The organism is Chitinophaga polysaccharea, from assembly GCF_007829335.1.
Taxonomy (GTDB): Bacteria; Bacteroidota; Bacteroidia; order Chitinophagales; family Chitinophagaceae; genus Chitinophaga; species Chitinophaga polysaccharea_B.
This window is the reverse complement of sequence record NZ_VIWO01000009.1, coordinates 115,344-173,014: the sequence shown is the minus strand read 5'-3', so window position 1 is coordinate 173,014 and position 57,671 is coordinate 115,344. Positions and strand designations below refer to the sequence as shown.

The 57,671-nt window shown below is 46.6% G+C and carries 50 protein-coding genes, 1 tRNA gene and 1 riboswitch (1 of these 52 only partly in view); of the genes, 20 read left to right on the top strand and 31 right to left on the bottom strand.

Annotated features, from left to right (window positions below; translation table 11 throughout):
- Positions 1-31: 31 nt before the first annotated feature.
- From FHW36_RS25500 to FHW36_RS25490, 3 genes are read left to right on the top strand one after another with little or no spacing between them, the layout of a single operon-like run.
- Positions 32-1,129, top strand: a complete 1,098-nt coding sequence (locus FHW36_RS25500; RefSeq protein ID WP_145673370.1) for a TlpA disulfide reductase family protein — start codon at positions 32-34, stop codon at positions 1,127-1,129.
- Between the two features lie 31 nt (positions 1,130-1,160).
- Positions 1,161-2,858 carry a sensor histidine kinase gene (locus FHW36_RS25495; RefSeq protein WP_145673368.1) on the top strand — a complete coding sequence of 566 codons (1,698 nt, stop codon included), beginning with the start codon at positions 1,161-1,163 and terminating at the stop codon, positions 2,856-2,858.
- Positions 2,851-3,603: a LytR/AlgR family response regulator transcription factor gene (locus FHW36_RS25490; RefSeq protein WP_145673366.1), complete on the top strand. Its 753-nt coding sequence runs from the start codon at positions 2,851-2,853 to the stop codon at positions 3,601-3,603. Before FHW36_RS25495 ends, FHW36_RS25490 begins: the two co-directional genes overlap by 8 nt.
- A gap of 65 nt (positions 3,604-3,668) precedes the next feature.
- Here FHW36_RS25490 and FHW36_RS25485 read toward each other — a convergent pair whose 3' ends face one another.
- From FHW36_RS25485 to FHW36_RS25460, 6 genes are all read right to left on the bottom strand, one after another.
- Positions 3,669-5,654, bottom strand: a complete 1,986-nt coding sequence (locus tag FHW36_RS25485; RefSeq protein WP_145673364.1) for an FAD-dependent oxidoreductase — start codon at positions 5,652-5,654, stop codon at positions 3,669-3,671.
- A 13-nt stretch (positions 5,655-5,667) separates the two neighbouring features.
- Complete coding sequence (locus FHW36_RS25480; RefSeq protein WP_145673362.1) at positions 5,668-7,116, bottom strand: RagB/SusD family nutrient uptake outer membrane protein; 1,449 nt, start codon at positions 7,114-7,116, stop codon at positions 5,668-5,670.
- Positions 7,117-7,140: 24 nt separating this feature from the next.
- Positions 7,141-10,410, bottom strand: coding sequence for a TonB-dependent receptor (locus tag FHW36_RS25475; protein ID WP_145673360.1), 3,270 nt, complete (start codon positions 10,408-10,410; stop codon positions 7,141-7,143).
- Between the two features lie 241 nt (positions 10,411-10,651).
- A complete protein-coding gene (locus FHW36_RS25470) occupies positions 10,652-11,818 on the bottom strand; it encodes a FecR family protein (protein WP_145673358.1) in 1,167 nt (388 codons plus the stop codon).
- A gap of 72 nt (positions 11,819-11,890) precedes the next feature.
- Entirely contained in the window at positions 11,891-12,493 is a 603-nt protein-coding gene (locus FHW36_RS25465; protein ID WP_145673356.1) for an RNA polymerase sigma factor, read from the bottom strand.
- Between the two features lie 75 nt (positions 12,494-12,568).
- Positions 12,569-13,837, bottom strand: a complete 1,269-nt coding sequence (locus FHW36_RS25460; RefSeq protein WP_145673354.1) for a Gfo/Idh/MocA family protein — start codon at positions 13,835-13,837, stop codon at positions 12,569-12,571.
- Positions 13,838-14,085: 248 nt separating this feature from the next.
- Here FHW36_RS25460 and FHW36_RS25455 point away from each other — a divergent pair, with 248 nt between their 5' ends.
- The 10 genes from FHW36_RS25455 to FHW36_RS25410 all read left to right on the top strand — a co-directional run bounded on the left by FHW36_RS25455 (position 14,086) and on the right by FHW36_RS25410 (position 24,692).
- Positions 14,086-14,718, top strand: coding sequence for a hydrolase (locus tag FHW36_RS25455; protein WP_145673353.1), 633 nt, complete (start codon positions 14,086-14,088; stop codon positions 14,716-14,718).
- A gap of 122 nt (positions 14,719-14,840) precedes the next feature.
- Entirely contained in the window at positions 14,841-16,133 is a 1,293-nt protein-coding gene (locus tag FHW36_RS25450; RefSeq protein ID WP_145673351.1) for an alginate export family protein, read from the top strand.
- Between the two features lie 19 nt (positions 16,134-16,152).
- Positions 16,153-16,920: a M17 family peptidase N-terminal domain-containing protein gene (locus FHW36_RS25445; RefSeq protein WP_222429183.1), complete on the top strand. Its 768-nt coding sequence runs from the start codon at positions 16,153-16,155 to the stop codon at positions 16,918-16,920.
- The gene (locus tag FHW36_RS25440) at positions 16,913-18,790 is read left to right on the top strand and encodes an amidohydrolase (RefSeq protein ID WP_145673350.1); all 1,878 of its coding nucleotides are present in this window, start codon (positions 16,913-16,915) and stop codon (positions 18,788-18,790) included. Before FHW36_RS25445 ends, FHW36_RS25440 begins: the two co-directional genes overlap by 8 nt.
- Before the next feature lie 10 nt (positions 18,791-18,800).
- On the top strand, positions 18,801-19,232 hold the full coding sequence (locus FHW36_RS25435) for a DoxX family protein (protein ID WP_145673348.1): 432 nt from the start codon (positions 18,801-18,803) through the stop codon (positions 19,230-19,232).
- Between the two features lie 9 nt (positions 19,233-19,241).
- Positions 19,242-19,715, top strand: a complete 474-nt coding sequence (locus tag FHW36_RS25430) for a Dps family protein (RefSeq protein WP_145673346.1) — start codon at positions 19,242-19,244, stop codon at positions 19,713-19,715.
- A 26-nt stretch (positions 19,716-19,741) separates the two neighbouring features.
- Positions 19,742-20,422, top strand: a complete 681-nt coding sequence (locus tag FHW36_RS25425) for a YoaK family protein (RefSeq protein WP_145673344.1) — start codon at positions 19,742-19,744, stop codon at positions 20,420-20,422.
- Between the two features lie 4 nt (positions 20,423-20,426).
- Positions 20,427-22,682 (top strand): tetratricopeptide repeat-containing sensor histidine kinase, encoded by a 2,256-nt coding sequence (locus FHW36_RS25420; protein ID WP_145673342.1) that lies wholly within the window; start codon positions 20,427-20,429, stop codon positions 22,680-22,682.
- A gap of 4 nt (positions 22,683-22,686) precedes the next feature.
- Positions 22,687-24,051, top strand: coding sequence for a sigma-54-dependent transcriptional regulator (locus tag FHW36_RS25415; protein ID WP_145673340.1), 1,365 nt, complete (start codon positions 22,687-22,689; stop codon positions 24,049-24,051).
- An 8-nt stretch (positions 24,052-24,059) separates the two neighbouring features.
- Entirely contained in the window at positions 24,060-24,692 is a 633-nt protein-coding gene (locus FHW36_RS25410; protein WP_145673338.1) for a TMEM175 family protein, read from the top strand.
- Here the strand turns inward: FHW36_RS25410 and FHW36_RS25405 are convergent.
- Entirely contained in the window at positions 24,689-26,302 is a 1,614-nt protein-coding gene (locus FHW36_RS25405; RefSeq protein ID WP_145673336.1) for a sigma-54-dependent Fis family transcriptional regulator, read from the bottom strand. The genes FHW36_RS25410 and FHW36_RS25405 overlap by 4 nt on opposite strands.
- Positions 26,303-26,486: 184 nt before the next feature.
- Here FHW36_RS25405 and FHW36_RS25400 point away from each other — a divergent pair, with 184 nt between their 5' ends.
- On the top strand, positions 26,487-27,068 hold the full coding sequence (locus FHW36_RS25400; RefSeq protein ID WP_145673334.1) for a Crp/Fnr family transcriptional regulator: 582 nt from the start codon (positions 26,487-26,489) through the stop codon (positions 27,066-27,068).
- A gap of 3 nt (positions 27,069-27,071) precedes the next feature.
- Here the strand turns inward: FHW36_RS25400 and FHW36_RS25395 are convergent, their stop codons facing one another.
- The 5 genes from FHW36_RS25395 to FHW36_RS25375 form a co-directional block, all read right to left on the bottom strand.
- Positions 27,072-27,689: an alpha/beta hydrolase gene (locus tag FHW36_RS25395; RefSeq protein ID WP_145673333.1), complete on the bottom strand. Its 618-nt coding sequence runs from the start codon at positions 27,687-27,689 to the stop codon at positions 27,072-27,074.
- A gap of 7 nt (positions 27,690-27,696) precedes the next feature.
- Positions 27,697-28,632, bottom strand: coding sequence for a ring-cleaving dioxygenase (locus FHW36_RS25390; protein ID WP_145673331.1), 936 nt, complete (start codon positions 28,630-28,632; stop codon positions 27,697-27,699).
- A gap of 10 nt (positions 28,633-28,642) precedes the next feature.
- On the bottom strand, positions 28,643-28,954 hold the full coding sequence (locus FHW36_RS25385) for a hypothetical protein (protein WP_145673329.1): 312 nt from the start codon (positions 28,952-28,954) through the stop codon (positions 28,643-28,645).
- Positions 28,955-28,963: 9 nt separating this feature from the next.
- The gene (locus tag FHW36_RS25380; RefSeq protein WP_145673328.1) at positions 28,964-29,689 is read right to left on the bottom strand and encodes a pirin family protein; all 726 of its coding nucleotides are present in this window, start codon (positions 29,687-29,689) and stop codon (positions 28,964-28,966) included.
- 160 nt (positions 29,690-29,849) lie between these two features.
- Positions 29,850-30,671, bottom strand: coding sequence for an alpha/beta fold hydrolase (locus FHW36_RS25375; protein ID WP_145673326.1), 822 nt, complete (start codon positions 30,669-30,671; stop codon positions 29,850-29,852).
- A gap of 364 nt (positions 30,672-31,035) precedes the next feature.
- Between FHW36_RS25375 and FHW36_RS25370 the strand changes: the two genes are divergently transcribed.
- Complete coding sequence (locus FHW36_RS25370) at positions 31,036-31,488, top strand: hypothetical protein (protein WP_145673324.1); 453 nt, start codon at positions 31,036-31,038, stop codon at positions 31,486-31,488.
- Positions 31,489-31,623: 135 nt separating this feature from the next.
- Here the strand turns inward: FHW36_RS25370 and FHW36_RS25365 are convergent, their stop codons facing one another.
- Positions 31,624-33,150 (bottom strand): serine hydrolase domain-containing protein, encoded by a 1,527-nt coding sequence (locus FHW36_RS25365; RefSeq protein WP_145673323.1) that lies wholly within the window; start codon positions 33,148-33,150, stop codon positions 31,624-31,626.
- A 179-nt stretch (positions 33,151-33,329) separates the two neighbouring features.
- On the opposite strand from FHW36_RS25365, the gene FHW36_RS25360 reads away from it, so the two are divergent.
- Entirely contained in the window at positions 33,330-34,091 is a 762-nt protein-coding gene (locus FHW36_RS25360) for a DUF5995 family protein (protein ID WP_145673321.1), read from the top strand.
- 120 nt (positions 34,092-34,211) lie between these two features.
- Here the strand turns inward: FHW36_RS25360 and cobC are convergent, their stop codons facing one another.
- From cobC to FHW36_RS25320, 8 genes are all read right to left on the bottom strand, one after another.
- A complete protein-coding gene (cobC, locus tag FHW36_RS25355; RefSeq protein WP_145673319.1) occupies positions 34,212-34,811 on the bottom strand; it encodes an alpha-ribazole phosphatase in 600 nt (199 codons plus the stop codon).
- Positions 34,796-35,584: an adenosylcobinamide-GDP ribazoletransferase gene (locus FHW36_RS25350; RefSeq protein ID WP_262713404.1), complete on the bottom strand. Its 789-nt coding sequence runs from the start codon at positions 35,582-35,584 to the stop codon at positions 34,796-34,798. The genes cobC and FHW36_RS25350 overlap by 16 nt, the downstream gene beginning before the upstream one ends.
- Before the next feature lie 121 nt (positions 35,585-35,705).
- Positions 35,706-36,419, bottom strand: coding sequence for a Dph6-related ATP pyrophosphatase (locus tag FHW36_RS25345; RefSeq protein WP_145673318.1), 714 nt, complete (start codon positions 36,417-36,419; stop codon positions 35,706-35,708).
- Positions 36,406-36,927, bottom strand: a complete 522-nt coding sequence (cobU, locus tag FHW36_RS25340) for a bifunctional adenosylcobinamide kinase/adenosylcobinamide-phosphate guanylyltransferase (RefSeq protein ID WP_145673316.1) — start codon at positions 36,925-36,927, stop codon at positions 36,406-36,408. The genes FHW36_RS25345 and cobU overlap by 14 nt, the downstream gene beginning before the upstream one ends.
- A 225-nt stretch (positions 36,928-37,152) precedes the next feature.
- Complete coding sequence (locus FHW36_RS25335) at positions 37,153-38,088, bottom strand: ABC transporter substrate-binding protein (RefSeq protein ID WP_246121227.1); 936 nt, start codon at positions 38,086-38,088, stop codon at positions 37,153-37,155.
- On the bottom strand, positions 38,085-38,765 hold the full coding sequence (locus tag FHW36_RS25330) for a Dph6-related ATP pyrophosphatase (protein ID WP_145673314.1): 681 nt from the start codon (positions 38,763-38,765) through the stop codon (positions 38,085-38,087). Before FHW36_RS25330 ends, FHW36_RS25335 begins: the two co-directional genes overlap by 4 nt.
- On the bottom strand, positions 38,766-39,344 hold the full coding sequence (locus FHW36_RS25325) for a DUF6580 family putative transport protein (RefSeq protein WP_145673312.1): 579 nt from the start codon (positions 39,342-39,344) through the stop codon (positions 38,766-38,768).
- A 92-nt stretch (positions 39,345-39,436) separates the two neighbouring features.
- Positions 39,437-41,614, bottom strand: coding sequence for a TonB-dependent receptor (locus tag FHW36_RS25320; protein WP_145673310.1), 2,178 nt, complete (start codon positions 41,612-41,614; stop codon positions 39,437-39,439).
- Between the two features lie 105 nt (positions 41,615-41,719).
- A riboswitch (cobalamin riboswitch) is annotated at positions 41,720-41,929 on the bottom strand.
- A gap of 346 nt (positions 41,930-42,275) precedes the next feature.
- Between FHW36_RS25320 and FHW36_RS25315 the strand changes: the two genes are divergently transcribed.
- Both FHW36_RS25315 and FHW36_RS25310 read left to right on the top strand, forming a co-directional pair.
- Positions 42,276-44,117, top strand: a complete 1,842-nt coding sequence (locus FHW36_RS25315; protein WP_186452593.1) for a heavy metal translocating P-type ATPase — start codon at positions 42,276-42,278, stop codon at positions 44,115-44,117.
- 12 nt (positions 44,118-44,129) lie between these two features.
- A complete protein-coding gene (locus tag FHW36_RS25310) occupies positions 44,130-44,555 on the top strand; it encodes a universal stress protein (protein WP_145673307.1) in 426 nt (141 codons plus the stop codon).
- A 211-nt stretch (positions 44,556-44,766) separates the two neighbouring features.
- Here the strand turns inward: FHW36_RS25310 and FHW36_RS25305 are convergent.
- Positions 44,767-44,850, bottom strand: a tRNA-Leu gene (locus FHW36_RS25305).
- A 94-nt stretch (positions 44,851-44,944) separates the two neighbouring features.
- Positions 44,945-45,355 (bottom strand): carbohydrate-binding protein, encoded by a 411-nt coding sequence (locus FHW36_RS25300; RefSeq protein ID WP_145673306.1) that lies wholly within the window; start codon positions 45,353-45,355, stop codon positions 44,945-44,947.
- Between the two features lie 234 nt (positions 45,356-45,589).
- On the opposite strand from FHW36_RS25300, the gene FHW36_RS25295 reads away from it, so the two are divergent.
- Entirely contained in the window at positions 45,590-46,645 is a 1,056-nt protein-coding gene (locus FHW36_RS25295) for an AOC03_06830 family ribosome hibernation factor (protein ID WP_145673304.1), read from the top strand.
- 74 nt (positions 46,646-46,719) lie between these two features.
- Here FHW36_RS25295 and FHW36_RS25290 read toward each other — a convergent pair whose 3' ends face one another.
- The 8 genes from FHW36_RS25290 to FHW36_RS25255 form a co-directional block, all read right to left on the bottom strand.
- Positions 46,720-47,865 carry a glycoside hydrolase family 76 protein gene (locus FHW36_RS25290; protein ID WP_145673302.1) on the bottom strand — a complete coding sequence of 382 codons (1,146 nt, stop codon included), beginning with the start codon at positions 47,863-47,865 and terminating at the stop codon, positions 46,720-46,722.
- 8 nt (positions 47,866-47,873) lie between these two features.
- A complete protein-coding gene (locus FHW36_RS25285) occupies positions 47,874-48,998 on the bottom strand; it encodes a SusE domain-containing protein (protein ID WP_145673299.1) in 1,125 nt (374 codons plus the stop codon).
- Between the two features lie 25 nt (positions 48,999-49,023).
- On the bottom strand, positions 49,024-50,631 hold the full coding sequence (locus FHW36_RS25280) for a RagB/SusD family nutrient uptake outer membrane protein (protein WP_145673297.1): 1,608 nt from the start codon (positions 50,629-50,631) through the stop codon (positions 49,024-49,026).
- Positions 50,632-50,650: 19 nt separating this feature from the next.
- Entirely contained in the window at positions 50,651-54,133 is a 3,483-nt protein-coding gene (locus FHW36_RS25275) for a TonB-dependent receptor (protein ID WP_145673295.1), read from the bottom strand.
- Positions 54,134-54,187: 54 nt separating this feature from the next.
- Positions 54,188-55,207 carry a FecR family protein gene (locus FHW36_RS25270; RefSeq protein ID WP_145673293.1) on the bottom strand — a complete coding sequence of 340 codons (1,020 nt, stop codon included), beginning with the start codon at positions 55,205-55,207 and terminating at the stop codon, positions 54,188-54,190.
- Between the two features lie 150 nt (positions 55,208-55,357).
- Complete coding sequence (locus tag FHW36_RS25265) at positions 55,358-55,972, bottom strand: RNA polymerase sigma-70 factor (protein ID WP_145673292.1); 615 nt, start codon at positions 55,970-55,972, stop codon at positions 55,358-55,360.
- A 189-nt stretch (positions 55,973-56,161) separates the two neighbouring features.
- Complete coding sequence (locus FHW36_RS25260; RefSeq protein ID WP_186452592.1) at positions 56,162-56,914, bottom strand: helix-turn-helix transcriptional regulator; 753 nt, start codon at positions 56,912-56,914, stop codon at positions 56,162-56,164.
- 73 nt (positions 56,915-56,987) lie between these two features.
- Entirely contained in the window at positions 56,988-57,290 is a 303-nt protein-coding gene (locus FHW36_RS25255) for a hypothetical protein (protein ID WP_145673288.1), read from the bottom strand.
- Between the two features lie 89 nt (positions 57,291-57,379).
- On the opposite strand from FHW36_RS25255, the gene FHW36_RS25250 reads away from it, so the two are divergent.
- Positions 57,380-57,671, top strand: partial view of a TlpA disulfide reductase family protein gene (locus FHW36_RS25250; protein WP_145673287.1) — the 5' end (the start) only. It continues 845 nt past the right edge of the window; the window shows 292 of its 1,137 coding nt (coding positions 1-292); it begins with the start codon at positions 57,380-57,382; its stop codon lies off the right edge, out of view.

Here is a 57,671-nt window from a genome sequence, read left to right as displayed (position 1 = left end):
ACTTCATTTTTGTCCTATAAAACAAACTTCCATGCGATTAACTCTCCTCTTATTCTTCGCCTGCTTGATTTCTTATAGGGGCTTTGCCCAGGGAACATTCACGCTTCAAGGTGAAACAGACTCCATTTTCAACGGCGCCTATATTCATATTTATGGTGTAGACTGGTCAGGATTGAATCCAAAAATATCCGACTCAACACAGGTTGTTAACGGTCATTTTTCTTTTAAAGGTAACCTGGCTACGCCAGGCCTGCTACTTTCCGTATTCACGTCAGGTGAACCACGTGCAATTACCCAGGTTTACCTGGAAGCACGCAACATGAAACTGACGTTAAAAGGGAAACGCTGGCAGGAAAAAGGAAATGCTGTGTTGACCAACTCGCAAAGTAATAGCGATTGGCAGGAACTGCGATTTCTGAATGAGGCTACATGGCGAACACTTTCTTTGGTGTATATGCGCAGGGACAGTCTTACCCGTTTACAGCCGGATTATCCACTTGTCGCCATCAACGATACGCTTAAAAAATTGAAGCAACAGATGTTGAAAACCGAAACAGATTGGGTGATATGCCATCCCAAAGCATATATTTCCCTTGTAAAGCTTTCTTATTCCATATTCAACGACCTTACGCCCGAAAGAGCACTGGACATGTATAACCATCTATCCTCAAAATTACGCAGCGGCGCTGAAGGCGTCGCACTACGCAAGCGTATTAACAGCAGAATAGCCATCCGGCCGGGCAATATAGCGCCTGAGCTAACGGGGAGGGATACTGCCGGCAGGCAAATTACACTGAAAAACAACCGTGATCGTTATGTATTACTGGATTTCTGGGCTTCCTGGTGTGGCCCCTGCCTGGAACAGATACCCCTCGTAAAAAAATTCCGGGCTGCAAACCAATCCAAAAACCTTACTATTATTGGCATTTCGCTCGATAACGACATTAAAAAGTGGAAAAATGCCATCCTGGAAAATGAGCTGAACTGGGTACATGTTTCTGACCTGAAAGGTTGGAAAGGGGAAATAGCTATAAACTACAATGTTTATTTTATCCCCCGGAATGTATTGATTGGCCCGGATGGGCGTATTATAGCCTTAGACATTGATCTGGATAAATATGTTTTGTAACCTTCTTCAGGAATTAACTTAATTTCCATCCATGCAATTGCTTTTGAAAATATTGCGCATGTTGGTGCTGCTGTTATGGATAACTAGTACCGCATACCCGCAACGAGGATTATTGACTAACAACTTAATCTACAACGACTCCACTGTTATATATCTCGCCAACAATTTTATAGCCAGTACAGATGTCGACTATCAACCATTCGATATACGTTTACCATTCAAGGATCTTCATTTCATCGCCTACGGAAAACACCTGGAAATAGCTGTATTTCGTAAGAAGGAATTATTGGATAACGGCGGATACCTTACCGGCGGGTCATTTCGTGACACCATCCAGGGCGATGCTTTTGTTTTTAATACGGCCAATATGTATTTCCAGGTAACCCGAAACGGTAAATTAAGTACAGACTGGACGCCAGTGACGCATACAGGCATTTATATAGATACATTCAGAAACACCCTGGATGATCCATCGAAATTTTTTGTCCGGAGAGGTCTATTTTTAGTGGCAGACAGCCTAGCCAATGGCGATAGCATGCAGGTAAAATTCCGTCACCGCCAGGAGGCGCCTTTCCTCACGCTGCATTTTCTAAAAAAAGATCCGCAGAACATGCCTCCATTCCTAATGTTCTCCACAGATTGTCATGATCCCCACCTGAAACTGGAAGATTTTATTCTCGATTTTTACAGGAAATATCCAACCAAAATACAGGCAGGTCGCTTTGAAACGTTTTATGCAGATTGGCCAGCTCTCCTGGACAGGAAGAAAACCCCGGGCTCGCTGTTGACCAAGGATACAAAAACAGCCTATATATTTCGCTCCAGGAAAGATATTCCCAATGATTCTGCCTTTGAATACCGGGTGGTGGTAAATGATGCCCCTGGCGCTAAATGGCGCAAATCTGGACCTGTTGTATTTGTTTCAGGACTAGCATCCGGTAACCGGTACCGCCTCGAAGTAAGGTATGCCGATAAACCGAACCTGGTGTTTACCAAGAATTTTTATGTGCCTGCTGCCTGGTATCAGCAACCCTGGGTGATCATACTGAACACAGTACTATTACTGGCATTTGTAACGCTGCTATGGCTATTCTTCCGGCAACGGTGGAAGAAACGGCAGCTGGAAGTGCAACGGTCGCGCATTATGGCGCTGTATGCCCAGCTGAATCCCCACTTCTTGTTTAATGCCCTCGGCTCAATCCAGGGACTGTTAAATGAAGGCGAGGTGGAGAAAGCAAATCAGTATCTTTCCGGCTTTGGCGTTCTGTTAAGGAATACGCTAAATAGTGGAGAGCGGTACTTTGTAACATTGGAGCAGGATTTGCAACATATGCAACGATATGTTAGCCTGGAACAACTCCGGCGACCATTCACGTATCACGTGGAAGTGGAACCTGGTTTAAAATTATCGGATATAGCCATGCTGCCCATGCTGTTGCAACCAGCTATAGAAAATGCGCTAAAACACGGATACCGGGGCCAGGGACAAACACTCACCTTAAATATTTACCTGCAACAACAAGGAAATGATCTGTTGATAAAGATCCAGGACGATGGAAAAGGATTTGACGCAAAACATCAGCCCCCGGGGAAAGGCCTTCAGTTAACTGCCAAACGCATCTCTATATTCAACCGCTTCGAAAAGGGAAAGCACATTTATTGGCGAGTGGAAAGCAGCAATACAGGAACTTCCGTTTACTTTACATTCAAAAACTGGTTGGATGATTAAAGCACTTATTGTAGAAGATGAAGAACATAACCAGCATAACCTCCGGCAGCTGCTAAGCAAATACTGCAGCCAGGTGCAGGTAGTGGGTATGGCCACAGATGCTATTGAAGCCAGGCAACTGATTGCGGCCCTGCAACCAAAGCTTTTATTCCTGGATGTGCAACTTTCCGGCTCAAATGCTTTTACCTTACTGCAAGAGCTGGGTAGCTATGACTTTGAAGTGATATTCGTAACGGCCTTCAGCGAATATGGCATCCAGGCAATCCGCTTTTCTGCGATCGACTATCTCATGAAGCCTTTGGATATACAGGAACTGGTAACGGCTGTGAATAAAGCAGTGGAAAGGATTACACAGAAGCAGGAAAATCACCATCTGCGCAACCTATTGCACTATCTTCAACACGCACAAAATAAACAGGAACACCGGATTGCTATTTCATCCCTGAAAGAAATGAGGCTCGTGCCAGTACAGGATATTCTTCGCTGTCAGAGCGAAAACTCCTATACCTTCTTCTATTTATCCAATGGAGAGAAGATCCTGTCCACGATTCCTATTTCCGAATATGAAGAATTACTGCAGCATTACGGGTTCATTCGCTGCCATCAATCGCACCTGGTGAATCGCAGGTATGTTCGGAGCCTGCTGCGCAGTGATGGATATATATTACAAATGATAGATAATACAACAGTGCCGGTTTCCCGCCAAAGGAAAGACATGGTAAAGGAGGAGTTGCTGAAGAATTGAGAGCAGAAGCCCGCCACGCGTTCCGCGTGGCGGGCTTCTGCTCTCAAAAAAATATAACCGGCAATCTACCTGGCAATAAACAACAATGCGTCCGCTACCACGGCTCCATCAGCCCCTGCATTGCTGACTTCCACGTATGCCTTTTCTCCTGTCGGCAACCGGAAAGTACCCAAAGATACCCATTCGCCGGAAGTCTGGCCTTCTACCTTAATGGCATCTGCTGCCACCTTCACCGGCGTCAGCTTTTTCCCATCAAATACCCGCACCTGGGTAACCGTAGCCATGCTGCCCTGTTTCGGCACATAACTATAAATATGATATTCGCCCGCACGCTGAATATCTGGTATAAAACGTACCCACTTCTGCATGCTGCCTTTACTATCATCTATGTACAGGGAAGGACCATACCCTCCTCTTGTCTCTTTCTTCCAATCGCCCTGCAGTTGCACATGTGCAGTATCGTCATTATCTACCAGGATTTCCGGCGTACTGTTGTCTGCCAGCGGATTGGCAGCCAGCAATAGCTGCACCTTTTTTACAGATACTTCCTGTACAGACACGCGGCTATCGATAGCCACCACCGCAGCGGTAGCCGCCGATTGCGCCAACGCCATAAATACCGGCTCCATCCGGATAGAGCCATAGGCGATGTGGGAGGCCGACAAACAAACCGGTACCAGCAAATTGGCACACTCGCCTGCCTTGGGAATCAATGCACGATAGGAAACAGGATACGGGCCGAAACCACCCACCTGCACATCGCCCTCGTTCTTCACCATACCGTTGACTACCAAACGTTGACAGTTATGCGAATCCATCGTATATGCCGCCATGCCTACGCCGTCGTTCACGGTGGCACGACCTTCACAGTTGGCCTGCGTCATCACGTACGCGCCTACCATACGGCGCACTTCCCGCACATACAGCTGGGGCGACCAATGCCCGTTGTTTATATATTCATCTTTAGGGTATCCCCATTTTAACATCTCACGACGTAAATGCTCCGGCATGCGCGGATCATGGCCAATGAAATACAACAAGCCTTTGTTGTATTGCTCATGCTCACGGATAATCTGCTGACGGGTAGCCGCATCTGCTTCAGGATAGTTGTAATTCATCCCTATCATATCGGTAGAAAATGCGCCGTTATTGTTGATATCTGTTTTACCGTTAGGCATTAGGTCAAACTTCAGGAAACTCCCCAGGCCCTTGGCAGGCGTCTTTTCCAGCACACGCAACAAGAGCTCATACCGGGAAACATCATATCCTTCCGGCTGCGTAATGGGGATCATGTTGTTAGCCTGGTTGGTGAGACAGATACGGAAATTATACGCCTGTACACTTTTATCGCCGGTACCTTTTGCCAATAAAGATACAGGGCTGATTCCCCACAACAGGCCACTCTCCGGCTTCCCTGGCGTCTTATAGGGATCTACTCCCTCGGGGAACTGGTGTTTATCCCTCAGCTGCACACCATTATAGGTTTCCTGGTAAACGCTGTTGTCCTCACGACCTACAGTATACGAAACGCCGGCTTTCGCCATCAGGTCGCCCTCGTAGGAACAATCAATAAACACGCGCGCCTTTACTACGATGGGAGATGTTCCCTGCACCGTAATTTCACGGATGTAGCCATTTTCCTTATGCACAGCTGTCAGCTGATGTTCCGTCCACACTTCCACGTTGGCGCCTTTCAGGTAGCCATCAAATGTTTGCGAAGCCACACTCGGCTCAAATATCCATTGTTCAAACTTGCCGTAATGCTGACCAATACGCCGGTAAAAATCACGGGCCAGGCCGGTGATAGCATATTTATTACCGATATCCGTATAGCCCAGGCCGCCGGTGGTAAGCCCGCCCAGGTGTTTGCCAGGCTCTATCAGCAATACGGATTTATGTAATTTTTTGGCGGTGTATGCCGCCATGATGCCGGCGGAAGTTCCACCATATACACAGATGTCTACTTCTTTGGGTGTACCGGCCTGTAAGGCGGCTGGCATGGTTAACAAGCAACAAATAGCCAGTACGCACAATCTGATTGATTTTATCATAGTCGTCATTTTTTTAATAGCCAGGGTTTTGGTCTTTGATCGGGTCAATCGCTTTATTATAGTTGTATTCGGTAGTGGGAATAGGCCACAGCAGATGCTTATCTGCTACCGTAATTCCTTTCACCGCCTTAATCACTTCTTTTACAATACCCAGTCGCTTCAGGTCCAGCCAGTGTTTGCCTTCGCCGCAATCTTCATAGGCGCGTTCCTTTACTACCTGATCGATGAATACCTGCAGACTTCCATAGTCTGCCATTTTAAAATCAATCGTAGCATCTGCCACCAGTGGGTTCTTCCCATATCCCCGCCGGTGTACCATGTTCAGCTTTTCCAATGCATCGGTCGTAGGACCGTTATTGACACGGCTGTCACATTCGGCATAAAACAACAGCAGATCCGCATAACGGTACATGGGATAATCGTTGCCCGCAGCTGTGGTAGTAGTTTTGTCGCTGAATTTTTTATTCAGGATAGTACTTGATCCCAGGCCAAACGTTTGTACATACCAGTTAAAATCATATCTCAGGTCTTTTTTGTCCCAGTCACGTATAAAAGTATTATTCACCGCATCGCTGTACAGGGTGTAATATCCTCCGGGAGGATAGTATCCGGCTCCCGGGTAGTGGGCATACATAGGATACTGAAACCCTTGTCCGTTGGGCTGCCGGGAAAACTTCATATAGAAAATTTCTTCCGGTGTAGTAATAATATCAGGACCGAACAGCTTATCAAAATCAGCCGGCACGGTTACATTTACCAGCGAAAACTTATTGGACCCGATTACGGCCAGCGCTTTGTCGCGGGCTTTCTGGTAGTCGCCAAGATTCATATATACATCGGTGAGTACTGTCTCCGCCGCCCATTTGGAGGGGGCGCCTACCAGGCGGCCAGCGTCTGGCAGATTGGCTTCTGCAAACAACAGATCGTCCGTAATCAGCTGGTACACGGCTGCTTTGGAGCTTCTCGGCACATTCAGCGAATCCATATTGGTTTCCGTGCGGATAGGTACACCCGCCCAGTTGCGCACCAGGTAAAAATACAACAAGGCTCTCATAAACCTCGCTTCAGCGAGGAACTTGCTTTTGTCTGCATCCGGGAGATTTTTACCGGCAGGCGTCCGTTGGATCACGATATTGGCATTGCGGATCGCTTCATAAAATGCCGCCCACATATCGTTGGTACGGGTGATGTTATTATTATCGAGTCCCATGTAATCATTCAACGGCGCATGGCTGCCACGACCATACATGTACTCGGTATAGATTTCCTGCTGCACCTGGTAGAGCGCTCCCAGGGAGCCTCCCACGCGTATAGGCGTATAAATAGCATTCAAACCGGCCTGCACTTCGGCCGCATTATTGTAAAACTGTTCTGCAGCGATCGATTGTGGTTTTTCTTCCAGCAACTTAGCACAGGAAGCAAACAGCAGCACTGACAATATAGCGAGGATATTATATTTCATAACAAGAATTGAAAGATTGGAAAATCAAAAACCACACCTGATACCAAACGTTACTGACTTATTGGTGGGATAGGTAGCATAGTCAATACCCTGGTTTACCGAGCTGAGAGCGCCGGGCGCTGTCAGCGATCCATAGGCGTTAATTTCCGGATCATACCACGAATAACGGGTGATCGTGATCAGGTTTTGTCCACTCACATATACCTGTGCTTTCTTAAACCACTTCACATGCATTTTCTCCAGCGGAATGTTATAAGCCAGTTGTATGTTTTTAAACCGCAGGTAAGAACCGTCTTCTACAAAGCGCGTAGATACATTTCCCGCCAGCGTACGGGTGATCTTTGGATATTTGGTGTGGGTGTTTTCCGGCGTCCAGTGGTCAGTAGCTACATCATCCGGCAGGTTCAGACCCATCCCCAGATCCAGGGTGGCGGCTTTGTTCAGGTTAAAAATGTCGTTGCCCTTGGAGCCCTGGATAAAGACAGACAGTTCAAATCCCTTATAGCTGGTCACTGAATTGAAGCCGTAGGTAAAGTCAGGATTCGGATTGCCAATGTAGGTTTTATCGGCGGCGCTGATCTTCCCGTCTTTGTTAAGATCGGCGTATTGAAGATTACCTTTATCGGTATAACCTGTTTCTTCGTAGCCGTAGAAGATGCCAAACGGCTGGCCTTCCCGCAACAGGTTTACATAATCATTCAGTGAACCGGTATAGAATGTATTGCCGAAGATATCCTGTCCGTTGTACAATTTTACAATCTTGTTACGGTTAAAGGAGATATTGGCATTTACATTCCAGGTAACGGCCTTCTGCAAGATGTTTACATCGGCAGCAAATTCCATCCCTTTGTTTTCCATCTCGCCAACATTCTGGAAGGTCATGCGGTATCCCATAGAAGCGGGCAATTGCACAGTATTCAACAGGTTCTTTGTTCTTTTATGATAGAAATCTGCCGTAAAGTGTACCAGATCATGAAACAGCGATACGTCTGCACCAAAATCTGCCTGGTAGGTAGTTTCCCATTTCAGGTTGCCAGGCATCACCGTACCGGGAGCAAAAGAGGTATACAATGCATCCCCAAAAATAGTGTTGCCAGGCGTCAGCTGGTTCATGGTTTGATAGGGGCTGATCGCCGCACTACCGGTAGCACCGTAGCTGGCCCTCACTTTCAGGTCAGATATAACATTTGAATTTTTCAGGAAGGGCTCATCACCAGCTCTCCAGGCGATAGCGGCGGAGGGGAAATTGCTCCATTTATTACCCGATGAATAACGGGAAGACCCATCCCGGCGCACGCTCACGGTAAAGAGGTATTTGTCCATCACCGTGTAGTTCAACCTGGCCAGGTAAGAGAGCAGCACCCATTTTTCGTAGCTGCTGGCCGGAACACCGGGTGTGCCTGCGCTACCGAGAGAACCGGTTTGCGTTACATCGCTGAGAAAACCGATACCGGAGCCATTCATGGTGGTACGCACAAAATCCTGGTAAGTAAAACCGGCTATGGCATTGATGCTATGTATGCCGATCTTTTTGTTATAGGTCAATACGTTTTCATTGAGCAGGCTGGTCGATTGCGTTGTCTTAACCGTGGCCGATCCTACAGAGTTGGTAGAAGGTTCAATATTGGCATAGTAATCAGACCTGTCGTTGAGGTTATCGATTCCACCCGAGATGCGGAAAGACAGATCTGCCCAGGGCTTGATAGTCAGCGCTGCATTGGAAAATACACGGTCGCCTTTGAGGCGGTCGGAAATCTCGTTGAGCGGTATCATTGGATTGATGATCGCATTGGAGATAAAAGGATATGCTGTATTGAGCCGGCGGTAGCTGCCATTGGGCAGATAAGGCGTGAGTGTGGGCGGCGCCATGAGCATAGCAGAAATGAGGTCGCTACCCCGGTTACCGAGACTCGAATTCTGACTGCGTGTATCCATTCGCGTTAGTGTAGCATTGTAAGACACGCTGAAAATTTTACTGATGTCGTGATCTACGCTACCACGAACGGAATAGCGTTTATAGTCGCTGTTCCGCACAATACCGTCTTGCAGGAACATACCGGCAGAGAGAGAAAAACGGGTTCTGTCTGAGCCACCACTGACAGTGGCGCTGGTATTATAGATCGGCGCATTGTGCATGACGAGATCCTGCCAGTTGGTGCCTGGATGCAGACCGAACGTGTCGATCTGTCCTTTCGTAAAATAAGGCGCCAGGCCGTCGTTTGCCGCCTGTTCGTTATACAGTGTGGCATATTGTTGTGCATTCATCAGTTTCATTTTCCGGGAAACAGACTGAATGGTATAGCCGGCGGTTACTTCCACGTTGGTAGCTTCTTTTTTGCGCCCGGTTTTAGTGGTGATGATCACGATGCCATTGGCGCCACGGGAGCCATAGATCGCTGTGGAAGAAGCGTCTTTGAGGATCTCCATCGATGCGATATCGGAAGGCTGTAAGAAAGTGGGATTGCCATTATAAGGGAATCCGTCGATGACATATAGCGGATCGTTTCCCCCCATGATGGAGTTAATTCCACGGATGCGCACACTGATAGCGCTGCCGGGGGCCCCATTGTTCTGGATCACACGAACGCCCGGCGCGCGGCCACTGAGCGCCTGCATCACATTGGTATTAGGCTGCGCGGTAATATCGGCAGATTTTATTTGTGATACGGAGCCGGTGAGATCGCTCTTTTTGGCGGTGCCGTAGCCGATCACCACTACCTCAGTAGCGTTGTTAACGTCGGCCTCCAGGCGGATCTGTAGCGGTTGCTTTCCAGCGGCCGATACCTCCTGGGGCCTATAACCGATATAGGATATAACGAGAACGGCTGTACGGGGAGCAGTTAATTTAAAATAGCCATCGGTGTTAGTTTGCGTGCCGGTCTTGGTGCCTTTTACCACCACGGTGGCGCCGGGCAGCGGTTCTCCGGCGGCGCCCACTACACGCCCGCCTACCTCCTGCTGTTCCTGGGGTGGCGCGGCAGGTTGGTTGCTTCGTTTGATATCAGCCGGCTCTATGACAATGTTCTGTCCCACGATGCTCCAGGCGAGCGACTGTTGGCGGAGACACAGCTCCAGTACTTTTTCCAGGGGCGCCGATTTCACGTCAACGGTCACCCGGCTGGCATTGTCGAGCAGGCGATGATCGAAGAAAAAGACGTACCCGGTTTGCTTTTCAATAGCACGAAAAATTTTTTCAAGTGGCACATTCTTTTCAGTCAGGGATACATTCTGGGAATAGCCCCTGGCACTTACCTGTAAACAGGCGCATAGTAAGATGACGGCTGACAATTTCATAGCCAGAAACATTTTGGCGATACCGTTTGGTTGATGGACCGGTGGCCTGCAAATAGAATTAAATTGCATACTTTTGAATTGTTTGGGTAATAAAAGCCCTGTCCCGGTATAAAAACCAGGGAGAGAGAGCCGTGGAACGGTTTTCATGGGTTACCCAAACGCCTGCCGGGAGTGCTCCAACACTTCCGGTTTCTTTTTGAGCCCCGTGATGTTAATTACTCATTTTTCATAACGTTTGTTTTCATGGTATTACAATGATCTTCTTGTTTTCTATCCTAAAATGAACTTTACTTAACGCGAGTATTTTCAGTACATCTTCTATGCTGCTGTTGCGGGAAATTTTGCCGCCGAATTCGCGGTCAGGAATACCACCTTCGTAGGCGATGTCTACATCATACCAGCGGGAGATTTGACGTAATACACCCGGCAGTTTTTCATGATAAAACTGGAAGTACCCGTTTTTCCAGGCAATGATTTCATCCATATCTACCTGGTCGATAACAGCCAACTGCCCTTGCCGGTCCATCCGCAGCTGCTGACCCGGGTGTAGCATGGTTTGCTTACTGCCGGTATTCACTTTCACGGCGCCTTCCAGCAATGTGGTTTTAATGGTTGTTTCCTCCGTATAGGCCATTACGTTAAAGTGGGTGCCCAGCACTTGTATATCCATGTTGTTCACCTTTACATGGAAAGGTTTTTCCGGCATGGCGGCCACTTCAAAATAAGCTTCACCGGTGAGCTGTACAGTACGGTCGCCCCCCGTGAAGGCGGTTGGGTAACTCAGGCTGGACGCGGCATTGATCCAAACCCTGGTACCATCCGGTAAGTTAATGCGGAATTGCCCTCCACGTGGAATGGAAAGGGTATTGTATTGCTGGCTCCCGGAGGTATTGCTGCCATTGGTTTTATAAGCCAGCTGACCGCTACCTACCTGTACAATCTGTACATTGCCCTGCCGGGCAATCGCGCCGTTGCCGGTGCTGTCGAGCGTAATGGTACTGCCATCGGCCAGGGTGAGTATCGCCTTGTTACTGCCGGGCAGTACACCATGCGATGGCGTATAAACGGCTATTGGCTGTTGCGGGCTTCGAAAGTGGCGGAACATGGCTGCCATACCAACGATTACCAGCAAGACCGCAGCGGCGGCAGCCGCATATATCCAGCGGCGCCGGGTCACTGGTACGACGGTCGTTTCAGCAGGCCGGATGGCAGCATATATTTGTTCCATCCGCTCCGGGTCGGCATAACCATGCCGGGATTTATCCTGCAACAGGGCCAACAGGGCCTCCTGCCATTCCTCCTGTGCATGGCCTTCCCGCAGGGATTCCCAGAGTTGGAGGGTTTCTTCCTCACTCAGCTCCTCGTTGAGGTATCGTGTGATCAGGGTTGATAAAGGTGTTGATTCCATAGCCGGTATACGACGTTATATAGTAAAGACGCCCGGATAGAAAAGAAGGAGGTGCCGGTTGGAAAAAATTTTTTACCCGCCAACCACAGGTTGCAGTGCACAGTACAACAACAGCGGAACACCGGGATAATGTGCGAGGAATTTACGGAGAGAGGCTAACGCCTGTACAATATAACTCTTGATAGTAATGCGGGATACGCCCATGGCCTGCGCAATTTCTTCATGCCCTTTACCTTCAAAGCGGCTCATCCGGAAGGCTTTCTGTTGCTGGGGAGGCAAACGGCGGATAGCGCTATGGATGGCGCCCTCCAGCTCTTTGAACTCTGCCCTGGCTTCTGCCCCTGAATGAGCCACTTCCTGCTGATAGTCGAGCAGGTACCGCCGGTAAGCATCCTGGGAGGATAATTTACGTAAGCGGCTATAAAGCTGGTTGCGGGCCATCACAAAAAAATAAGATTCCAGCTTCTCTACCTGCACCAGTTGTGCACGTTTTTCCCAGAGCGTTACAAACACCTCCTGGGCAATATCTTCTGCTATATCAGGAGAACGGGAAAGCAGTAACGCGGAAGAATACACGGCATCCCAATGACGTACAAACAGTTCACGATACGCCGTGGCGTCGCCCTCAGCCAATCGCTTCAGTAGTTCATTTTCACTTGGTGGAATTGCTTGCATCGTTGGAATAGCCGGTTACCTCTGTTCTTCCCGGTGTTTCAAAAATAATAAAACTTATCTATTGTCCGATCATCATCAGATAGTCCACTCCCCTTTTAACTTCCTCATCAATAGCTGATCTGCTTCTTTGTCGTTTAAAAAATTCTCCATGGCAGGATCCCATTTCAGCGGGCGTTTCAGCTCATAGGCAATATTACCCAGCGCACAAACGGAAGAAGTCCGGTGCCCGGTTTCCGCATCTGCGACTACCGGCTTCGACCGGTCGCGCATGGCCGACAAAAAGTCGATGTAATGGTTATCACTGAAATGTACCCGTTGCTGCCCGTCGCCGATAACCGTATCCCGGAGCGCCAACGGATTCGCTTCCAGCTTACCGCGCTCAATAACAATATTTCCTTTGGTGCCGATGAATTCAATATTTTTCTTGCCGGTATCATGCTGCGTCATCACCACCCCATTCTGGTAAACATAAGTCAGGTAAGGATGTTCCTGGCCATCCGGCGGATAGATCTCTACCGGTCCTGAATGATCCATGTTCAGGCCCCACTGCGCGATGTCATACATATGCGCGCCCCAATCGGCCTGGAAACCGCCTCCAAGACCTTTGTAGTAACGCCATTCCGCCCACAGTGAAGCACTGGGATAAGGATTCAGTTTGTTATTATACGGTACATACTCGTTTGGACCCAGCCACATTTCCCAATTGAGATCAGCCGGCAACGTTTCCGCTGGCAGGTCAAATGGCCGTGGCCCATCCCCCACGCTGATTTTGATCTCCTTAATATCACCGATATAACCATTACGCACCAGCTCAACTCCCTGCCGGAACTCACGCGCGGAGCGCTGCATACTACCGGTCTGGAATACACGTTTATATTTTTTTGCTGCATCGGCCATTGCCCGGCTTTCTTTCACCGACAGCGCCAGCGGCTTCTCACAATAAATATCCTTGCCCGCGGCAGCTGCCTGCACCGCCATCACGGCGTGCCAGTGGTCGGGGGTGGCAATCACTACCCCATCGATATCTTTCCGCTGTAAGATCTCCCTGAAATCACCATACCCTTTACAGGCCTTACCCCGCTTCTCGCCCAACGCTTTAATGAATTCATCTACCTTGCGCTGATATACGTCCGCTACCGCCAATATCTCCACCTGGTCTGTTGCCTTAAAGCGGTCGCGTAACCCTATTGCCTGGTGACCGGCGCCAATAAAACCAATGTTGATCCTGTCGCTCGGCGCCAGGAATCCTTTTCCGCCCAATACATGCCTTGGCAGGATAAAAAAGGTGGACAATGCAGCGGCGTTCTGCAAAAACTTTCTTCTGGATGTTATTTTTTTGCTCATTGGCTAAATAAGGTTTTAACGAAAAAGAGGAGGAAACAAATTTGGCACTTAAACTAATACATTAAAAATCGATATGCAATAGTTTGTTGCCTCCATCTCCCTCGTAAAAGACGCACATTTTCTCTGCGCTCTTCATAATTTTACGAAATAACGTAAAAAACAAATTCATCAAAACACCAACAATTAATTGATTATCAACAACATATAAACAGGCACCTGAATTGCCTCAACGGGAGCAAATTTTTAAAATGAAACCATCTACCCACTTATTGTCTCCCGACAACCATGCACTTATCCTGATCGATTTTGAAGGCCAAATGGGCTTTGCTACCAAAAGTATTGCTTTGAGTGAGCTAAGAACCAATACGGCCATCATTGCCGGTGCATCCAGGATATTTAATGTTGCCACCGTGGTGACCACTGTAGCAGAACAATCTTTCTCCGGTCCGGTATTTCCGGAAATTGAAGCATTCTACCCACAGGCTACTTCCGGCTATATCGACCGCACTTCCATGAATACCTGGGAAGATGAAGCCGCTTACAAAGCCATTGTCGGAAAAGGAAAAAAGAAACTGGTAATGGCAGGACTGTGGACAGGCGTTTGCATTGTAGGCCCGGCTTTATCTGCACTCGATGAAGGCTACGATGTATATGTTATTACCGACGCCTGTGGCGATGTAAGCACCGAAGCCCATGAACGCGCCGTTCAGAGAATGGTACATGCCGGCGTGAAACCGATGACTTCCATTCAATACCTGCTGGAACTGCAACGCGACTGGGCCCGCCAGGAAACTTATCAACCGGTTACTGATCTCATGAAAAAATATGGCGGTGCTTATGGTATTGGTATCCATTACGCCCACAATATGCTGAAACACTAACTATCCGTTAAAACCTTTTCCAATTGCCTGCAAACAGCCGCTCCCGTCTCGTTCGTATAACCGTACTTGTTATAGTTTGTCTTTCACCTGTTATCCGGACAGCAGGACAAAGTTTTAAACTAATGCGCTTTGACGAAGACAATTCCTTCCTCAAAGACTCCACCGGTAATTTCTACCGGAAAATAAAATACCATCGCTTATCCAAAGATGGCAGCGCCTACGTTTCATTCGGGGGAGCTGCCAGGATGGAGTATGTCGCCTTTAACAACGAAGACTGGGGCCGGCTGGGCATTGGGCATAATCGCTTTCTCCTGCAACGTTATGACCTTCACGCAGACCTCCACCTGCATGAGCGGTTCAGGATTTTTGCACAAATCAGGAGCGCCTGGGAAACCGGGAGAAAAAATGGCCCCCGCCCTATTGATGAAGACCATTTGAACATCCAAAATTTATTCGTTGACGCCACACTCATTAAAAGAAAAGATCAGCAGCTCGTGCTCCGCGCCGGCAGGCAGGAACTCGACTATGGAAGCGGCAGGCTCATTTCCGTCAGAGAAGGGCCTAACCTCCGGCTGTATTTCGATGGAGCCAAACTAATGTATTCCACTTCCCACTGGAGTATCGACGGATTTGCCATGATGGCGGATACCATCAACACCGGCGCTTTTGATAATACATCCAGCAAAGCAATAAATCTCTGGGGATTATACAGTAAGATCATTATTCCCGCCTTCCCCAATATTGACCTGTATTACATCGGTATTAAGCGTGACCAGTCCTTGTTCGAAGAAGGCCTTCACCGCGAGCTGCGGCATACCATGGGCACCAGGATATGGCGTTACGGTGGCGGATTTATTTACAACCTCGAAGCCGCCTGGCAATTCGGCTCCTTTGGAAATGGAGCTATCAACGCCTGGACCACCTCCGTCGAAGCAGGCTACCTGTTTGAGAACATTCCCGGAAAACCGGCTATCAGCCTGCGTAATGACTATATTTCAGGTGACCGGCGTAAAGGAGATGGAAACCTCCAGTCTTTCAACCCCCTTTATCCCAAAGGTGGCTATTTCGGATTCAGCCCACAAATCGGCCCGGTAAACCTCATAGATCTGCACCCGTACGTTACTGTCAACATCAGCGAAAAGATAGTCGCGCAGGCGGATGTAGTGCTCAATTGGCGATACTCTCTCCAGGATGGCATCTACAGACCCAGCGGCGGATTCAATCTTCCTGGCGCCACCTCCGCGGAAAGGCATATCGGCACTGCTTATCTCGCCAGCGTTGTATACAACGTGAACAAATTTATCGCATTCAACTCCGGCATTCAATATTTCCAGCCGGGCGCCTTTATCCGGGATATGACACCTGCGCCAAAGGATGGCCTGTTCATCAACACCCGGCTCAGTTTCAAATTTTAGCTTATAAAAACGATAAACCATGAACAACACATTTATTACCCGCCATCGCAAAGCACTCATCACGTTTATGAGTGCCTCCTTTCTCCTGCTGCAGGCTGTTTCGTTGATGGCTCAGCATACAGCTGATGCTGTTAAAACTACTCCTGTAGGCACCACAAAAGTATGGGGCAAAGTGGAAGGGATATCCATCATAGGCTTGGTACAAGGCCCTGGCGCCGCTGTTGCCCCCCTGCAGGTGGCCTGCGTATTTGAATATACGGAGGGAGATATCTTCAATCCACCGGCTTTACCGGCTGCGCTCAACGGGATGGTTCATCTCGACCAGGCATTAAAAGGACAGATCACCGAATTGAGAAAAAGTGGAAAATTCGAAGGCCATTACCTGGAAACATTGCTGATCACGCCTCCTAAAGGCGCCCTGAAAGCTCCCAGGCTGCTGCTGATTGGCCTGGGTAACCGCCATCAGTTCAATGCCGACATGATGATCAATGTGGGCGCAGTGGCGCTTCGGGAAGCCAGCCATATGGGTGTCACCAGCTTTGCCTTTGCCAGTGATATCAAAGACGCCGGCATCGACTCCCCTACTGCATTGGTAGCGGGCAATGTCACCAAAGGCATCATCAACGCCTGTCGCACCCAACGCTACCTGCAACAACATCACCTTGCCCCTGCAAAACCGGTCATAAAAGCCACCCTGCTGGCCGGACCCGCTTTTTTTGAAATTGCCGGAGAAGGCATCCAGGCGGCCATTACATCCTTCCACCAATCAACACCCACTCATGAATAAAGCAGCTGCCATCGTTTTATACAATGGAAAAATACATACCGTAGATCCATCTCAACCACGGGCTACCGCTGTTGCCATCAGCGATGGTCAATTTGTTGCCGTAGGCGATGATAAAACCATTCTTCAGCAATACGGCGTAGACGGAACCGTACAAATAGACCTTAAAGGGAAACGTGTCATTCCGGGATTAAACGACTCTCATATCCACCTCATTCGCGGTGGCCTCAACTATAACCTGGAGCTCCGGTGGGATGGCGTTCCTTCCCTCGCCGACGCGTTGGCCATGTTGAAAAAACAGGTAGCCATCACTCCTTCTCCGCAGTGGGTAAGGGTAGTAGGTGGATGGACAGAGCACCAGTTTGCAGAAAAAAGAATGCCCACGCTGGAAGAAATCAACGCGATCGCACCGGATACACCCGTTTTCATCATGCACCTATACGACCGCGCCTTCCTGAACCGTGCAGCCCTGCGGGCGGTGGGCTTTACCAAAGATACCCCTGCCCCTCCGGGTGGCGTGATTGAAAAAAACAGTCACGGCGAACCGACCGGATTGATGCTGGCCAGTCCCAATGCGATGATCCTCTACTCCACCCTGGCAAAAGGACCGAAACTATCTTTCGAACACCAGGTCAACTCCACCCGTCACTTTATGACGGAACTGAACAGGTTTGGCATCACCAGCGTAATTGATGCCGGTGGCGGGTTTCAGAACTACCCCGATGACTACCAGGTGATCAGTGAGCTTCATCAAAAACAACAACTCACGGTACGTATTGCCTATAATCTCTTTACACAACGGCCTAAGCAAGAACTGGAAGATTTCCGTAATTGGACCAGCACCGTAACACTCCACCAGGGAGATAACATGTACCGGCACAATGGCGCCGGTGAAATGCTGGTGTTCTCCGCGGCCGATTTTGAGGACTTCCTGCAACCGCGGCCCGATCTGCCGGAAACCATGGAAGCAGACCTGGAAAAAGTAGTGCGCCACCTGGTGGAAAACCGCTGGCCCTTCCGCCTGCACGCCACTTACAACGAAAGCATCACCCGCTTTCTGAATGTCTTCGAAAAAGTGAACAGGGATATTCCCTTCAACGGACTTCACTGGATATTTGATCACGCGGAAACCATCGATGAAAAGAACATAGACCGGGTAAAAGCGCTGGGCGGCGGTATTGCTGTGCAAAGCAGGATGGCCTTCCAGGGAGAGTACTTTACCGACCGGTATGGAAAAGCTGCCGCCGCACACACGCCGCCGGTAAAGCGGATGCTACAGGCGGGCGTGCCGGTGGGCGCAGGGACAGATGCCACCCGCGTAAGTAGCTACAATCCATGGGTGGCGCTATACTGGCTATCTGCCGGCAAAACGGTGGGTGGCCAGCAGCTGTACGATGATACCACTAAACTAAGCCGGGAAACAGCCCTTGAATTATACACCCGGGGAAGTGCGTGGTTTTCCGGGGAGCAGGATAGCAAAGGTTGTATTAAAGCGGGGCAGCTCGCGGACCTGGCCGTACTCGATGCCGACTTTTTTGACGTACCGGAAGAAGCTATCAAATACATTGAATCAGTATTGACCATCGTAGGTGGGAAAATTGTATTCAGCAGTGGCGAGTTTTCCCGTTTCTCTCCTGCTCCTATTCCAGTGCTGCCCGACTGGTCGCCGGTGAAACAGTTCGGCGGCTATTATGTCGGTGCGAAAAGCAAGGCTGTACCCGTAACAGCTGCTGTTACGGGCCAGGTACATTGTTGCGCCGGCAGCTGCAACGTTCATGGACATGAGCACAATACAGCGAGACTAAGCAATATTCCTGTTAATAATTACAGTGCATTCTGGGGCGTATTTGGTTGTTCCTGTTTTGCTTTCTAAACTATCTTTTATGAACGAAATCATCCGCCATATACTGTTGTCAGATGCCGGCAATACCGTCAACAATTATGCTTTGCTAGCCTTCCGGGTGTTGCTGGCCTTTGAGTTGTTCCGGGTACATGGTATGAAAAAATTCCGCCTGGAAAATGGCCAGCGGGAACATGTTCCCAATCCACTGCACCTGCCGGAGCAGCTGAACGGGCTGGTAGCCACCTTTTCTGACACCGTCGTTCCGTTCCTGGTGGCCCTGGGACTGTTTACCCGGCTCGCCATCCTGCCTACCATCGGTGTAACGGCTATCGGCTATTTTATTGTACACCGGAACGACAATCTTGAAGTGCGGGATGTACCCTATATGTACACCCTGTCACTTTTACTGCTGCTGGTGCTGGGACCCGGCCGCTATTCTATCGACGTACAACTTTTATATCACCTTTTCTAAATTTTCAACATGCAAGTCAACATTGGCATTAAACAAGCACATCTCGCAGCCGTATCTCATTCACTCGGCAAAATAATGGCAGATGAATTTATTTTGTACACCAAAACACGTAAAGCACATTGGTGTGTAACGGGGCCCGACTTTCATAGCAAGCACCTGTTTTTTGAAAGCCAGTACCAGCAACTGGAAGAGATCATCGATGATATGGCAGAACGGATCCGCACCCTGGGCCACTTTCCACCAGCTACGTTAAAAGAATTCCTGTCGCTTACCCATCTCTCAGAAATGAGCCGCGAAAAAAATGATAGTACCGGGTTTATCAAAGACTTGCTGCACGACCATGAAAGCATCCTGATACACCTGCGGGAAAATATTAATGATTATGCGACCGCCTTTCATGATGCAGGGAGCAGCGATTATATCACAGGGCTGATGGAAACGCACGAAAAAATGGCGTGGATGCTCAGAGCACACCTGGAATAAAATACACATATAAACAGATCCCCGGCATGACAGAACAAAAACATAGTATCAACTGGGTTACCTTCCTGCTGGCGTGGGTGGCGGGATATTGCGATACCGCCACCTTTGTATCCGGCGATTCCATTTTTTCCGCCCATGTTACCGGCAACTTCATTGTGTTTGCCGCACAGGTATCATCTGGGAATACCAGTGCTGCCGCATGGATAAAGCTGATCACTTTCCCGGTATTTGTTATCGCTGTGATGGTAGGCGGCTGGCTGGCAGAAAAATCTCCTAAAAAATACCGGATTTTGCTGGTAGAAGGCCTAATTTTGCTGGTTTGCGGATTAGCAGCGTTCCTGCTGCCTCTTTTAACCACCTGGGAAGACAAGCTGGTGACATACGTCATCGTAATGGCAACAGTGCTGGGAATGGGCTTGCAGAATGCATTCGGAAAACTTTTTGCCAAAGAAACACATGGCCCTACCACCATGATGACCGGCAATGTTACACAGGCTGCGCTGGACCTGGGAAATATCATCCGGAAAGGCATTTCTGGGAATGAGTCCTTGTCAGGCCTGCAGAAGCAGACTGTCACCATTGGCGGTTTCCTGGCTGGTTGTATCATTGGCGCCCTGCTCTCCCGTTGGGTGGGATTAAGCGCGATGATGTTACCCGGAGTGGCCATCATAGTATGCTACCTGCAGGGACAAAAATCGGAAGGATAAACCTATGCTACAATTCATGATCGACTCCCGGTGGAAGGTATTATTCATATGCCTGCTAATGCCAGCATATGCTTACGCCCAGTCGGATACAGACGTTAAAAAAGCGAATGAACTGCTCCGCAATAGCCAGGCGGATACCGCCACTATTGCCCGGATGTTGCGCGTAGGCGAAGCATTCCTTGATAAACCTGAATCCAGGGAAGAAGACATGAACATGGGCTTTCGCATGGCAGATCAAATGGAAGCCAGGAGCCGGCAAATTAATTACACCAGAGGTCTTGGCCTGAGCAAATTGCTGCGGGCCAAGGCCTTCCGTGAATCAGGACGTGCTGACCAGGGAAGAGCGAGCAGTAAAGAAGCCGTGCTGTTACTCACCCAATATGGCACAATAAGAGAAAAAGCAGAGGCCATCATTGAACTGGGCGGCACTTACTCCAATAATAGCAATGATCTACCCCGTAAAATTGAACTGTATCAACAGGGTGCCGACATCTACCTGGAAAATGGGGATGATTTGTCGGCCGCCAAGCTAAAAGAATTCATCGGAGACCTGATGCAGGTAAACGGAGATTATGTCCATGCACAGGAAGTGCTCGAAGAAGCCCTGGCCATCTATAAAAAGAAAGGATATCCAAGATTACAGGGCCTGTATTCTATTTTGGGAGAAGTATACCATGGGTCCAACAACTTTGTTCAGTCTCTCCGTTATAACCTGCTGGCTGTAGAAACTGCGGAAAAGCTAGACGAACAGGGTCCCCTGATGTCTACCATCTACAACCGGGTGGGATTGAACTACTACAGCGTGCATTACTATGACCAGGCACTCGATTATTTCAACAAGGCGCTGGCCCATGCAAAAAGCCTTCATGATACAGGCACTGTTAAAGCGATGCTGTTAAACATATCCGACGCATTGCGGCTTCGGGGCGCGTACAGCCGTAGCCTGGATACGCTACGTATTGCCGAAAGCCTGGGCGCAATCTCAGGGGAAATGGAAACGGTACAAGCGGAAATAAGTTACCTGAAAGACTATCTCGCATTGCATGCGTTCCAAAAAGCCGCCCCTCATTACGAAAAACTGAAAGCTATTCTTGAAAAAGGAATTATCAACAGGGGGATTGTTCAGGCAGTGCGCCTGGCGATAGCGTTTTATCTGCAGGAAGTGGGCCGCTTCCAAGATGCCGCCCAATACCTCGCAGCGTATCAGCAAGATATGAAAGAAGTACCTGCAGGGCTGGTACGACAGGCAGAAGCAGCCTATCTGGCTTTCCGCACTGACTCTGCACTGGGCAACCTTTCCGCTGCCCTCTCCCACTTTCAGCGTTATAAACAACTGTCCGACTCCGTTACCAGCACCAACCAAAGCAAACAGCTCGACGTGCTCCGGTTGCAATTTGAAACAGAAAGAAAAGATAAAGACATTCAGCTGCTGACCCAGAAAAGTGTCTTGCAGGAAGTATCCTTACAAAAAGAGAAGGTATTCCGTAATGTGATCATGGGAAGTATTTGTATGCTGCTACTCATCCTGGCCCTGTTGTACAACCGATACCGGCTGAAGAAGAAAACCACCTTCCGGCTGGAAAAACAGCAGGAAGCCATCAATACACAAAACGAACTGCTACAAAAACTGGTAAATGAAAAAGAATGGCTGTTGAAAGAAATACATCACCGCGTAAAAAATAATCTCCAGATCATCATCAGCCTGTTAAATACCCAGTCCCTGTACCTCGACAACGCCGATGCCATTGCCGCCATCAAGAACAGCCAGCATCGCATGTATGCCATGTCGCTGATCCATCAGCGGTTGTATCACACCGACAACCTCGGCGCCATCGATATGAACTGGTATATCCGGGAACTGGCCGGCTTTATGCAGGAAAGCTTCGATAACGGCTCCAGGATATCTTTCTCCATCAACAGCGATGTGATGTTGCTGGACGTAGTACAGGCCGTTCCACTCGGATTGATTCTGAATGAAGCCGTCAGCAATGCCTTCAAATATGCATTTCCCGGCAACCAGAAAGGCGCAGTGACGATCACCTGCCAAAAAGATGACGCGCAATGTTGCTCGCTTATCATCTCGGATAATGGTGTTGGGCTACCTGCGCACTTTGTTCCGGAAGAATCACGCTCGTTGGGCATGAGCCTCATGAAAGGGCTGGCAGAACAACTGGAAGGTACATTCAACATCAAAAGCGACCCGGCAGGCGTTTCTATACAGGTGCTGTTTTTAGCAAGATCCATCAACCAGGTAAACTAAAAGTATGGCTGACAAAGAAAAAATACTGATCGTAGAGGATGAGTTCATCGTAGGCAACGACCTGAGAATGATGCTGATAAAAGGCGGCTACGATGTATGCGGCATCGCCGCTTCCGTAGAACAAGCCCGGGTGCTTATTGCAGAAAAAAAGCCCGATTGGGTACTGCTCGACATCATCCTGAAAACGCCTACCAACGGCATTGAACTGGCCAAAGAATTATTGCAGCTGCATATCCCCTTCCTGTACATTTCTGCCAATACTAACCAACAGACACTGGAAGCCGCCAAGGCCACCCAGCCCTATGGTTTTTTGGTGAAACCATTCCGTGAGCGGGACCTTTTCGTCATGCTCGATATTGCCCGCTATCGCCATGGGGTTGAAACCGGCATGATCAGGAAAACGCCTCCTGCGCCAGTGGAAACGATGTTTGATCCGGACATCATCGGCAACAGCCATGCCATGAAAAAAGTGCAGGACCAGGCAAGGATAGTGGCTACCACCAATACCTCTGTATTGCTGCTCGGCGAAAGCGGTACTGGCAAAGAACGTTTCGCCCGCGCCATTCATAAAAATTCACTCCGGAAAAATAAACCGTTTATCACCGTCAACTGTGCAGCGCTACCCGTTACCTTGTTGGAATCGGAACTGTTTGGTCATGAAAAAGGTGCATTTACAGGAGCCGCTCAAAAACGTACCGGTAAATTTGAGCAAGCACATGGCGGCACCCTCTTCCTGGATGAAATCGGGGAACTTCCGCTGGATGCACAAGTAAAGCTGCTCCGCACCCTCCAGGAGAGAGAGATAGAAAGGCTGGGCGGCGGTCCGCTAATTAAGGTCGACGTACGCGTGATTGCAGCCACCAACAGGAACCTGGAAAAAGAAGTAGCAGAAGGAAAATTCCGGCTGGATCTATACTACCGGCTCAATGTATTTCCCATTGCCTTACCGCCGTTACGCGAACATAAAGAAGACATTCATCCGCTGGCGCTTTACTTCCTTAAAAAATTTTCAGACAGAGCCGGCAAAAAAATGCCCGGTGTCAGCGAGGCGGCCTGGCAAACGCTCCGGCAATACGACTGGCCCGGCAATATCAGGGAGCTCGAACACGTGTTAGAGCGACAGTTTATCCTGACAGCCGAAGAACAAATTGATGTGATAGATATCCCGGCTATACAAATACCACTCCTGCAAACAGCAGAAAAGCTGGAAACAATGGAAGAAATGGAAAGAGCCCATATTATGAAAGTCCTGAAAGCCTGTAATGGCCGGGTGTCGGGGAGTATGGGCGCCGCAGATATTCTCAATATATCTGCACAAACACTGTATTCAAAAATGAAAAAACTGGGTATAAAAACTACCTATAAATAGTCCACTGCATGGAAAAGGAAACAGCGAGAATAGAGGGATTCAGCGATGGCGTATTTGCGATCGCCATTACCCTGCTGGTGTTAGAACTTCGCATTCCTGCTGCCGAAGCCAACAATAGCCGGCAGGCGCTGATAAACAGCCTGTTGGCACAGTGGCCTTCTTTTCTCGCATTCAGCCTTTCCTTCTTCAGTATTTTCATTATGTGGGTCAACCATCACAAAATGTTTAAACAGATCTACCGGCGCAACAGTACGCTGATGTTTGCCAATGGACTCATCCTGTTTCTGGCCACTTGTATCTCCTATCCTACTGCGTTGCTGGCAAGATATTATAGCACGCCGTCAGTAACAGTGGCGGTAGCTGTTTACACCGGCTTGTTTGTGTTGATTAACCTCGCTTTTAACTTGTTATGGGGCATTGCCAGCCGGAACCGAACATTGCTGCGACCGGAAATCAGTACTGCAGCTATCAAAAAAATCAGGAGAAATTATCAGTATGGTATCCCGGTACATTTATCAGCATTTCTGCTTTCCTTTTGCTGGCCTGGCGGCGCTTTAATATTATGCGCGGGGCTTTGGACATATTGGGCGTTCACTTCCCGCAGGCTGGATCTGTCAACCAGCCTCGCTAACCGGCCTTAGTCGTGCTCTTTCCCGGTATCGATAAAATGTTCTTTCCTGATACCCAGCTTCTGCATTTTTGAGATAAGGGTGGTAGAAGGTAGCTGCAATTTGGCGGCGGCACCATTGGGTCCGGATATCTTTCCTTTCGACAACTTCACCATTTTCAGGATGTGTTCCCGCTCTACGTCGGCCAATGAACGTACCTGCGTTTCAGGGTGCTGTGAGGCAAACAGTATTTTATTCCTGGTAGGCAGGCTCACTTCTGTAATAGCACCGGCAGCAGTAAGCAGCACCGTTCTTTCGATCAAATGCTCCAATTCCCGGATATTCCCCGGCCAGGAATAAGCCTTCAATTTTTCCAGTGCTTTTGGGGCAATGCCTGTTACCTTTCTACCACTGCCGACCGCATATTTTTCGATAAAAAAGGAAACCAGTTCAGGTATGTCTTCTCTGCGTTCCCGCAAGGGTGGTAAGGAGATCGGGAACACGCAGAGGCGATAGTATAGATCACTCCGGAAACGGCCAGCCACAATTTCTGCTTCCAGGTTTTTGTTGGTAGCGGCGATGATGCGCACATTGACTTTTATCACCGATTTTCCACCAATTCTTTCAATCTCTTTTTCCTGCAAAGCTCTCAACAATTTCGCCTGCATTTCCAGCGGCAGCTCCCCTATCTCATCCAGGAAAAGCGTACTGTTATTGGCCAGTTCAAACTTGCCGATCCTCTTCTCCAGGGCTCCCGTGTAACTCCCCTTCTCATGGCCAAACAATTCGCTTTCCAACAAGTTGGCCGGAATAGCAGCGCAGTTTACTTTGATCATGAGTTTGTCGTGCCGCGGAGAGGCCTCATGTACCTGGTGTGCAATCAGTTCCTTCCCTGTCCCTGTTTCTCCCAGGATTAATACCGTAGCATCCGAAGGCGCCACCTTTGAAACGAGATCGTATATTTTTCCCATAGCGGCAGACTTACCAATAGCTTTGCCGGTGAGCTGTTTATCTTTCCTTCGTTCTTCTTTCAGATAGCTGTTCTCCTGCTCCAGCTGGGTTTTGTACTTCCGGATTTCTTCCAGTTGTAATTCAACTGTTTCATTGGCAAGTATGTTAGATATTCCCGTCCCCAATTGATCCGCAATACCTTTAAAAAAACTGAACCGGCTTTGCAGGAAAACACCCGTTTTCAACGCATACAGGTACAGTACCCCTTTGGGTTCTTTCCCATTACAAATCCTAACCAGCATCATTTCTTTCACGCCGGCGTTGTACCAGTGTATGATATAGGTGGGAACTCCTTTCCGGCGCACCAGGCTTTGCATATTGAATACTACCGGCTCTTCCTCCTCAATGGCCTTGTCAAATATCCCGTCATGAATGGGATGTAGCTGAAGCATCACCGGGCTTTCGCCGGTAACAGTCTTTATTTTATTTTTCGGGCTATATAGAAATGGCGAGTGAGTGATGGCATCTTCGTTGATCAGGCAAAGCGTATAATAACTGGCGCCAATATTTTCCAGCAATTGCTCATTGACAATTTCCCAAAGATCGGAGCGGTGCCTGGCAGCGGCAACTGCTTTGGAAAAACAAAGGAGGGTTTCAAATTCATCGTTTTTAGCATGGGTATCTGTGTTCATTCTACAATAATACAAAAGCTTTCATAAAATTACGATATATCGTAAGAAGGCACTTTCGTCAAATTCTCATTAAAAATTGATATCCAATAAGTTGCATTCAGGTATATGGTTTGGCTATAGGGTGTCGCGTATTTACCGGGAATGGCAAAGCGCAAAAGTACTAATAACCTATCTTTAACAGACTATGTTTGAACAGATCGATCAATTCGTAGACCGTATCATATCGCTGACGCCGGAAGAGCGACAGCTCTTTCATTCCCTGCTCAAATTCAGGCGGGTGAGGAAACGCACTTATCTCCTGCAGGATGGCGAGATATGCGACTTTGAAGCGTACATCGTAAAAGGTTGCATCCGCACCTATTACCTGAGTGATGATGGCACAGAAACAATACTTTCCTTTGCCATAGAAGACTGGTGGGTAAGTGATCCCTACAGTTTTACGGAACAGACGCCTTCCAATATGTTCATCGAATCGCTGGAAGATTGCGAACTGCTGGTCATTGACCATAAGAGCAAGGCGGCGCTGTACGAAAAAATACCCAAGTTTGAGACGTTGTTCCGGCTGCTGATACAGCGATCGCTCTTTGCATTGCAGAAGCGCGTCCACAGCCTTGTTTCACAGACCGCAGAACAGCGGTATGTCGCTTTTCTCGAAAAATACCCCCAGGTGGTGCAACGTGTACCGCAGAACCAGATAGCCCGTTACCTGGGGGTATCGCCGGAATTTTTGAGCAAAGTGAGAAGCACCATGCACAAAAAGAAATAGCAGCTAACTAAATATCAGTTCATTGGCTTGCCTGATCTCATCTTCGATGATCGTATGTCCCATATTGTCATAGATCTTTTCCGTTACGCGGGCGCCCATCTTTTGTAAGATGGCGGTGGATTCATGTACCCGTTGCACAGGCACATGGAAATCGGGATTGGAACTACCGATGAAGACAGGCATGCCATCAAACGCTCCATTGTAGTTTTCAGAATATACCCGGTCGCCAATCAGGCCACCGGTGAAAGCCACAGCGCCGCCATATCTTGCCGCGTTCCTGGCAATAAATTCGAGCGTAAGACAAGCGCCCTGGGAAAAGCCGAGGAAGTAAATATGCTCCGGCGCAATGCCCTGTTGCAGCAACTTATCCGTCGTGCTTTTCAGCAGGCTTAGCGCAGAAGAAAGCCAGGGCTCATTCTCCGCCGGCGGCGCAAGGAACGACTGCGGATACCAGGTATGGTTGGTTGCCTGTGGCGCCAACAGCGCATAGTCGCCAACAGGAAACCACTGCGCCAGCGACAGGATATCTTCTGCCGACGCCCCCCTGCCATGTAGCATGATCAATGCCTTCGAAGCGATTGCTACTGGCGTTCCGGCCGTGATGATATTTTCTTTATGCATGTCACCGTTATTTTAATACTGGTAATACTTTTTCAATCTCGCCCCTGGCTGGCTCATACTGTTTGGGCAATCTGAGACTCATGCCCAGTTTGTCAAGCGGCTCGTCTACTGTAAAGCCGGGGTTGTCTGTCGCGATTTCAAACAATACACCGCCTGGTTCTCTGAAATATAAAGAGAAAAAATAATCCCGGTCAATTTTAGGCGTGATTTGCAGTCCTTTGCTTAACACCTTTTCCTGGTATTCCATCTGGATAGTATCGTTAGCAACCCGGAAAGCCACATGGTGATTGATACCCGCGCCGCTTAAACCACGCTGTCCTTCCGGCAATGCCAGTAAATCGATGATACCTGCCTGTTGCACCGTATCGGTGATAAAGCGGTAACGGTTTCCTTCCTGGGCCAGCAGGCGATAACCGAATATGTCTGTCAGCACGCTCGCGGTGGCATCTATTTCCTTCAGGGATAAGGTAGTACTATGGAAACCTCTTGTTGCTATGTCTGCCTTTACCTCGTTTGTTTGCCAGGGCGCCCTGGTATCCGGAGTTTTGGGCACCACCAGGTTGATATTAAGTCCATCGGGATCTGTGAAAGAAAGATAGGGCTCGCCGAAGTGTTCTTTTATTTCGGAGAAAGGCACTTTAAAGCGGGACAACCGTTCTTTCCACGCATCCAGGCTACCTTCTGGTACGGCATAAGTTATTTCAGTCGCCATACCTGTCCCTGCGCGACCGGAAGCAATATTTCCCCACGGGAAAAAAGTGAGGATGGTACCGGGAGTGCCATGCTCATCACCATAGTAGAAATGGTAAGTCCCCGGATCATCAAAGTTAACGGTCTTCTTCACCATTCTGAGTCCAAGTACACCGGTATAAAAATCATAGTTGCGTTGGGCATCACCCGCAATAGCGGTAATATGGTGAAGACCCAGTATTTGTTTTTCCATAGTTGTACTTTTATTGTTGATGATCGAGTGCGGCACGCAGTTCATTTTCCAGCAGTCCACTGCCGCCCCCGTAATGTCTTATAATGATGGTTGACAGATGATGGTTGTTGACTACCCTGTGAAATGCCTCCTCATCGTCGGCGCTTACGCCTACGCAAAGCAACAGGGCGTCATAGTTTTCGTTGAGCAATTTTTCCAGCCCTTCTTCCCTGGTAAGTGCAATAACACCATGCCAGCCGGTGTGGCTATTAAGCAGCCGCTCTACCACCTGCATAATAGCAGGATCGTATCCAACAGCGAGCAGTTTTAAGTGATTGTTCATAGCAATAAATTATTGCGGTTTAATGATCATGGGTACCTCCATTATCAACAGGCGGGCATCCTCACTCAGTCCTTTTACTTCGATACGCTCCGACTCCCATATGCCCAGTCCGTCCCTGGCTGAAAGTTCTTTCCCATCGACAGATAAGCGTCCATCTATGACGAAAGCATACACGCCATTGCCTGGCTGACGTACGGGATAACTAAACGAAACGCCGTAATCGAAATACCCGATGCTGAACCATACATCTTTGCGAATAGCAATCCCGTTGGGACTATCGGGCCCGATAAACGTATGCAGCCGATTTCTTTCTGCCGGAGGCGGCAGCTCTCCCAACGTATATCTCGGTGGCGTATTCAGGTCTTCGGGATAGACCCAGATCTGGAGAAATTCGGCTGCCTCGTCGCTGCTGTTATTATATTCACTATGAAACAGGCCGCTGCCGGCGTGCATTACCTGGATGGTTCCTGCTGCTGCTATGGCCTTGTTTCCGGCCGAATCCTCATGCCGGAGGCTTCCTTTCAACGGGATACTGATAATTTCCATATTATCGTGCGGATGCCGCCCAAATCCTTTGCCGCCAGGCAGCGTGTCGTCATTCAGCACCCTCAGTGCGCCAAAACCCATTCTCCTGGGATTGTAATAATCGCCAAAACTGAATGTTTTCTGACTATCCAGCCAGTCATGATGATCATGCCCGCGGGTGTCTGCTTTATGAAAAATATACTGTGCCATCGCCTTTATATTTATAAAACAAAGTTCCGTTATATGGCCTCATTTGCCTATGAACCAGGTTAAGAAACCGGGTTAATCTATATTAAGATTTCGGGTACGTTCAAAAAACAATGGCCTGGAATAACTCCCGGCCATTGATTGTAAATGATCAGCTTAATGGTTATTCTTTAATAAAAGCCAGCAGGTCTGCATTGATGGTAGCCGCTTCTGTAGTGGGCATTCCGTGCGGGAAACCCGGATAGGTAATTAAACGGCCATTTTTCAGCAATTTGGCTGCCTTCACGCCGGTAGTAGCGATGGGTACGATCTGGTCATCCTCACCATGCATAACCAATACAGGAATATCAACGCTTTTAAGATCTTCTGTAAAGTCTGTTTCAGAGAAAGCCTTAATACAGTCGTAATGTGCCTTGATGGCTCCCATCATGCCCTGACGCCACCAGTTGTCCATGATACCTTGTGATTTCTTAGCCCCTTCCCGGTTGTAACCGTAAAATGGAATGGTAAAGTCCTGGAAATACTGCTGACGGTGAGTGGCCGTATTAGCACGGATTTCATCGAATACAGACAATGGCACACCATCGGGATTGTTTTCGTTCTTTACCATGATCGGCGTAACAGCGCTCACCAGCACAGCCTTAGCCACCCGGCCCTTTCCATGTTTTGCTACATAACGGATCACTTCACCTCCACCGGTGGAATGCCCGATATGCACCGCATTTTTCAAATCAAGCGCTTTTACCAGCTCCGCCACATCTGATGCATAGGTATCCATATCATGCCCGATAGCTGTTTGACTGGATCTTCCATGGCCTCTGCGATCGAAAGCGATCACCCTGAAGCCCTGATTCAGGAAAAAAATCATTTGAGCGTCCCAGTCATCGCTGGATAATGGCCAGCCATGATGGAAAACAATGGGTTGACCGGTTCCCCAATCTTTGTAATAAATTTCGGTGCCGTCTTTAACAGTGATCTTGTTCATGTTTTTTGAGTTTAAGTGATAGTTAATAAATTAGCCTGGTTTCCTGCTTAACGAATGAATAGTTGTAGTCGTTCTCTACCAGTAGTGTTGAATGACGAGACAAAACTCCTGCTTTCAATAATTATCACCAATAACCTATATTAAGAACCGGGATTAATCTAGGTTAATAATCGTACGGAGAAAGCGTGATGACGAATAAGCCTCCCTATACACCCGGGGGCGATTCCGCATATTATGATACTATTAGCATTTTAATAAAAAAAGGATGCTTATCTTTATCCATATGTTACGGAACGTCCTTTTTGCTACAGTTTTAATGTGGTGTGTGGCCGCAAAGGCACAGACAGATCCCTCTTTCGGTGCTATGAACCGAACCGAATCTGCCTCTAAACTAACTCAACAGGCGAGCGATACCAACCATGTGTATAAGAAGTGGTTTGTAACAAAATATGCCGGCGTTTCCACTGGTTTTGTAGCCTTTAAAGGAGGGAGTGGTTCCTTCTTGTCGGTACCCCTGTCATGGCAGATTAACCGTCAGTTAACCAATAACCTGTTTGCCTTCGGAAGCATATCGGCAACACCTTCCATCTTCCGTTACAATAGCATACCTTATCAGCCTGTGGACAAAAGCAATGGCATGATGCAGCCTAACCACTTTGCCGCCTATCCTGATGCAAAAATAGGCGTCATGTATATCAGCAATGACAGAACATTTTCTATTTCTGGTAGTGTGGGGGTGAGCAGGGGTAGCTACTATGGTTATTCTCCTTTTTATGCACCTATGTATGCCCCGGTACAGGGGAATATGCAAAGATAACGCACGTGTCAGGCGTTTAGTTTTTTGCGAATTGATTTCACTGTTTCAGTGCATACGATCTCCCCTGGCTCCTTTTCAAAAAACGTAAAGGGATATACGGAAATGTGCCTACATCCCAGTAGCACAAATGGGGATTTATTCATGGAGGTTGGCCACAGACACCGGAAACACCTCGTTAGTTTTATGCGTCCCTTCCTTAATCGAAACCTCGCTTCCATTATCTCCCATTTTAAAATCAACCAGGTATTTATTAATCTTTGACAGCATATTAAACTCAATTTCAAATTCATTGGCGGTTTTCCAATATCCTCTTAACGCATACAGATGACCGGAACCAGCGTCCAGGTAAAATTTATAGGCAGTACCAACTCCTAAAGGATAGGTAACGGCTTGTTCCCCGGTTTGCTTTAACATAAGGGATAAGTTCCCTTCCTTAGATATAATTTTAGCGCTTTCTACGACTAAACTATTGGCGGGGAAAATAATTGTTTTATTAAACAACTTCCCTTTGTCAGCAGCGTTGGAAATGTACTTAGGCGAATCAATCACCGTTTTTGCCGCTTGAAGCTCCAGTTTTTTCAGGTTATTAAAGGCAACCGGATCACCGGGCAATTTTTTATCCGGGTGAAATGAATTACCAATCATATCACCAATCCGTTCTTTCTGATCGTCGTCAAGCCCTCCTGCCGTAACCACAACAAGGGCGTTGTGTATGGAATCGATATGTAATCGCTGTGTGCCCCTGCCCTCTGCATTGTAGCTATGATCTTTGTCGATCCAAAAACCATAACCGTAGCCGTTTCCGTTTGGAAATAGGGTGTTCATGGACTTGGCTTTCCTTATCCAGTCTGTGGAAATAATTGACTTACTATTCCATTTGCCGCCGTCTAACAATAGTTGGCCAATTTTAGCGAGATCAATTGGCTGCAAGGCGAGGTCCCCCCAACCGTAATGAATGCCCTGTTTATTTTTCGACCAATAAACTGACTTTATTCCCAAATCATTGAAGAGATATTTTTTAGCAAAATTTTCCGGGGATAACCTGGTTGCCCGGTAAATAATTTCCCCCAGCAGGTAATAATTGCAACTGCAATAGGAGAATTGCTGGCCGGGATTAGTTACAAAAGGAACATTGAAAATAAATTTTGGCCAATTGTCGGATGGAAATAATTTATGGAATAGGCTATCTTCATTTGAAAAGCCGCAATCAAAGCCCGATTTCATCGTAAGCAGGTCTTTGATGGATAGTGTTTCAAAGCCCTTAGCCGTTAATCTGATTTCCGGGAAAAATGATGTCACTAATTGATCCTCACTTTTGATATAGCCCTTATCTATGGCTATACCGATAAGCAGGGATGTTACCGATTTTGTGCAAGAGGCTACGTCATGCCGCAAACCTGGTTGAAACGGATAAAAATAGGTGTCCAGTACGATCTTCTTATTCCGTATAATTAAAAGGCTGTGAATATTTAATTTGTTTTCTTTCACATAAGTGAATATCTCGCTTAAGCCCTTAGAAGAGAACCCTTCATCTTCGGGTGTGGAAAACGAAAATGTTTCACCGGGGATCTCTGGAGCCTTGGTTGTTTGAGAAAAAGTCAACGCTGCTTTAAACAGGAAGAGTAGCCATAAAGTAATCCTTTTACAATGGACGTGGTGCATATATAGAGATGCTTTTAAGATAAAAAATTTCCCGGCGGCATGGTACTCCAGGAAATCTTAGGTTAGCATTTGATTAGCCAAATTGAATATAGCTCTTTTATTTGTAATATTGCCACAACAACCAAAAACAAGTGCAAATGTCTTCAACCCCAATAGTAGCAAAAACTTTAGATGAGGTTTTGGCAAAGCTGGAAGATATTATCAGCAACGCCATCAAGCATGAAGATCGTAGCGGTTATTTCGCCGCCCTGTATTACAAAGTGACATTGAAAGTAAAGGAAGGCATTGCAGCTGGCCAGTTTGGCGATGGGAAAAATATTACCCGGCTGGATGTTCAGTTCGCGAACCGGTATTTTTATGCGTTTGATCAGTGGCAGCAGGGAAAGCCGGTCACCGGATCCTGGGAGGTAGCCTTCAATGCCATAAAGAAACGTTCCTATTTAATACTACAGCATCTGTTACTGGGAATGAATGCCCATATCAATCTCGACCTGGGCATTGCTACCTGTGAAGTATCCAATGGCGACCTGGATAGTATGAGAACGGATTACAATAATATCAACCTGATTCTCGCTTCCCTTACCTATGGGGTTATCAACCAGCTGAACGTGTTGTCCCCTTTTATGTCGATACTGGGTTTTAGAGGCACCAAGTCAAACTCAATGCTGGTGCAATTCAGTCTCGGCAACGCCAGGGATGGTTCCTGGTGTTTTGCAGAGGAACTGGCGTTGAAAAAAGGCAACGCATACGATGATTTTATTGTCCGGCGCGATAATGAAATCGCGGAGCTGGGGAGCAGCCTGATTAAGAACAAAGGTTTCCTGAAAATCGGCGTCTGGCTTATACATTTATTCGAATGTAAAAAAGTGAGTTATATTATTGACATGCTGAACGACTTTAAAAAGCCGTATAAGAAGGATTTGAAAGGGTTTAAGTTATAATGTTCTGGCAGCGCCGGTACGCTACGCACCAGAATAAAAGCGGCCCATAACCCGCAACCCGGGACATTGCATCCTCATTCCCTCAATGATCAATACTTGCTCTCCTTAACAAGAGAGGCACTATCTAACGACTTGGTTGATATATCCTATACTCTGGAAACAGGATTTTTTATCAATCCTGATTTTAGTAATGCTGCCATAATCAATCTGAATGCTAAAGGCATTTTGCAGTGGTATTTCAAGTACCTGGCAAAGTATGGAACGGATAACCCCGGCGTGGGTGACGATTACTATGGTATTATTTTCTTCCGTGCCGGAAAATATTTTTTCATCAAAAAAGCCTTTAACCCTCTGGTCCATATCCCGGAAACACTCTCCTCCCAATGGTTTTTCGTTTACAAAATCTGCCATCCACTTATTTAGTTCCTGCTGACTGATTTCGTCCCATTGCTTCATTTCCCAACTGCCAAAATTAATTTCCATCAAGCGGTTGTCGGTAATAACTTGCGAATATTGCCCATTGTAGCTGCTGAATGCATCGGCAAGCAAAGCGCACCGCTTTAAAGGGCTGGAATAGACCAGGGCATTTGAAGGACTAACGTGTGATATGATTTTGCTGAATTGATCCAGGAAAGGCTCCTGTAAGGAAACATCTGTTTGGCCATAACAGATCCCTTTAGGCAGAATAGTTTCTGTGTGCCGTATCAAATAAATTTCCATATTCCAATAACGGATAAATAAAATACTATCTCACCTACCTGTTGCGTGGCTCCCAAACAGTCGCCGGTATATCCTCCAATCCATTTATCAAAATAGCGTGCCAGTAAAAACCGGAAGATGAATACCGGTATCAGTGCGTACATAATTTGATAATGGTACAACGCCAGATATATCAAAGGCGCAAGTCCGAAAAAGAAGGCCCCTGATATTTCCTTCCAGGTATATTTTTCGGCAACAGGTTTTATTTTACTGCTATCGCTCTCCCGGGCATATTGATGTGTAAATACAATTGAAATAGCGGCCAAACGACTTAACGAATGGGCAGCAATGAAGAGCGCAAGTAAGGTAGCTGGAGCAATATTTCCATTTTGTGCGATGTGCAGTAACAAGGTAAATTTCAGGAGGAACAATAGTATCAAACCAATTACTCCAAAGGCTCCCACACGGCTATCCTTCATGATGTCCAGGATTTTCTGTTTGGTCCATCCACCTCCGAACCCATCGCAAACATCAGCAAATCCATCTTCATGAAAAGCTCCGGTAACAAATATTCCGGTTACCATTGAAATAATTACCGAAATATCAGCGGGGAATAAACAACTTACCCCATAGTATACCGCGAAACAAAGTAAACCGACTATCCAGCCAATCAAAGGAAAATAGCGGGTCGATTGATTCAGATAGGAAGCAGAGTGGTCTACCCATTTTGGACAGGGGATGCGTGTATAAAACATCAACGCTGTAAAAAATATTCTTAGCTCTTTCTTTATCATTAGACGTTATTTCCTTTATTATTAACTCCGGGCGGCTTCGAAATTCATTATCTCATTTAAGCGTATCACGTCTCGATTTTAACTTATCATACAGCGTTTGCATAAGTATAAAGGGTGTTTTCTATGCGGGGATCAAATCGCAAAACCAAAACCCTTTTGTATTTGATGAAGAAACGCAAATATTATCGGTCTTCACCTCTATCGCCTTATAAATTTTTTCTCCTGTGCTGAAACGGATCTTCTTTTTGAATATAGCACCCTCATAGCAGAAAGTATGAAATTCGCCATTTTCTCCACAGGGATCTACATTGCCGGGCAATTGTTCCACAAATAACGGATCAATCTCTTTACCTACCCATTCTTCCCCGAGATAGCCGTCGTTGGTGCAGCAGGTAACGGTTTTGAATCCCTGTGCAATAAAATCATTAATGAGCCAGCGGGTATCTGATTTCCAGATAGGAAAAACGGCCTGCATACCTATTTTCTCCAGGTTTTTCTCACGATATATTCTCAGGTCTTCTAAAAATATATCTCCGAAAATTACGTGCTGAATGCCTTCAGATTGAACGGTACGCAAAATAGTCTCCATTTGCTTTTCGTATTCACTGTTGGTACCCTCAGATACTTTTACTTTGAGTAAGGGTATTCCTATTGATTCGGCTTGCTTTTCCAGCAGTTCTTCCCTTACTCCGTGCATAGATACGCGTTTGAATGTATCATTAACAGTAGTAAGCAGGTACTGTACATCATATAAATTTTCGGACAACACTTTATGCAGGCAGTAAGCAGAATCCTTCCCTCCGCTCCAGCAAAATATGGCTTTAGGCTTGTTCATGGCTTGTTTTTATTTTTACGGGGATCCCGGAAACCATTAAAATGACTTCATGTGCATTTTGGGCAAGGTATTGATTCATCCAGCCCTGCAGCTCTACAAACTTTCTTCCTACCTCTGTTCCAGCGTGAACTCCCATCCCGATTTCATTGGTGATGAAAATAAAAGTTCCATCGATGGATTTTATTTTTTCAAATACTGCTTTCGCCTGTAACAACGACTCTTCAATGTTGTTTTTTGTGTCCACAAAAAAATTTGTTAGCCATAAGGTCACGCAATCAATTACTACCACCCTGTTGCCTAATTCCAGATTACCCAACTCCTTCTCTTCTTCGATGCTTGTCCATCGCTCGTCTCTTTCCCCCTGGTGGCGTTCAATTCTTTTTTCGAAATCGCTGTCCCATCTTCTGGCGGTTGCTACATATACCGGGGAGGAGGATAATTCCAGTGCAAGCCGCTGTGCATAGGAGCTTTTGCCTGAACGTTCACCTCCTGTTATCAGATAGATCATTATGATATCTTTAAAAATTATTAGGAAATAAATTATTACTGCTGCTTCCGGGCTTCAGCCTGATCGATCTTTTCCTGGATAATTGCTTTCAGACAATCTGGGCAAAAGCAATCTCCTTTTTCTGAGATCTTCATTATTTGCGGCAGCTCGGAACACCAGCACTTTTCGATGCAGCAAGTGAAAAACGTACCGCATTGCGGACATTTTTTTTGTCTTTCATTAGAACTAATGCTCATACACCTTTGTTTTGAGTGGTGCATATTTATGCGTATATTGTTCCTGCATGGGGAGTAGCTCCGGATGAAACAAAGAGGCCAGCAGTTCAATTCCGTCTACCAGGCGCGTACTCGGACAAGTAAATAAATCTGCGTCTGCCAGGTATACAGCATTGTTTTTTACGGCCAACAATTCATTCCATCCTTCAAGTGCCGTTAATTGATTTATTTCTGTTGCTGCTCTTTCTATATTGAATCCGCAAGGCGCTACCACCAATACTTCCGGGTTATATCGTACTATCTTATCCCATGCAGTAATGATGGAGTATCCTGAAGGATTGGACAACATGTCTACCCCACCTGCCTGTGCAATCTGGTAGGGAATCCAATGGCCGCAATTATATATAGGGTTCAGCCATTCCATGATCATTACCCGCTTTAAAGGAGCATTGTGCTTGCGTAATGTATCCATTATTTTATCAGTACGCTTCTTCAATGCAGCAAGCAGCTGATAAGCTGCCTCTTCTTGCTCCATGGCATGGGCAATAGTAATGGCATTATCATAAACGTCATTCAGATTGCGTGGTATCAGCGGGATGACCAATGGCCGTTTCTTTAGCTTATAAATGGCACGCTCTGCATAGCTGGTACCGATCTGGCAAACATCACAAACATCCTGGGTGAAAATAACATCGGGAGCTATTTCCTGCAGCAGCTCTTCATCTACATAGTAAAGACTCTTCCCCATTTGCTTTGTTTCCGAAACAATACGCTCTATTTCTTCACTCGAAAAGTTATTGTCTTCTAGGTAGGAACGGACTACTTTTGGTTTGTCGGAGTGACATTCAAAGGTGACTCCACAAAGAAACTCCTCCAGGCCCATTTGATAAATCATACTGGTTGCGGCCGGCAGAAATGAACAGACTTTTATTTTGTTTTGCATCATGTTGATTGTTTTTCCTGCAAAGAGATTCCAATGATGTCCATAAACCGGATTACCTCTTCTTTTTGCGGGGTGAATGAATCAATGGTTATTTCTTTTTTATACAAAGGCCCGTCAAGTACAAGTGTATGATATTCTCCCTGCTCTCCGCAAATATCAAGATCTGTTAATTCATGTATCTTATTCAGTTCCGTAACGATATCCCTGTTTAACTCCCTGCCGAGCCAACCGGGGCCAAACCAGGGTTCTTTGACACAGGAAAAGATCACTTTAAAGCCGGCAGAAAAGAGTTGATGCAGTACTTGCTGCCTTTCAGCATGCCAAAGTGGAATCAGCACATTTACGCCGGCAGGTTTGCTGCGCTCCGTAATCCAGTTCGTATTACCATGTACTTCTGCAATATCACCGGTAACAATAGTATCAATTTGATATTGGTCCCTTATTCCTATGATTGCTTCCTCATAAGCTTCCTTGTATGGTTCCTGAAGATGGATGATGGTATGGGGAATGCCAAGCGCAATAGATTGCGCTTCAATGATTTTTATCGAATGGGCACGAAACCGGGCATTCTCCATTGCAAAAGTGATGAGCGAAACAATTTCGTAGCCCATCACCTTCGCCTGGTATAAAGCAAGATTACAATCTTTTCCTCCTGTCCATAGTACAACAGCCTTGTGCATTTATTGAACGCTTATTAACTGAAGTCGCGGATATTTTTGCTGTGCCCATTCAAACAATCCGAATGAAATGGCTGAGAACAATAAATTCCCTGCCAGCATATTCTTCATATACGGGATAGCTGCCACGTAACAGGCAATGAGGCCTGTTGCTGTTTTGGGATATAAGCGGCCCTCCATCCAGACACCAAAATCTGTAATGATCCAATGTACCAATGCAGCGGCAACTGCCGCCATTATTACATTTCTAAAGTTAACTTTTTTAATGAGAGACCCAATCAAGGTGGCTAATGCAAATGCACCATAAGTCCAGTAAAATCCATCATAAAAAAATACGAGCTTGTGATAGTATACGAAATAATTCAGGAACAGATCGCTGATCCACAGGGTCATTAATGGAAGCAGGTAGGCTTTCCATTTTTCAGAAAAATAGTGCCCGCCAAACAAGGCCATCGAACCAATCGGAGTGAAATTAGCCAAAGGCGTTGCACATGAAGCATTGAACAAACGTGTAAGGGCCAGCCCTACCGTGATAAGCAGCAATGCGCTGAATCTGAAATTGAGAGATTTACTCGTGTTCATTTTATCTGATTTAGTTTGGTTTTGATATAGCCTCAGCGCCAATCCTGGATTGCATGGCCCCGGCTTCTCGGTTACTGGTGCAAATATATCCGTTACAGATGGTAGCGTAAGCTTAAATAAAACCCTCTGCCACGGGTGGTATAACCGTAGATTTCACTATACTTAACATCAAAAATGTTTTCAACACGTAACGTGGTAGAAAGAGAGCTGATAACATTGTATTTGACAAGAACGTCCAACAGTGAATAGTCACCCACTCCTTTGGTGGCCAACGCACCAAACGGGCCGGATGCTGAATTGTAATAAATATCACTGCGTGGACCTACATATTTGAGATTCATACCTAAAGAAATTTTTTCACCGGGCTGGTAAATTAAGCCGGCATTAGCCGTGCTGGGTCTTCTTACCAAACCAATGTTTTCAACTTCTTTATTGATGAAAGCACCGTTGGAAAATAGTTGCACCTGGCTGCCCTGTGTGTGCGCAGTGTCAATGCTCGACGGATTATACTCCAGCTTCCCGCTGATAAGACTCAGGTTGGCAAATACGGTCAACTTACTGGACATTTTTGAACGGATGGAGATTTCTATACCCTGGTTGGTTTGTTTGCCAATATTCAGATAAGTGTCACCGTGATAATCCATATATCCCAGCGCGTCAGTTTTTTTTGTTTTATCCCATAAATAGACGTAGTCGATACTGTTGGTCACCACTGTTTTAAAGTAGGAAATGCTGTAGCTGATATGGTCATCCACCTGTTGTTTAAAACCAAATTCCCATGATTGTGATACTTCGGGTTTCAGCGTTTTGTTGCCCCTGGTAATTCCGGAAGTCGGATCTTTTTCGGGTGAATAAAGCTGGTAAAGAGATGGTGCATTGAACCCGGTCGAATAAGAGGCAAACAACAAGGCATGTTCAGATACCTTGAACGAAGGATTAATCTGATAAGTCAGGTTATTGCCAAACAGATCGTGCCTGGTATTTCTTATCCCGAGGCCAATGGCAAAAGCCTTATACCGGTCATTGATAATACTTCCATCAAGATCGATATGTGCAAACTGGTTAATGGTCTTCACATGAATATGCAAAGAATCGAGATCTGATTTCGACTCATACACACCATTATTATTCGAATAATAGTAGGTACTGAAAGTCATTTTTTCATCACTCAATCCGCCGCCGATTACAGCGCTGAAGCCTTTTAACTGGAGGTTTACCTGCAACTCATTATTCGATACTAAACCTTTGTAGGTACCGGTATAATAGTTGCCATCATATTGCCCTGCCGTATTGATTACAGATGAATCGTCGACAAACACCCGCTTTAAATCAGTTAAGCCGCCTGTATAGGCCACCTTGAGTTTGTTATTGATAGTATAAGCTGCTCCGTAGGTAGTAAGGTTTCTCTTAAACCGGGAGGTGTAGTTATCGTCGTCGGTATAAGCTCCTTTATCTAAATCCGCTCTTTGATTCACATTTTTATAGGAAGCAAAAATATCCCATTTCTCATTTTTAAATCCAACTTTTCCAACCAGGTCCAGTTTGCTGAATCCATCCCGGTCGCGGTGGTTATGCTTGTAATCATTGACATTGGTCACGGTATCCACCGTGGCGTCCAGTCCGTTTACATTGGTATTGCTGGCCCCTGCATTAATATAAAAGCCACTTTTCGCAGTATAATTTAAAAAGACGTTTTCTCCTGATAAAAAAGTCCCGGCGCCAAAGGTACCTGCTTTTGCTTCGGCATCAATATGAAGCCCGGGTGCTTGTTGGGTTTTGGTGATGATATTGATCACTCCCCCGATAGCTGATGAACCATAAAGGGTGCTTTGGGAGCCTCGCACAATTTCTATTCTTTCAATATTCATCAACGACAACTCCGAAAGATCGGCGGCATTATCAGTAGACGTGGGATCAGTTATTTTTACACCGTCCACTAAAATAATGGTTTGATTGCTGTTGGCCCCCCTGGTGAAAATGCTTTGCAGTTGTCCCGGATTTTGTCCTGTACCCACAACAAAAATTCCTTCCTGTTGAGACAGGAGCTCTGCCATCCTATTCGCTCCCGAATTGGCAATTTGTTCGCTGGAGATTAGGGTGATGCTTCTGCCAATATCTTTGGGATCTTTTTCACTCCGTGTGGCAGCCACCACTACTTCTTTAAGGGATTTGGATAACGTGTCCCGCTGTTGCGCCGATACACACTGTGCAAACAGCAACGCCGCACTGCCGGCCAATAAGGCCGTAATTTTACTTTTCTCCTTTTTCATTTTAGTTTTTAAAAGTATTAATGAAAGGAGCAAAAGGAGGAATGGATAATATATTGCCAATGTGCAGGCTGTCAGTGTCCATTCGTAGCTTTTACCCGAAGCATTGAATCTGTAGACATTTAGGCAGGTCTCCTGGCTTGCTCTTGTGCTACCTTCCCATCCGATAAAACGAACAGTGGCTTTTTAAGAATGCACTTTTCAGCTTGTGCTGAAAGAGCTCACAGTTACGGGAATAGCCCCCGATTTAAACGGGGTTCCCTTTTAATCTTTTAACCGTTTGTAGCGGTAATAAGAACCATAAATGCAGCGCAAATATAGAAAATTCCTTCAATAAACTATTATTGTTGGATGATTTTGGAGGGAGCAGCCTAAAATGGTGCAAAGGGATCTCTTTAAAGAAATGATGAAAAAAACTGGGACAATTCTCTTGTGATAATATCTGATCAAAAACAGGATGCAGCATTCCAGGTAGGCAGAAATTATTAACTGTTCAGGCAGTGGAACTATCTGTACTCCCAACAGGGAAAGGGCATAAAACGTTTAATGGATAGTGCTTATGTTAGCGCAAATGAAAGACAACATTAATTGATATTTTATGTATATATTTAGGTACATGCTAATTTTGTATAGTGAAAAAATAATATATTTCAAATACCTCACCATGCAAAAGATAAAACGCTTTTTGTTACCGGCCGCCATTGTTGTTAGCATGGTGTTATTAATTAACATCTTTATACAGATTTCGTCACAATGGCGAACCCTTATCTTTATACTTGGCGGGGTTGTAGGCACGCTACCTCTTATTAAAGAAATTACCCATTCATTCAAATTAAAAAAAATAGATTTAGGCATTCCAGTTCTTGCAACCATCGTCATTCTTTTTTATGTAAAGGAATTTTGGATTGCCTGTGTTTTTATGTTGGTGATAATTTTGGGCAATATTTTCAAAGAATATATTCTATGGAAAGTAGAACAGTCCGTAAAGGAAATATCTCGATCCTTGCCAGACAGTGCATTTTTAAAAACAGACGAAATTCGGGAAATAAAAATTAAGGACATCAGGAAGGATGATACTTTGATTGTAAAAGCAGGTGGCAGCATTCCTGTAGATGGAATTTTACTTTCTGATGAAGCAATGTTGGATGAATCTGTAATAACGGGGGAATCCCGCTTAATCACTAAAAAAAAGGGCGATCATTTGGTTGCGGGTTCCATAAATCAGAATAATTCCCTTGAAATGCAGGTTGTCAATACAAGCGAAAGTTCTACACTGGCACAAATTCATAAACTGGTTGAGGAAGCTCAAAGTCATAGCACTCAACTTTCCAGATTCACTACTAAATTTGCTTTTATTAATAGTGCTGTAGCACTCATTGGCACAATATTAATTTATGTATCCACTAGAAATCTATTACAGGCTTTGGCCTTCTGGATAGCACTAGTACCGGTTGTTTTTGCCATAATTGTTCCCGTAGCTACTACTATTGGGATTAGTAAACTTGCAAAAAATGGTATCATGGTTAAAACGGGAGAAGCACTTGAGAATCTTACGCGGATTGACTCAATTGTATTTGATAAGACGGGAACTTTAACAATGGGTGCACCAGAAATCAACAAAATCATCATACTTGATAAGACATTCAGCGAAACTTCTTTATTGGAACTTTCTGCCAGCGTGGAAAAATATTCAGAACATCCCCTATCACGTGCTTTTATACAGAAAGCAACCACTTTGAATATTTCATTCTCACCGGTTGATCACATAGAAATTATAAAAGGTAAAGGCTTACAAGGAATATGTAAGGGCAAAAGAGTATTGATTGGCAGTCTGCATTTAATACAGGAAGAAGGATTTATGATACCTTTTGAAGTCCAAAACACCATTAAAGAAAGTGAGTCTGAAAGGAGTACAGCAATTTTTGTAATTGTTGATGAATCCCTCGCTGGTGTCATTTTTCTTGCTGATCAATTGAGAGATCACATAAAGGAAACAATGGCTGCGCTTAAGAACATGCAGATGAAACTTACAATGCTCACCGGTGACAATAAAATCATCGCAGAAAAAGTAGCGCACGACGTTGGAATTACTCGCTTTTATGCAGAAACACTGCCACAAGATAAAATCAAATACATACAGGAATTTAAGTCAAATGGTGAAAAGGTAATTATGATTGGAGATGGCATTAATGATGCTCCAGCATTGTCCGAGTCAAATGTAGGAATAGCTATGGGACTTCGCGGAACCGATATCACGTTAAATTCCGCCAAAGTAGTACTGTTAAATGATAATATTGAGGTTTTACCTTATACGCTCCTAATGTCGAAAAAAGTGCTGCATATTATTCGATTAGATTTATATCTGGCTACCGTTATTCACGTAACGGCTGCATGCCTGTCAGTTGCTGGCATTATAACTATTCTGGGAAGCGCTGTAATTCACCAGGTAAGTTCGGTTCTTGTATTACTAAATACGCTTAGATTATTTACTATAAGAAAACCATAATAACCAAATAAAATGAAAAAAATTCTTATTGCTATTGATGGAGGTGTTTTATCCGAGAAAATTGCTCAAAAAGGCTACGAATTGGCAAAAGAAGCAGCAACTGAGGTTGCTTTGGTGTATGTTGTAGATACTGAAATTACAACAGGTGAGGGAGGGTATACAACTTCCGATCTAATAAATACTTATAAAGAAGAAGGCAAGGAAATTCTGGAAAGACTGAAACGAAAACTCTCCAATAAAGACATATGGATTTTTACGGAGGTTGGCAATCCAGCTAAAACTATCATTAAACTTGCCAATGAATGGGACGCAAATATGATTGTGATAGGAACACACGGACGCACTGGATTAAACCATCTCTTAATGGGAAGTGTAGCAGAACATGTAATCAGACATGCTACAGTACCGGTATTAGTAATATCTGCAAAAGTAAAATGAAATAAGTTGGATAACAGTCTCCAATTGCCTATAGACAATTAATTGGATAGCACCCACATTAAAAAGCGGGTGGACTAAATTGTATTAGTTACTATTGAATCAGACAAATTGAAATTGTCAGTATCAACTTATTCTTACACGCTGTCTAACTTAAAAAAGATTCCAAATAAAAATGGACAAACCAAGCGTAATCTTGATTTGTCCACTTTAGTGCCCAGAACTGGATTCGAACCAGCACACCCTTGCAGGCGCTGCGACCTGAACACAGTGCGTCTACCAATTTCGCCATCTGGGCAACTGATTTCGTGTCAGGGAGTGCAAATATAAGCAGTCATTTCTTTTCTCCAAAAAAATATCAACTTTTTTTCAAACTAACGTGAAAGGATATACTAATAATTATAAATAAACCCAAAGGAGGTAATACTAAAAGGCATTGCTCCACGAGCTACCAGGTACAGGTCGTGCACTCCTTCGGCGTGACGCAGGTTACCGGTTAATTTCAACGCATAGGTGCTATCACCGGTATAAGGAATCTCCAGGGTGCCTATAATTTTCCCTTTGGGCTTGTCGATCCGAAATTCTAACCGCGCATTGCTCTTTTTGTGCTCCGAAGCTACCTCTACCCGGAAACCTATTTCCCCCAGGCTCAGGTTTACCTGCGCAAAACTCAGGTAGCTCCCCTCTTTCATCTGGAATTCCGTGGCCCTGTTCCCCTTCTTTGCCGCTGGCGCTGGCGCCGCCGTCTGTCCAATGGCAGACAATGGCACAAAAGCAAAAAGCAGCAATAACATCAGCCTCATAGGGATAGGATAGGTGTCTTCTCTTTATATACGTACCGGTATGATTACTACCAGCGCGATAAATTAATAATAAATATCATAAAATTAAGGAATTATGTAATATCATAGCAAAATAATAACACCCGCTGATCAAAATCAGCCCTTCCAATGACACAGGTCAGCATGCCCCTTCCCATTCCGTCATACCTTTAGCCTGTTAAGAAAGTCGCTTGTTAAACATAAAAAACGGAAGCCATGGAAGAAACACTCGTTTCATTAAGCCAATATCGTGGCGCACCTGCCGTCACTATCATATTATCCACCCATAGAACATTCCCAGACAACAGACAGGATATAATACATCTTAAAAAACTGGTAACGGAAGCTGAAAACAGGTTGTACGATACCTACGATAAACGTGAAGTATGGCCCCTGCTGGATAAAATTAAAGCCGCGGAGGCTGATATTGATCACAACTATAACCTCGATAGCCTGGTCATTTTCGCTAATGCCGGCCACGCACAGGTAATCAAACTCCCTGTCCCGGCCACCGACCGCGTAGTAATAGGCGACCGTTACGAAATACGCCCCTTGCTCAAAGCCTTACAGCAACTGGAACACTATTACATCCTCACCATCGGACGTCAGAAAATCAGGCTCCTGGAAGCATACAATGATACGTTGATAAGAGAAGTCAACAACAATGATTTCCCTTATGAGAACAATTACCACACCACCGACCCCATGAGATTACAACAGGCCGACCTCGTCGATGACCTGCAGAGAGAATTTTTCAATACAGCGGATAAACGCTTCAAAAAGTATTATTACGAAAATCCCCTGCCGGTAATTCTTTTAGGAGACAATAAAAGCGTTGCCCACTTCCAGGAAGAAATGGATATCAAAAATATCGTCTTACGTACTGCCCCCGGCAGCTACGATCACAGCACCCATTATGAAATCCTGCGGGCAACTTTTCCACTGATACTGCAACATATGGCTGATAAAGAAACTGCCGCCCTGGAAGCTATCGCCAACGCTCAATCTACACAAAAACTGCTGGTAGACCTCAACGATATCTACCGTGCCGCCAATACCGGCACCGCAGATACCCTGTACATAGAAAAAACATACTTCCAACCCGGCAATATTCATAACGATACCATCAGCCTGTCTGGTACATCCGACGGTGAAGACGTGACCCTGGTGATCATAGATACCCTGCTCCAGAAAAATGGTAAAGTGGTATTCATGGAGGAAAACACACTCAACGCCTACCAGGGCATCGCCCTCATTACCCGCTTTTCCTGATTTGCATATATAAAAACAACGAGGCCCGCAACAAATGCTGTTGCGGGCCTCGTTTACTATAGCACTGAATACAGCTATTTGATAAGCCCCATGTCCTTCAGTTTAGCCGCCGCCTCTATCAGCATCGCCCCGCTCAACTGCGTAGTCAAGTCGCTGCTGGCCGCCTGGGTCGTCCAGTCTTTATTAAAGAGTACCTGCGGGCGGGTAGTTCCCTTCAACCACAGCGTTTCTGCATTCAACTGCAGGAAAGCCGCAAACTTGGCCGCGTCGGTGCTGCTGACGCTTCCATCGGTGATCAGCAACATCAGGTAACGCACCAATACCCCTTTAAATAAACCACCATCTCCGCCCCCTTCATCTTTCAGGATATTGGCATTGGTAAATCCGCCCCCTAAAGTGTTGTTGGCCGTTTTCATGGCGTCGTTAAGGTAGATATTCTGGCCGGTTAACTTGTACAACTCCACCCCGGCACCTATATACACGCCCTGGTTATAGGTAAAGTTCCAGTTCTTGGTCACCTGCCCGCTGCCATCCTGGTTAATACCATCCCATACCAGGCCACTCGCAGGATCTACCAGGGTGCTTTTCTCCCAGTCGTAGATCTTCTTAGCCCAGGCAATGTCATCTGCATTTTGCGTAACAGCGTACATCCGGCAAGCAATGATACAGGCAGGCGCATTGGCCGGCGTATTTTTGTAGTTTTTCGATTTGTCCTTATTCCAGTGTATACCACCGCCCCATACATCATCCCAACCGCCTTTGATATCATTCCAGAGCAGTACCGCCACGTCTTTGTAACGGGTATCACCGGTAGCTTCAAAGGCGCGCAAACAGGCCAGCGTCATCCACTCCATATCATCATAGAAATAGTTGATATAAGTACCACCATTCTTCACTTTCATACCCGCCAGCAAATCATCCATGCGTGATTTAATAGCCGGATCATTTTTACGTATATAGGCGTCCGTTAGCACATCCAGCGCATGCGCATTGGGCCAGTAATTAAAAGTAGTGCCGCCACTACTGTTTTGGTTAAAATACTTCTCCTGGTTCCAGAAATTGCTGGTCAGCCCCTGCAGGGAGGAATCAGCTATCTGCGGCCAGTTGTATACATACCGGGCTTTGCCCGCTCCAGGACCCGGACCATCATCTACCGGCTCTTTCAAACACGCAGCATAAGCAAAGGACAATAATAGCATTGAATATCGTATAAGCTTCATAGTTACTTTTATTTAACGATCACTTCGTGGGTGTAATTCTTATCCGCCGTGAAGTATACATTAATATCACAGTTCTTGGTATCTGCTTCGGTGGCAAATTTGTAGCAATAGTTCCACTGGTCATTGTTGCTGATAGGCTTCAATTCCCAGTAGCTCAGCGGCGTAGCGCTGGTAGGGCGACTGTTATCTGCATTGGAACTCCCTATCCATTCATCGCCGGCATTGCCATCGCTATCTTTAACGGCTATACGGAACTTATAGCGCTCATCGCGGCCCCACGATTCCTGCTTAAACGTGATCAGCTGGCTCTTGATGCTCCAGGTGCTGTTGCCGGCATAACTGATTTCAAACAGGAACTTGTTCAGCGGCGCAAACCAAAGACCAATAGAAGTGATCTCGGTAACGGTAGCAGCGGCATTGTTGAAATCCAGGCGCAAACGATATACTTTGGTACCAGCAGTTTGTTCGCTTTCGCCACCTTCTTTTACAGCCGTACCCATTACGGAATAAGTGCTCGGCGTACCGGTATTCCGGTTGGTGAAATGATATTTACCATTTTTGAGAGAAGTGTAAATTTCGTATACTCCCGGCGCGGTAGACTTCAGCTTCAATGCCTTTGATAAATCGGCGCCCGCTTCTGTGGCCTCCCCGGTGAGATATACATCCGTAGGAATTTCCGCAAAACCATTGGGCCTTTCTACTTCTATCGTTTTCGACTCCGCCGCTTTCTGGATGTTATAGCCTTTGGAAGCCAGCACCGTCCATTTCAGCTTACCGGTAGCCAGCGAAGCAATACCCGCTTTGCCCGCGATACTATTCAGGTCTTTATGCGATAAAGTCAGCCTGTTTTGTACCCCGCCCCCATCTGATGAATATTTAGCCACCGGCGATGAAAAATCTCCATCGGCTTTATCAAAAGCCACCTCGTACATCACCAGCGAACCATCTTCCGCGCGGGCCTGGTCCCATTCAAAACTCACGGTAGCACTGGTAGTGGGTTGCAGCTTAATGTACTTGTTGTCCAGCGGCGCTGTGAGCTTAGGCACTGGCTGCAGATTGGTATTGAGTGAATAATCATCTCTCTTACAGCTGAACAATAAAACACTCAGTATAATGATTAAATATTTTTGCATATGATTACAGTTTTAGGTGGAAGGATTACCAGTCTTGGTTTTGTGAAAGATTTTTATTCTGATCGCGTTCTACTGTGGGCACCGGCCACAGGTAGTGTTTAGGGTTGGTGAACAACCTGTTTTCTACAATAATATATCCATTGGGATCTTTATTGAAAGCCCCGGAACTTACTTTAATCCCTCTCACCGGCTTATTCATCACTACATCGGCAGTTTTCCAGCGACGTATATCCAGTATCCTCAATCCCTCAAACGTCAGCTCTGCTCTTCTTTCCCGGCGAATTACGGCGCGTTGCTGGTCCTGGTTCAGGGCCGCGTTAAATTGCGTAGCGCCGGCATCTGCGAAGCCCGCCCGCACTCTCAGCGGCTGAATAGTTTGGTTCCAGATGGTGGCATTCATCTGCCCTAACTCATTCTTTGCTTCGGCATACATCAGCAACACATCAGCATAGCGAACCAGGATCAGGTTTAAGCCCGACGAATAATTGGTGGCCGACCGGTCGTAATACTTATAGAAATAATAACCGGTGGGAGAAGCTCCCTGGTCATCTACCGTGTTGGTAGCCGGTACGGATCCCGGTTGCGTCAAAATGGTTTGTTGCACCCCGTTGAAGTCAGTTACCCTGGAACCGTGATGCAGGATGGTTGCATCAAAACGCGGGTCCCTGTTTGCATACGGGTTGTTTTCATCATAGCCTGAACCTGCCTCGGTAATGGCTTTACCATTGGTCATGATATAATCATTCACCAGGTCCTGCGTAGGCACCAGCACACTTCTCAACGCGGCAATGGTTTGTGGCAAAAACTGGCGTTGCTTATCGTATGTGCGGCCACCACCATACTCCAGGTCCAGGATCACTTCAGGGTTGTATTCATTTGCTACGGTAAACAGGTTGCTATAGCCGGAAAACAAGGAGTAAGTACCGTTGCTGGTCTTACCGATCAGCTGCTCGCAATCATTCACTATTCCCTGCCACTCGCCGCGAAACAGGTGTACACGGGCACTCATGGCAATGGCGGCGCCACGGGTCACCCGGCCACGGTCGCCCTGCGCCTGGTCGGTGTTGGTGGGCAAGTCTTTCTGGATATCGGCCAACTCAGATAATACAAACTGCTGTACGGTGTTTTTGTCGGTACGGGCAATCACACGCGACTGATCAATCGTAATCAGATCCGTATAAAAAGGTACATCCCCGAAAGATACGGTCAGCTGGAAGTAGGCATAGGCGCGGATAAAGCGGGCCTCGGCTACAATACGGCGCTTCAGCATGGCGTCCATCGCCGGCACCCGGTCTATATTGGTGGTAACGGTATTGCACCGGCGAATAGTGGTATAGTAATAAGACCAGGTATCTGCTACGCGGCCATTGGCGCCATCATAACCGCCGTTGGCAATGGCATTTACATTCAGCAGCCCTCCCCCATTGTTATAAGCGTTGTCGCTCAGCGCTTCGTCTCCAAAGAAATAATCATCCTTGGATAAATGCTCATAACAGGCAGCCAGGGCATCTAACGCATCCTGCGAATTGCGCCAGTAGGAGGTTTCGGTAAACTCCCGCGTAATCGGCTGATCCAGCTTACGACAGCCAAACAAACCCGCGGCAACTAGTATCGATAAAATTAACTTCTTCATACATGTGATTGTTTAGGCATCAAAACTTTACATCTACACCAAAAGAAAACGTGGCCGCATTCGGGTAATTACGCCCCGCAATAGGATTGTAATTAGACATGCTCAACTTATCATCGAATTGGGAAAACTCAGGATCCACTCCCAGCTGGCGGAAACGTTTAGGCGTAATCGTTATCAGGTTCTGACTGGTGAAATATACCCGCACGCCCTGCATACCAGCCCGTCTCATCAGCGACGCCGGCAGGCTATAGCCGATCTGCAGGTTCTTCAGGCGTAGGTATTTGGTGTCAAATAGCCAGTAGTCGGAATAGGCAAAGTTGTTGGCATCTGCCGATCCAATGGTTAAACGGGGATAGCTCGCATCCGGGTTAGTGGGCGTCCAGCGATCCAGGTGCTGTACCATGGCATGGTCTTCATTATTGTGGAAGGCCTCTACAATATCGCCGCGCAGGAACTGCGAACGCTTGCCCACTCCCTGCCAGAACATGGTAAAGTCGAAGTTCTTCCAGCTCACATTGTAGGTAAAGCCAAAAGTGTAGCGGGGAAACGGGTTACCGAAAATATAGCGGTCGTTTTCATCAATCACGCCATCCTTGTTACGGTCTATGTATTTGATATCTCCCGGCATCACCTGCTGGTTATAGGCAAACGGTACTTTAGGCGCATTCTTCAGATCGTCGAGGTTCTGGTATAAACCGTTGGACTTATAACCATAATAAGATGCAATCGGGTAGCCTTCCTTGATGATAAAGGTTACATCCGAACCACGCACCGACTCCTGTCCAAACTTAATTACCTTGTTGAGGTTATCGGCCAGGTTAAATCCGAAGTTGTGATGAAAAGCCCCGGTAGTGGCGCGATAGTTCACGGTAAACTCCCAGCCCTTGTTATCTACCTTTCCTACGTTTTCCAGTGGCGCAGATGTACCCGCAGTACCCGGTACGGTCTGGAACAGGTAAATACCCGTGGTCATTTTATCAAAATAATCGAAGGAAGCAGTTAACCGGCCATTGAAGAAATCGGCGTCCACACCATAGTTGCTCATGGTGGAAATTTCCCACTTCAACAGGTCGTTGTAAGTAGAAAAGGTATTACCAGGGGCAATAGAGTTATTAAAGGAATAGTTGGCGTTGTTGATACTTACACGCGACAAATAGTTGAAACCACCAATATTAGAGTTACCCACCTGTCCCCAGGAATAGCGCAGTTTAAAGTTACCGATACGGTTCTTCACTTCTTCCATAAAAGCTTCATCGGTCAGTCTCCATCCCAGTGAAAACGCAGGGAAGAACTGCCAGCGATGGCCCGGCGCCAGCTTGGAAGAACCGTCATACCGCCAGGTAAACTCTGCCAGGTATTTGTCGTTGTAAGCGTAGTTCAAACGGCCAAACAAGGAGTTCAACGCATATAAATTCGGATTACGTATATCATTGTACGTGCCTATATCCCGGTAATCGTAAGTGCCATCTGGCTTAGGAATATAACCACCGCCGATAGACCAGTCGTTATCGAGATTGGTGGTACCAAACCGGTCTGCTCTCAGGCCATAGCTTTCATTGATAGCATCGCTACGCGCGCCCACCTGGCCTTTCACATAGTGCTTGCCAAACGTATTTTCATACTCCGCTGTAGCATAGATGTTGGTGGTCAGATCTTTGTATTCATTCTGATGCAACTCGTTATACATGGGCGGTGTAGCCGTGGTATAATAAGGTGCGTAGGTAAATTTGTTGGTGCGGCTGGTATTATTCTCAATGTTATAATTACCGGAGGCATTCAGATTAATCCTGAAATGATTCACGGGTGTGATCACCACATCGAGCCCCCCCATCAGGTTATCAACCGATTTCAGGTTATATCCCATATCGGCCAGCTGTGCAAATACGCTGTTGCTGGTGAGGGCCGGCACTACCCAGTTGCCCAGGGTATCTTTTACCGGGTAAATACGCGGTACGCGCATCGCATCGCGGATCAGCATGCCGATGTCGGCTACCTGTGTACGGAAATTGGAACGGGTATAAGCTGCATTACCACTCACTTTCACGTATTTACTCACGTCGACGGATACGTTTAAGCGGGCATTGTATCTTTTATAAAAGAAGTCCTGTGGCACATATTTATTCTGTAGCATGTTGCCCTGATCCAGGTATCCCAGGGAAAGCAGGTAGCTGCTGGTTTTACCACCGCCGGTCAGGCTGACATTATGATTTTGCTGCGGCGTATATTTCCGGATCATTTCCGAAAGCATACCAGGTTCGGAACCGCGGTCGTGCCAGTACTTGATATCGGAAGGTGAAAACTGTGGTGTTTTACCGGAGTTCACCAGCGCTTCATTTTTCAGGGTCATGTACTGCCAGGCTTCTACCTGACGGGGTAGTGTAGTAGGCGTTTGCCAGCCGTACATGCCATTATATTGTACAGAAGGGCGCTCATCTTTCTTACCTTTTTTGGTGGTAATATATACAACACCGTTAGCTGCCTGTGAACCGTAAATAGCGGCCGATGCTGCATCTTTTAATACAGAGATGGTTTCTACATCATAAGGGTTCAGGTTCTGCAAGCCGCTGTTGCCGGCTTGTATACCATCAATGATTACCAGCGGTGCGTTGCCGGTTAAGCTACCCACCCCACGGATGTTCATGGTCATGGCGGCTCCCGGTTCAGCGGTATTCTGCTGCATGATCAGGTTGGGCGCCTGTCCCTGTAAAGCCTGGAACATATTTACCGATGGCCTGCTGGTAATGTCTTTGGAAGATACGGTGCTGATGGCCGCCGTCACCTGCTTTTTCTGCTGTTGTCCATAAGCCGTAACCACTACTTCTCCCAGGTCTTTTGGGTCGGCGCTGAGGGTTACCATGATACTGGTTCTTCCGTCGATGGCGATTTCAGTGGCCGTATACCCGACAGAAGAAAATATCAGTACCCCGTTTGCCGCTACTGCCGGCACTTTCAGCGTATAGTTGCCTTCTGCATTGGTAACGGTGCCAATGCTCTGCCCTTTCAGACGGATATTGACACCGGGAATGGCTTGTCCCTTGCTATCCACTATGCGGCCCGTGATGATCAGTTCCTGCTGTTGGGCACCGATAGTGCTGGCATCTCCTTTTTTGAGGATAATTTTATTGGCGATATATTCATAATGGATTTCCAACGGTGGCAGGATCATCTGCAACACATCATCCAGCTTATTATCCTTTACAGTAAGGGATATTTTTTGTGCTGCTTTGATATCATCGTTGGCATAGACAAATACCAGGGAGGTTTGTGCTTCTATTTTTTCCAGTACTTGTGCCAGCGTGGCATTTTCTACCTGCAGGCTAACGAGGTAGTTGAGCGCTGGCGGTCTTTCCCGCTCCTTTGCCGGCTGGTGCTGTACCTGCCGCCGCAGGCCTGCCGCATAGGCCACCTGTGCACGCAGGTCCAGCACGCTCAGCAACGATAAACAAACAATCAGTGATAGGAAAGGCTGGCGAAAAGAAGGCTTGTATAGTTCCTTTCTCATAACGTAGTGGTGATTAAAATGAATAAATGTTTGACGTTGGCTTACAGATACCTGTTATTCCCCGATAACAAGCGTTGAGTCAGTGATACGATAGTGGAATGCTTTTGATCTGCTTAGGTAATACATAATGTCTTCCAGCGAATTATTATGGAAGGAGCCGGTAAGGCGGCACTGCCTGGGTGCATTGTTTTCGAAGATGACCTGCCGGTTGAAATTGCGTTGCAGGCTTGCGCCTATTTCTTCCAGTGTTGCATTTTTGAAGATCAACCGTCCTTCTGTCCACGCTTTGTCTTCAGCCCCGATGGTGTTATTTTTCACCAGGGTACCGCTACTGGCGGTGTAGGTAATCTTCACATCCGGGGTTACCAGGATGGTATCGCTGGCTTTCCGGGCATCTTCATACCGGGGGATAAAGGCGATCTTTCCCGTTACTACTGCGGTTTGAAGCGGTTCGTTTTCGTAAGCGCGGATATTGAAAGAAGTCCCCAATACCTTGATGGTACCATTCTTCAGATGCACAATAAATGGTCGTTTCGCGTTGGTGGCTACATCGAAAAAGGCTTCTCCTTCCAGGTAAATTTCCCGGCTGTTGCCGTTGAATTGCTGCGGATAGGTGAGCATACTTTCTGCATTCAGCCATATCTTACTGCCGTCTGCCAGCTCAATAAAGGAGCGGGAAGCCTGGCCATTCTTACGTTTCAACCATTGTTGGGCCATGGGGGTGTTTACCTTTGCCGGCTGATTAAAGAAGTAGAGAACTCCCCCGAGCAAACAGGCGGCTGCAGCCACTGCTGCGGCCCATTTCCAGGTGGTCATGCGTTTTATTATTACCGGCGCCGCGGGCGCCGCCACGGGAGGCGATTTAATTTTAGCCCAGGTACGTTGCAGGGCCTGTTCTGTATCTTCCGCCGCCAGGTGCCGGGCATCATTAAAATAGTGGCACAGTTGGTTGTACCGCTCTTTTAATGCCGGGTGTTGGACCAGCAGTTGCTCCAGCTCCGACAGCTCTGCCGGGCTGGCGGATCCTGCCAGCTTACGCGTGACCAGTAATACAAAATGCGCTTCGTTTATCATAATATGGAATCTGTTCAGGAATAAGGACAGGTACCGAAGCAGGAATTACTTACAGGCAGGGAAAATATTTTTTTAATTTTTTCGGGAGAGAGGGTAATAAGCGGAGCAAAAGGATAAAACAATGATGCAAAGCGGGGCTGTTGATACGGGTCAGCATATTCCCGGGAAAGAGAGCGCCAGCAATACCAGCAAGGGAGGCAACACATTCTTTGGTTTTCCCAGGGAGCCCAGGCCTTCATTCAAACGGCGCATAGCCCGGAACAGCTGGGTTTCTACAGTCCTCGGAGAAATATTCAGGATTTCGGCCACCTCCTTATATTTAAAGCCGTCTTCTTTGATCAGCTGGAAAATACGCCGGCATTGGGCGGGCAGGGCGGCCACGATCTGGTCCATTTTGAAACGCATCTCCTTCCATTCCAGGTCCCGCTCCAGGTCTACACTATTGCACAGATCCGCTGTATCCGACCCTGATAGCGGTACAATACGTAAATGGGAATATTGTTCCAGGTAGTTGAGCGAATGGTTCTTGACCGCTACGAAAAGGTATACCTGTAAATTGGATACCTTCTCCAGCTCACTGCGGCGGTTCCAGAGTTTTACGAACACATCGGACACAATTTCTTCCGCCACCTCCCGTACATGTACGTAGCGGATACAAAACTGCAACAACCGCTCGTACTGGTGACGAAACAGCCTTGAAAAAGCCTGCTCATCATCATAACGTGCTATCTGCATCTGCCATTCACTGATTTCATCCATGCTCATGGTTGCGCTAAAACGTTTTTGCTAAATGGACAAAAAAAAAGAAAAACGCTGTATTGATTTGGTTGCCTGGTAAGGGCTATATTTTGGTTGGCGCCCTTCCGGGAGCAATAATAAATAAAAGGAATAATAAAAACAACAACGCCCCCGTCCTCTTTAAACGTTAAAAATACGCTTTATCAAGCCGCGGGCTTATACCCAACCTTCCTTCAGGGCCTTTACTACCATTTCGGCGGAAGAATGGACACCTGTTTTTTGCAGCATGTTCTTGCGGTGTTTGTCTACCGTTTGACGGCTGATATTTAACTCATCGGCAATTTTCCGGCTCGACATGCCCAGCAGCAACAGCTCCAGCACTTGCTTTTCCCGCCGGGTCAGCACTTCATGAGAGGGGCTAAACCCTTTCTTAATATCTATATTTAAATAAGACGGCTCTCCATCCAATCCCACAAAGGATAATACCGGCGGCCCGGATGATTTCAGGTGGGTAATATCGATATGTACCCCGAAAGTACGTAATATGGCGCCATCTTCGCCATGCTGCAGCGGCGTGGTTTGGTGCAGCATCCGCAGGTACTGCCCATCGGCTTTGCGCACGCGCAGATCGTAGCGCACTTTATATTTCAGTATTTTATCGATAGGCAGCCATTCGAAAAAAGCTACTGCCTGCTGTTCAAAATCCAGGAACCAGCCAATGTCTTCGGGATGTATATAACTCATTATTTTGGCCACGGTACATTCCTCTGCCCTATAGCCCAATATGTCCGCAATACCTGGATGTACATAATCAAACTCTCCCCTGGTGGCATTAAAAATAAAGTAATAACAATCACCTACCTGGAAAAAGGGAAGTATCTTTTTTTGTATATCCAATTCGGGTATCGACAGCGGCGGCGCCACGTTTTCCGCGACTACCTTCCATATTTTTCTGGCTGCTTCATACATAGGCATTTCAAATTTACAAACAGGAAAACCGTTACCTATCGTTGTGAACGGGTACAACAAATAGCCAGCTTTTTTAGCTCAGGATATTAAAAGATACGAAAACAATTGAAATACTCACACATATCAGTGCCACGAGGAAGGTATAATCGGCTATTTGTTCCAGTCGCTCTCCATGTTTGTCCCGGCGCGTTTTCATCGATAAGAAGGATAGCAAACAACTCGCCATCAGTAATATGGCTGCTATCCCGGTACAATCGTCAATAATAGTGGCATTGTTCAACCGGGCCACTTTGATGGAAGTCAACACAATCAGGCAAAATCCCAGGAGATTGGTAGAGGTATTGAGTATATGAGGCGATTTACTATGATTGGCCATACTTTTTTTTGTTATTCCTGATTAACAAATAGATTCGAACACGAATTGAGCAAATTTTGTTAATAGTTTCGGATGCAGATAAGTATCTTATGAAAAAAATAACAATTTGCGCCTTATTGAGCTGGCCCATTTTTATGACCGCACAGCCTGCAACCTACGTACTAAACGGAAAGTTTACCCGCCAGAATGGACCCGCTAAAGTATACCTGCATAAAATAATCAATGAAAAATTAGTGGTCGATTCCACTGAAACCGTCAACGGGGCATTTCATTTTGAAGGAACGATAGACGGACCCGCACATGCCATGCTGGTGGTAGACCATCATAACGGATGTATGGATGCCAACCAGCTTCCTCCCAACGCCGACCTGAAAATATTCC

What these genes read in the sequence shown, in the direction of transcription:
- FHW36_RS25295 (WP_145673304.1), top strand. Translation starts at nt 45,590, where the DNA reads ATGGAAGAAACACTCGTTTCATTAAGCCAATATCGTGGCGCACCTGCC.
- FHW36_RS25495 (WP_145673368.1), top strand. Translation starts at nt 1,161, where the DNA reads ATGCAATTGCTTTTGAAAATATTGCGCATGTTGGTGCTGCTGTTATGG.
- FHW36_RS25270 (WP_145673293.1), bottom strand. Translation starts at nt 55,207, where the DNA reads ATGATAAACGAAGCGCATTTTGTATTACTGGTCACGCGTAAGCTGGCA.
- FHW36_RS25300 (WP_145673306.1), bottom strand. Translation starts at nt 45,355, where the DNA reads ATGAGGCTGATGTTATTGCTGCTTTTTGCTTTTGTGCCATTGTCTGCC.
- FHW36_RS25440 (WP_145673350.1), top strand. Translation starts at nt 16,913, where the DNA reads ATGAATAAAGCAGCTGCCATCGTTTTATACAATGGAAAAATACATACC.
- cobC (WP_145673319.1), bottom strand. Translation starts at nt 34,811, where the DNA reads ATGGAAATTTATTTGATACGGCACACAGAAACTATTCTGCCTAAAGGG.
- FHW36_RS25430 (WP_145673346.1), top strand. Translation starts at nt 19,242, where the DNA reads ATGCAAGTCAACATTGGCATTAAACAAGCACATCTCGCAGCCGTATCT.
- FHW36_RS25405 (WP_145673336.1), bottom strand. Translation starts at nt 26,302, where the DNA reads ATGAACACAGATACCCATGCTAAAAACGATGAATTTGAAACCCTCCTT.
- FHW36_RS25265 (WP_145673292.1), bottom strand. Translation starts at nt 55,972, where the DNA reads ATGAGCATGGATGAAATCAGTGAATGGCAGATGCAGATAGCACGTTAT.
- FHW36_RS25465 (WP_145673356.1), bottom strand. Translation starts at nt 12,493, where the DNA reads ATGCAAGCAATTCCACCAAGTGAAAATGAACTACTGAAGCGATTGGCT.
- FHW36_RS25335 (WP_246121227.1), bottom strand. Translation starts at nt 38,088, where the DNA reads ATGATGCAAAACAAAATAAAAGTCTGTTCATTTCTGCCGGCCGCAACC.
- FHW36_RS25370 (WP_145673324.1), top strand. Translation starts at nt 31,036, where the DNA reads ATGAACCGAACCGAATCTGCCTCTAAACTAACTCAACAGGCGAGCGAT.
- FHW36_RS25395 (WP_145673333.1), bottom strand. Translation starts at nt 27,689, where the DNA reads ATGCATAAAGAAAATATCATCACGGCCGGAACGCCAGTAGCAATCGCT.
- FHW36_RS25485 (WP_145673364.1), bottom strand. Translation starts at nt 5,654, where the DNA reads ATGATAAAATCAATCAGATTGTGCGTACTGGCTATTTGTTGCTTGTTA.
- FHW36_RS25350 (WP_262713404.1), bottom strand. Translation starts at nt 35,584, where the DNA reads ATGATAAAGAAAGAGCTAAGAATATTTTTTACAGCGTTGATGTTTTAT.
- FHW36_RS25415 (WP_145673340.1), top strand. Translation starts at nt 22,687, where the DNA reads ATGGCTGACAAAGAAAAAATACTGATCGTAGAGGATGAGTTCATCGTA.
- FHW36_RS25285 (WP_145673299.1), bottom strand. Translation starts at nt 48,998, where the DNA reads ATGCAAAAATATTTAATCATTATACTGAGTGTTTTATTGTTCAGCTGT.
- FHW36_RS25290 (WP_145673302.1), bottom strand. Translation starts at nt 47,865, where the DNA reads ATGAAGCTTATACGATATTCAATGCTATTATTGTCCTTTGCTTATGCT.
- FHW36_RS25435 (WP_145673348.1), top strand. Translation starts at nt 18,801, where the DNA reads ATGAACGAAATCATCCGCCATATACTGTTGTCAGATGCCGGCAATACC.
- FHW36_RS25385 (WP_145673329.1), bottom strand. Translation starts at nt 28,954, where the DNA reads ATGAACAATCACTTAAAACTGCTCGCTGTTGGATACGATCCTGCTATT.
- FHW36_RS25420 (WP_145673342.1), top strand. Translation starts at nt 20,427, where the DNA reads ATGCTACAATTCATGATCGACTCCCGGTGGAAGGTATTATTCATATGC.
- FHW36_RS25400 (WP_145673334.1), top strand. Translation starts at nt 26,487, where the DNA reads ATGTTTGAACAGATCGATCAATTCGTAGACCGTATCATATCGCTGACG.
- FHW36_RS25410 (WP_145673338.1), top strand. Translation starts at nt 24,060, where the DNA reads ATGGAAAAGGAAACAGCGAGAATAGAGGGATTCAGCGATGGCGTATTT.
- FHW36_RS25375 (WP_145673326.1), bottom strand. Translation starts at nt 30,671, where the DNA reads ATGAACAAGATCACTGTTAAAGACGGCACCGAAATTTATTACAAAGAT.
- FHW36_RS25260 (WP_186452592.1), bottom strand. Translation starts at nt 56,914, where the DNA reads ATGTATGAAGCAGCCAGAAAAATATGGAAGGTAGTCGCGGAAAACGTG.
- FHW36_RS25470 (WP_145673358.1), bottom strand. Translation starts at nt 11,818, where the DNA reads ATGGAATCAACACCTTTATCAACCCTGATCACACGATACCTCAACGAG.
- FHW36_RS25345 (WP_145673318.1), bottom strand. Translation starts at nt 36,419, where the DNA reads ATGAACAAGCCTAAAGCCATATTTTGCTGGAGCGGAGGGAAGGATTCT.
- FHW36_RS25280 (WP_145673297.1), bottom strand. Translation starts at nt 50,631, where the DNA reads ATGAAGAAGTTAATTTTATCGATACTAGTTGCCGCGGGTTTGTTTGGC.
- FHW36_RS25455 (WP_145673353.1), top strand. Translation starts at nt 14,086, where the DNA reads ATGAAACCATCTACCCACTTATTGTCTCCCGACAACCATGCACTTATC.
- FHW36_RS25460 (WP_145673354.1), bottom strand. Translation starts at nt 13,837, where the DNA reads ATGAGCAAAAAAATAACATCCAGAAGAAAGTTTTTGCAGAACGCCGCT.
- FHW36_RS25425 (WP_145673344.1), top strand. Translation starts at nt 19,742, where the DNA reads ATGACAGAACAAAAACATAGTATCAACTGGGTTACCTTCCTGCTGGCG.
- FHW36_RS25325 (WP_145673312.1), bottom strand. Translation starts at nt 39,344, where the DNA reads ATGAACACGAGTAAATCTCTCAATTTCAGATTCAGCGCATTGCTGCTT.
- FHW36_RS25315 (WP_186452593.1), top strand. Translation starts at nt 42,276, where the DNA reads ATGCAAAAGATAAAACGCTTTTTGTTACCGGCCGCCATTGTTGTTAGC.
- FHW36_RS25490 (WP_145673366.1), top strand. Translation starts at nt 2,851, where the DNA reads ATGATTAAAGCACTTATTGTAGAAGATGAAGAACATAACCAGCATAAC.
- FHW36_RS25480 (WP_145673362.1), bottom strand. Translation starts at nt 7,116, where the DNA reads ATGAAATATAATATCCTCGCTATATTGTCAGTGCTGCTGTTTGCTTCC.
- FHW36_RS25310 (WP_145673307.1), top strand. Translation starts at nt 44,130, where the DNA reads ATGAAAAAAATTCTTATTGCTATTGATGGAGGTGTTTTATCCGAGAAA.
- FHW36_RS25390 (WP_145673331.1), bottom strand. Translation starts at nt 28,632, where the DNA reads ATGGAAAAACAAATACTGGGTCTTCACCATATTACCGCTATTGCGGGT.
- FHW36_RS25320 (WP_145673310.1), bottom strand. Translation starts at nt 41,614, where the DNA reads ATGAAAAAGGAGAAAAGTAAAATTACGGCCTTATTGGCCGGCAGTGCG.
- FHW36_RS25445 (WP_222429183.1), top strand. Translation starts at nt 16,153, where the DNA reads ATGAACAACACATTTATTACCCGCCATCGCAAAGCACTCATCACGTTT.
- FHW36_RS25450 (WP_145673351.1), top strand. Translation starts at nt 14,841, where the DNA reads ATGCGCTTTGACGAAGACAATTCCTTCCTCAAAGACTCCACCGGTAAT.
- FHW36_RS25365 (WP_145673323.1), bottom strand. Translation starts at nt 33,150, where the DNA reads ATGCACCACGTCCATTGTAAAAGGATTACTTTATGGCTACTCTTCCTG.
- FHW36_RS25275 (WP_145673295.1), bottom strand. Translation starts at nt 54,133, where the DNA reads ATGAGAAAGGAACTATACAAGCCTTCTTTTCGCCAGCCTTTCCTATCA.
- FHW36_RS25380 (WP_145673328.1), bottom strand. Translation starts at nt 29,689, where the DNA reads ATGGCACAGTATATTTTTCATAAAGCAGACACCCGCGGGCATGATCAT.
- FHW36_RS25255 (WP_145673288.1), bottom strand. Translation starts at nt 57,290, where the DNA reads ATGGCCAATCATAGTAAATCGCCTCATATACTCAATACCTCTACCAAT.
- FHW36_RS25500 (WP_145673370.1), top strand. Translation starts at nt 32, where the DNA reads ATGCGATTAACTCTCCTCTTATTCTTCGCCTGCTTGATTTCTTATAGG.
- FHW36_RS25475 (WP_145673360.1), bottom strand. Translation starts at nt 10,410, where the DNA reads ATGAAATTGTCAGCCGTCATCTTACTATGCGCCTGTTTACAGGTAAGT.
- cobU (WP_145673316.1), bottom strand. Translation starts at nt 36,927, where the DNA reads ATGATCTATCTGATAACAGGAGGTGAACGTTCAGGCAAAAGCTCCTAT.
- FHW36_RS25330 (WP_145673314.1), bottom strand. Translation starts at nt 38,765, where the DNA reads ATGCACAAGGCTGTTGTACTATGGACAGGAGGAAAAGATTGTAATCTT.